We start from the raw sequence: 57,671 nt of genomic DNA, 5'->3' as shown, positions 1-57,671 counted from the left end.
CAAGATAAGTACGGCAACCCGACTCAACTTGTCCAAGTACTAATGTTTGCCCTGCTTTGATGCTGATCGGCTGCCAAAAATCGACATTCACACCATCTAGAGTCGCGCTACATGGCGCACCTGCTAAGGCTACGATGCTATCGGCATGAAATTTAAGACTTGGTCCTTGTAAGGTAAACTCAAAGCCTGCTGCCGATTTTGGATTACCCACAACTTGATTGGCCAATTGAAATGCATAATCATCCATCGGGCCTGATGGCGGTACACCAATATCCCAATAGCCCACACGCCCCGGATAGTCTTGAATCGAACTTTGCGTGCCCGGTTGCAGCACTTCAATTACATTTGGCACGTATTTAAAATCATCCAGTAGACGTGTCCAGATTTGCATATTTTCAAAGCGTGCATCTGAAACTACGGTATGTGCATAGTCTAAGTTGGTACTGATGCCATTCAGGCGGGTTTCAGCCAAGGCTGTTTTTAGCTTAGCAATCGCACTGTCTCGGTCTGCGGCATGCACAATAATTTTGGCAATCATCGGGTCAAAATATTGTGAAATTTCAGTACCTGTAGACACCCACGTATCCACACGAATGTCTTCAGGGAAATACACATCCGTGAGTACACCCGGACTTGGCTGGAAGTTTTTCACTGGATCTTCCGCATAAATACGCACTTCAATGGCAGCGCCATTAGGCTGAATATTGCTGAGTTTTTCCCAATCTAAAGCATCACCTGCTGCCACTTTCAGCATGCATTCAATCAGATCTAAACCCGTCACCATTTCCGTTACAGGGTGTTCAACCTGCAAACGGGTATTCACTTCAAGGAAATACACTTCATCACGGGCAGCATCATAGATAAACTCAACCGTACCTGCGCTGCGGTATTTCACCAATTGACCAAGCTCTACAGCAGCACGGTGCAATTTTTGACGTGTTGCTTCTGGTAAGTGCGGCGCAGGTGTTTCCTCAACGACTTTTTGGTTACGGCGCTGCAATGAACAATCGCGCTCCCCAAAAGCAACGACTTGACCTAAACCATCACCAAAAATTTGTACTTCTACGTGACGGGCTTTATCGACAAAACGTTCGAGAAACACGCCCGCATCTTTAAAGAACTGCTCGCCTAGACGCTTTACACTTTCATACGCATCTTTTAATGATTGTTCATCATCACAGCGGGTTAAACCAATACCGCCACCGCCAGCGGTGCTTTTCAGCATGACGGGATAGCCAATCTCTGCCGCAGATGCGAGTGCTTCATCTAAACTTGCCAATAAACCTGTGCCCGGTGTCATGGGCACATTGGCTGCCGCAGCCAATTCACGTGCACGATGCTTCAAACCAAACTCTAAAATTTGTTCAGCCGTTGGCCCCATAAAGGCGATACCATTTTCCTCACATGCACGGGCAAAATCAGCACTCTCTGACAAAAAGCCATAACCAGGAAAAATAGCTTCAGCACCGGTTTGTTTGGCTGCTTGAATCAGTTTTTCAATACTTAAATAAGTCTCTGCAGGTTTAACACCTTCAAGTGAAACTGCCACATCTGCATCTAAGACATGTTGTGCATAACGGTCTGTCTCTGAATACACGGCAACCGACTGAACACCGAGTTTCTTTAATGTACGAATCGCACGAACAGCAATTTCACCACGGTTTGCAATTAACACTGTTTTAAACATAATTATTTCCCCGAATTTTTAATTTGATTTTGCTGTTGTTGCTTGCAGTGATTGGATATAGGCGCGCCATCCACCAAATTCACTGATATTTTTTGCACCGTTTAGGCCATAGGGTTCGCAAATAAAGCCTTTCACCCAACGTCCATCGGCAAGCTCGATATTGCCCATACCCAGTGGTGTTGGAATTTCAGCAACAAATTCACCAAAGCGTGCTTTTGGAATATCCCAAAGCTCGACAATAATTTTTTGACCCGCTTCCTGACGCGCTAAACCTGGTTTTGGCGGTACTGTGCCCGGCAGTGCATAGAGGGCGTAATCGGCAGAAGTCGTTGTGGTTTCAACATGCACGGCTTGGCGTGTTGTCAGTTGGAAATTGAGTGGCATACCTGTGAGATGTGCGCCTACAACTGCAACTCGAAAATGCTGTGCGGATGGTGCAGAAATGACTGAATTTGCTTCAGGCAATGTTTTAGCTACTGCACCGAGGGGTAGTTTCAGATGGCTTTGCCATTTTTCTGCAAAATCTGCTAATGCTGCATCGTGCCAAGCCGGCGCAATGAATGTGATTCCAAAAGGCAGCCCGTCGGCACGAAAGCCTGCAGGTACAGCGATGGCACTCAGGTCTGCTAAATTGGTAAAGTTGGTATAGGTGCCAAAGTGGCTATTATTTTCAATTGGCGATTCAGCCATTTCTGCAAGCGTGTGTATGGTTGGCGAGCTTGGCACCACTAAGGCATCAAATTGCGCTAAGGTTTGCTGAATGTCTCGAGCCAATTCTTGCTTTAAATATTCGGCGTTATAAGCATCAACCGCAGTGTACTGCTGGCCTTTTTGAATAATTTCTAAAACTGTTGGATCAAAGTCTTGTACCGATGTTTCTAATAAGTCTGCAACTGCAGCAGTACGCTCTGCAACCCATGACCCTTGGTAAAGTTGGCTCGCCAATTGACTAAAAGCACTGAAATCAATTTCAGTCAGTTCTGCACCTAAGTTTTTTAATTCAATTAATGCTTGCTGAAATGCAACAGCAGATTGAGCATCGCCAAAAAATTCTAATTGTTTTGGAATGGCTAATTTTAATTGTGTGCTGAACTTTGCAGGCGCTGTAGCAGGATTCACACGTGAATAGCTGTCGCTTACATCAAAACCTTCCATAACTTCTGCCACTGCAGTTGCATCAACGACAGTTAAAGCAAAAATTGAAATGCAATCTAAGCTTTTACACGCAGGCAGTAAGCCAGTATTTGAAAAGCGACCTTTGGTCGGCTTTAAGCCAACAATATTATTAAATGCTGCGGGTATACGCCCTGAGCCTGCTGTATCTGTACCGAGCGCAATCGGGACTAAACCGCGCGCCACCACACTACCTGAACCTGAACTTGAACCACCGCTTACAAAGTCAGAATTAAAAGTATTCGGTACTGCACCAAATGGCGAACGTGTACCGACCAATCCTGTGGCAAATTGATCTAGATTAGTTTTGCCTACAATAATCGCACCCGCTTGTTTTAAGCGTTGCACCACAAAGGCATCTTCAATTTTGATTTCGGTAAATAATTTGAATGCAGCCGTTGACGCAAAGCCCACCACATCAATATTGTCTTTAACTGCGATAGGCACACCAAATAAAGGCAAAGCAGTAGCATTCTCAATTTGTTTTAAAGCTTCAATCTGCGCAGTTAATTGCTCTATAGAGGCAATGGAAATCCATGCTGGATCTGCATGATCAAATTGCTCGACCAAGGCATATAAGTCTTCGAGTTGAATTGTGTTATTCGTGTAGCCCGCTTTCCATTCCGCTAAAGTCCAGCCTAAAGTTTTTATTGAGTTCATTGATGTGCTCATTCTTGTATCCAAGTTTGAATACTGTATTGCACACATCATGCCAAAATTAATTTTTTATTATTTTTCAATATCTTAATATTAAAAAAACAATCATTTCCCTATTTTATTTAGGCAATACAAAACGATAAGTGTTCTATTAAGTTTCCAAGCTCCACTATTTTGGTGCATGACTTTTATAATCGTGTTTTCAATAGATTCTTTTCATTTAGATGCAGATATAAATACAGTGAAATTACTATTGCCACTATTTATAAGCTTTCAATTTAAAGTTTTGTATCACTTTTAATTTTCAATAAAAAGATTGAGAAATATTTTGAAATTTATGTGTTTGGAAAAAGATACATCAATATTGTTTTTTGAAATTGATTGGGATGAATAGAAATAGAGATATAAAAAAAGCAGTTGATTTGCAAAATTTAGTTGGAGAATAAAAACTAAAAAATGGTGCGCTCAGCGGGACTCGAACCCACGCCACAGGCTTCGGAGACCTGTACTCTATCCAGTTGAGCTATGAGCGCTTATTTTGGATTGCGCACATCATAACAAAAAAAACTGTAAGGTAAAGCAACTATATAGATGTTAGGCTTTTTTCTGCTTAAGCTTTATACAACGTTCTATTTTTAAAATGCAGAATTCCATACGATTTACTTGGTTTATTTGCCCCGATATCGCACAATACTCATACTATTTATAGAGTGAATTATTTATGACTGATGCACTAACGTTAAAGCAGCTGTCAAAAACCTATAAAAATGGGTTTCAGGCGCTTAAAGGTATTGATTTAACAGTACCCGAAGGTGAATTTTATGCACTTTTAGGTCCCAATGGTGCAGGAAAATCTACCACGATTAGTATTATCAGTTCACTAACCCGTAAAACTTCAGGTACTGTCGAAATTTTTGGGCACAATTTAGATACCCATCCCTCACATGCAAAGCAGTGTTTGGGCGTTGTACCTCAAGAATTTAACTTTGGTCAATTTGAAAAAACATTTGATATTTTGGTGACTCAAGCTGGTTATTACGGTATTTCTAAAAAGATAGCAGAGAAACGTGCAGAGGAATATTTAGAAAAGCTTGGCCTCTGGGAAAAACGTAGCACCCAAGCACGCATGCTATCAGGCGGTATGAAACGCCGTTTAATGATCGCTCGTGCAATGATGCATGAACCTAAACTGCTGATTTTAGATGAGCCGACTGCTGGTGTTGATATTGAACTACGCCGTTCGATGTGGGATTTCCTCACTGAAATGAACGAAAAAGGCACGTCCATTATTTTAACGACACACTATTTAGAAGAAGCTGAAATGTTGTGCCGTCGAATCGCAATTATTGATCGTGGTGTGATTAAAGAAGACACCAGCATGAAAGGTTTCCTCAGTCAGTTGAATGAAGAAACCTTTATTTTCGATTTAGCCGAACCCATTGAACCGATCCATATAGAAATTATTGGTGTCCGTTTCAACTTAGTAGATCCTATCACCTTAGAAGTCACTATGGATAAAGCCCATACCTTAAATGATTTATTCCAACTCATGGAATCACAAGGTATTCAGGTTCGAAGTATGCGTAATAAATCTAACCGACTAGAAGAACTGTTTGTCCGTATGGTCGAAAAAAATCTTGAAGGTGCAGCACAATGAATTTTAACCAACTGTGTATCGCCCTCTACACCTTAGTGTATAAAGAAATTCGCCGTTTCATGCGTATTTGGCCGCAAACTCTTCTCCCACCGGCGATCACCATGAGTTTGTACTTTGTGATTTTCGGTAATTTAGTCGGTTCACGCATTGGGCAAATGGGCGGTTTTAGCTATATGCAGTTCATCGTGCCCGGCTTAATTATGATGGCGGTCATCACCAACAGCTATGCCAATGTGTCATCCAGTTTCTTTAGTGCAAAATTTCAAAAAAGCATCGAAGAATTAATCATGAGCCCGGTGCCGTTACATATGGTGCTTTGGGGTTATGTGATCGGTGGTGTTTGCCGTGGTGTTTTAGTCGGCTTTATTGTCACTGTGATGAGCCTATTTTTTACTGAATTACACCTGACCAATATCTTCGTAACTATATATACAGTTCTCATTACTTCGCTGCTGTTTTCTCTTGGCGGATTTATTAATGCTGTTTATGCAAAATCTTTTGACGACATTTCGATTATCCCGACTTTCGTCCTGACTCCGCTGACTTATTTAGGCGGTGTTTTCTATGCCATCTCATCACTGAGTCCTTTTTGGCAAAATCTCTCTTTAATCAACCCTGTCGTGTATATGGTCAATGCATTCCGCTACGGTATTTTGGGCCATAGCGATGTGAATGTCGGCATTTCACTGACAGTTATTACTGCATGTTGCGTTGTTCTTTATGGCGTGGCGTATCATTTACTTTCTCGTGGTTCAGGAATGCGTGAATAATGAGTGTAGAACAATCCCTTTTAGGTAAAGACACCAACTACCCTACAGAATATCAACCCGATATTCTGTTTCCGATTGCACGTGCCACTGCACGTGAACAATATGCCCATGTGGAAGGCATACGCCAAGGTAAAGACTGGTGGCATGTTTTTGAAATTTCTTGGTTAAATGCTTCTGGTGTGCCTCAAGTTGCTATTGGTCGTTTAACTTTGCCAGCAAGTTCAGACAACCTGATCGAATCGAAATCTTTAAAGCTCTACTTTAATAGTATGAACTTTACCAAATTTGATTCTCAGGCAGCGTTTAAAGCAACTGTAGAAAAAGACTTATCAGCAGCAGCCAATGCCGCTGTGACTATTGATCTATTTCATGTCGATGATGTTGAAATTTCAAAACCACAAGGCATCTGTATTGATGACTTAGAACCCACTCAGTTAGAAAATCATCCAAATGCAGATTTACTCTCTTTAGATGAAGCTGCAGCGCAAGAAGAAGTTGAAATTCAACTTTATTCACATTTATTAAGAAGTAACTGCCCAGTCACGGGTCAACCTGATTGGGGAACGGTATTTATAAGGTATAAAGGTACTAAGCCTTGTTATCGTAGTATTCTGGCTTATATTATTTCTTACCGTCAGCATAATGGTTTCCACGAACAATGTGTGGAGCAAATGTTTGCCGATATTTGGCAACATTTAAAACCAAGTCAGCTGATGGTATATGCTGCCTATACACGCCGTGGTGGATTGGATATCAACCCTTGTCGTGTATCGGATTTAACATGGATGCCTCGCCCCATTCGATTGGCGCGACAATAAAAAAATTGAGGTTAGTGATGCCATTTTTTGGTTTTATTCCTTCTGAGGAACTTCTAAGCAGTATCCAAACTGGTCACGCGAAAAAAAATTCGAGTGAACCACTTTATCCTTTACGTGATAAAACAGCTTTGCTGATTAATGAAGAAATCATTGGTGCAACTATATTAGCTCCTGTTCATCTGTTTCCTGCAAGCGACAAGCGCGACACAGCAGAAAAACTGGCTGGCTATGTCAAATCAACAGTCGCTGTATTGTTAAAGCAGCTATTGGGTAAATCTCCGAATGATGTGGTGAAACAATCCATTGAATTTTCAGAACGAAGTTTATTTCAGGACACAGTCGGCGCTCATCGTGTAGGTCTGAGCTTAGATGCAGGACTGGTCACTAACCTTAAGAACAGTTATGCCGAAATTAAATCAGGTGTAGATGTCAATAAAGCTGCTTTTGGTGAACTGTATAAACAGTTTGCTGAAGCTGCAGTACGTCATTTTATGAATGACTTTAATAAAACACTCGATTTAGGCATGATTAAACGTAAAGCAGCCGATATCGGATCTTCTGCCGTGATTAAAGCAATACATATCGCGATTGATAAGATTTTCCCAAATCTAACCAAAGAAGAGCTAGGTGCCCTTGCAGAAGCACACGATGCGATGTTTAACAAATAATTCATGCTACAAATAAAAACCTAGCTTCGGCTAGGTTTTTTTATGGTTAAACGCATAAAACTGAATCCCGATACAATGACTATATATAGTCATGCAAACACAGTTCTAGAATATGAACTGATCTCAATTAAATGACAGTACATTTATATGTACTATTTTTAAAAATCCACACAGAAAAGAAAGAACCTGATTACAAACAGGATTTGAATGCTTGCCGTCATTTTGGCTTAAATCTCAATGCGTCCATTTTAATATTCAATCTCTTTCTTTTTTATCATTCAGTCTATATTTCTACTATATATAGCGACGTTTTCAACAGCATTGAAGCGCTGACGAACAAAAACTATGTAATGAATAAACCACTGCTTGCATATGGGTGTTTTAGACCGGTACCTTTTTAATCCTGTCCCTTTATTTTTAGATATAACATTGCAACTTTTGTAGCTTCTAAACAGTATTTCGCAACGCGATAAAGTTTACTCGTTCTGCGTTTTTATGACGCATGAGTTTTAGAGTCATCTTTATTTCAAATGATTTGTGAATATTTGCAAGTTATGTAAATGAATATGTCACTTTTCAATATGTTAACTGCGAAAAAACCCTTTGCTTTGTCTTTTTTTGTATATCTATTTATGAAAGCATGCGCTGTCAGTGGTATCTTAGTTGCTATTGGTAACGTTTACCTTTAATGAGCTATGAAACCAGAAGGTCATCACAATTTTCAGGATCTTTTCCCCTCGAAATTTTGTTCATACTCATCGCTAAAGCAACTGGAAATTTTTTATTTATGCTAAATCGAAATTTTTATAAAAAACTATCACATATTGCCATTATGGCCGGTTCAATTTCACTGACCAGTTTTTGTCAGGCTAACGACTTCCAATCTCATCCGGCATATGCAAGCTTTAAACAAAATGCAATGCAAACCTATGGTCTGAGTGAAAATCAAATTGATTGGGCAATGCAAGGCAGTAAAAACCTACCCAACATTATTAGCATTATGAATAGACCTGGTGAATCAAAGCCTTGGTACCAATACAAAACCAATTTTTTAGCTGAAAGTACAATTCAACGCGGCGTTCGCTTCAAAAATCAATATGCCGACACTTTAAATCGTGCAGAACAACAATTTGGTGTGCCTCAATCCGTGATTTTAGGCATTTTGGGTGTTGAAACAGGCTACGGCAGCAATAAAGGTAATTTTATTACCCGTGATGCTTTGGCGACCCTTGGTTTTGGCTACGAACGCCGTGCGCAATATTTCCAAGATGAACTTGCTGCACTGATTGCTTGGTCATATAAAGATGGTGTTCCAACCAACTCTGTCGTCGGTTCATATGCAGGTGCTGTGGGTTATCCTCAATTTATGCCAAGTAACATTCCAAAATTTGGTGTGGACTACGATGGCAATGGTCATGTTGACCTGCGTAATTCAGCTGTCGATGCCATTGGTTCAATTGCAAATTATTTAGCAAATTATGGTTGGCAGCGTAATCAACCGATTGCTTTTGCTGCTCGCTATAGCGGAAACAACCCAGATGCTATTATTGCAAAGGATTTAAACCAGCCAACACCCTATGGTGTACTCAAGGCTCAAGGTGTAACCCCTATGAATCCATTGGTAAAAATCGATGATCTCGATTTAGTCAATGTCATCCAATTGCAAGATAGTTATGGACCAATTTATTACATCACTTATCCAAATTTTCAGGTCATTACAACCTATAACAAAAGCCGTATGTATGCGACTGCACTATGGCTTTTAGGCACTGAAGTTACCAGTCGATAAGACTGGTTTTTTCCTATAAAGCAAAAAAGTCAACAAATATTTTCACCAAAATGAGCATTTATTCGACATTTTACACACCTTGTTACATTATTGATTATTTTTTAACCAAATATTGTTAATTTTTTAGACATTTTCAAAGTATTTTAATTAAACACTAGACAGCTTATCGATGGCATGAATATTATCCACCTCGTTAAATGTAGTTGCAAAAGTGAAATATCAGACGTGTTTACATGGATATCAGCGACTTAGTTGAACCAGTAAATATGCCATTGGGAGATAAACAATGCAGTCATCAATTATTAAATATGCCTTAGCGCTTGCCACGGCAGTCGCGCTAAGTCAGTCACAAGCTGAGATGGTTCAGTCATCATCATTCAATCATGATAATGACAACTCGCGTCTTGCAGCTCGTGTATTGAATAAAGAAGCTCAAAGCTTCAATTCAAACTTTACGAATTTAAGTAGCCTTTCAATCACTGAGCGTTCTGGCGATAAAATTCGTCGTCAAACAATCGCTGCTAAAATCGAAATTCCTGAAGATGAGCCTTCAGTGATTGAAAAGTTAAATACTGTTGCATCGAATACTGTTCGTAAGTTCACTCAAACAGGTACTGCTTCTTGGTACGGTCGTCAATTCCACGGTCGTAAAACAGCAAGCGGTGAAACGTTTGACATGAACGCACTTACAGCAGCACATCGTAGCCTGCCACTTAATTGCTTTATTCGTGTTACGAATCGCAATAATGGTAAAAGCGTCGTGGTGAAAGTAAATGACCGTGGTCCATTCCATGGTAACCGTGTTCTTGATTTATCTTATGGTGCTGCTAAGCAATTGGGTATTACCAGTGCGGGTACTGCAAATGTGAGCATTGAACGCGTAGACGGTCCAAATTCTTAATTCTCCAATGAAGTGACTGCATTTAACAGACCACGCCTAGCGTGGTTTTTTATTTGTAGCCTCTTAGCCTTTCAAATCATCAGTAATCCTGATTTTGACCCTTCCTCCATTCTTGTTTATATTGGAGTCCTTCCCCATGATTAAGGACTATCATGAAAACAATCAACGAATGGTTTGATGAATACAGCGAAAGTCATCAAAATAAAACCAATAAAATGATTCACTGGATTTGCGTACCCACGATTTATTTTTCAATCGTTGGCATATTGGCGCATTTTAGCGCGCTACTTACTGCTGTCTTACTTGCTTTAGCATTTATCTTTTACGCACGTTTAGACATTGTCCTTGCTGTTGCAATGGCCGCGTTAACATTAATCATGGCATGGCTAATTTGGGTGTTACCAGTTGGATATGGCTTTTATATCGCGCTCTTTATATTCGCATGGATTGGTCAATTTTATGGCCATAAAATTGAAGGTAAAAAGCCCTCTTTTTTCAAAGATCTCCAATTCCTCCTCATTGGCCCTATTTGGTGTTTAGATACATTTGCAGGAAAAGTACTTAGTAATTGGAAAACACGCCATAAATCGCAAATAAAGAGCATTTAGAGCACGATTAATTTCATAGATCTCTTTTTCACTTATTCCACATCGGTTTTCTTCATATTCGATGCTTAAAACCCTATTGTTTATAGGTGTATTTATCTCTGGTATTTCCAATCATTTTTTCTATTTATACGACCAAAAAGCCAGTGTTTAAACACTGGCTTTTACTCAATATGATTAATCCAATTTTATGTTGATAGCTTCATCTGAATCATGATCATTTAAATGACTAAAGTTAAAAATGACTACGTGATTTTTATTGATAGGTTTTACCTTGATGCTTTAACCAACCATCCTGATGACGTCCATTCGGATCGTGATGTGTCCAGTGCATCACACCACCCTTATCTGAATATTCGTATTCACCGTAAAATTGAACTGTATCGCCTTTTTGCAAATCATCAATTCGTGGAGCAAGATCGATATTATGCGCGACCAAAAGCGTTTGACCATTATTTAAGGTCAAAATGAACTTTTGATGGCGACTACCTTCATTATCATCTCGTAGTACCGCTTTCACTCGACCTGTACCCTCAACCTGAACATTACTGAGTTTATTTTTAAATGCATGCGCAATAACATCTTCAGCACTCTGCCCTTTTTGTTGAGCATCTACAGGTTGTACTGATTCTATTTGTGGCTGTGCGTTTTGTTCCGCTGTCGTCTGAACTGGTGCAGATTTTTGTTGTTGTAAATCGATTCCGAAATAAGCGGCTGTAAGCGCAACAATAATTCCGCCGATGGTTAAATTTGTTTTGTTTGCCATAAGATAGTTTAAATCTAAATTTTCAACTCATTATAGTCATTAATATGGATAAAAATAGAATCTATGCACAAGAATGCACACAATATAAAGTTTAAATAGCTTTGAAATCAGTAAAGCTACAGCCATAAAAAAAGCCCTCTAAAACGAGGGCTTTTTTCTACAAATAATCAGAGATTATTTTGCAGCAGCTTGAGCAGCAGCAACTTCTTCAGCGAAAGAAAGTTCAGCTTTTTTCTCAATACCTTCACCAACTTCGAAACGTACGAAGTTAGCAACAGTAGTACCAGTTGCTTTAAGAACTTCTGCAACTTTCTTATCGTTGTCGATAACGTACATTTGGTTCTCAAGAACAACTTCGTTCAAGTATTTCTGAACTGAACCAGTTACCATTTTTTCAACGATGTTTGCTGGTTTACCAGATTCAATTGCTTTCGCTTCAGCAATTTCTTTTTCTTTAGCGATAAGTTCAGCAGAAACGCCAGCTTCGTTTACAGCAACTGGGTTGAATGCAGCGATGTGCATAGCCAAACCTTTACCAGTTTCAGCATCACCAGCATATGCAACTACAACACCGATTTTTAAACCATGTTTGTAAACTGCAAGGTTGTCGCCTTCAACGATTTGAGCACGACGTACTTGGATGTTTTCACCGATTTTTTGAACAAGCGCGATACGAGCTTCTTCAACAGTAGCACCATCTTCAAGTTTCAATTCAGCAATTTGAGCAACGTCAGTTACACCAGCAGCAAGCGCAGCAGCAGCAACTTTAGCAGAGAAACCAGCAAAGTTTTCGTCTTTAGCAACGAAGTCAGTTTGACAGTTCACTTCTAAAAGGATTGCTTTGTTGCCTTCTTGAGCGATAGTGATCGCGCCGTCAGCAGCAATGTTACCCGCTTTTTTAGCAGCTTTAGCTTGACCAGATTTACGAAGGTTGTCGATCGCTAATTCGATGTCACCGCCCGCTTCTGTTAATGCTTTTTTACATTCCATCATTGCAAGACCAGTACGATCGCGCAATTCTTTAACCATGCTTGCTGTAACTGCAGTCATGTTAATCTCCTAAATACGGTAGAAAATGAATTCTTTTTAGAACAGAAACGGCCCAGAGCTGTCTCTTGGGCCGTCTGCATACATGACGCTTACTTTGCCACCATCACGTGTCGCAAAAATGACAAGCTTACGTCAAACGCATTAAGCCTCAGAAGCAGGAGCTTCTTCGCCTTTAGCTTGTGCATTTGCTTGTGATTGAGCATATTCTTTACCAGCAAGAATCGCATCAGCCATAGCAGAAGCGTAAAGAGTAACTGCACGGATCGCATCGTCGTTACCAGGGATAACGTAGTCTACGTTGTCTGGGTTAGAGTTTGTATCAACGATACCGATAACAGGAATACCAAGGTTTTTAGCTTCTTTAATTGCAATTGCTTCGTGATCAACATCGATTACGAATAATGCGTCAGGTAAACCACCCATGTTTTTAACGCCGCCAAGAGCGCGTTCAAGTTTTTCCATCTCACGAGTACGTTCTAAAGCTTCACGTTTAGTAAGTTTAGCGAAAGTACCGTCAGTAGATTGAGTTTGAAGGTCTTTTAGACGGTTGATTGACTGGCGAAGAGTTTTCCAGTTAGTCAACATACCACCCAACCAGCGGTGATCAACATATGGTTGACCTGCACGTTGAGCTTGTTCACGGATGATTGCAGAAGCTGCACGTTTTGTACCAACGAACAAAACTTTGTTCTTTTTGCTAGCCAAGTTGTTAGCAAAGTTCAAAGCATCATTTAACGCAGGAACAGTGTGCTCAAGGTTGATGATGTGAATTTTGTTGCGCGCACCGAAGATGTATTCGCGCATTTTTGGATTCCAAAAACGTGTTTGGTGACCGAAGTGTGCGCCTGCTTGAAGAAGGTCGCGCATGCTTACGTTGTAATCTGCCATTTTCTTTACCTTAAAGTTTGGGTTAGGCCTCCATATACCCGCATTCTCCACCTAAAAAGGCACCCAGAGAAATGTGTCGATATATGTGCGGATTTTATTGCCCCATCGCACAAAGCTCGTGAAAGATATTCACGAAAAAGCATTTGATAAAATGGGCGGCTATTTATACCATAGTCACATACAAATTTCCAAAAGTTTTTAGAGATCATGAACAGTACTTACGAAGCTCCACGTCGATTAATTAAAACGCCTGACGAAATTGAAAAAATGCGCGTCGCGGGTCGACTGGCGGCAGAAGTTTTGGATATGATCAAACCGCATATTGTTCCAGGTGTGACTACCCTCGAACTTGATACGATTTGTCATGACTATATTGTCAATAAACAAGAAGCTATTCCTGCATGTTTAGGTTATGGCGCTGCGCCGGGTCGTCCAGCATTTCAGCACGTTATCTGCACTTCAGTGAACCATGTGGTGTGTCACGGTATTCCATCTGAAAGCAAAAAATTAAAAAAAGGTGACATCTTAAACATCGATGTCACTGTGATCAAAGATGGTTACCATGGTGATACCAACATGATGTACATCGTGGGTGGTGAAACATCTATTTTAGCGAACCGTTTATGCAAAGTTGCCCAAGAAGCCATGTACCGTGGTATGGCGGTGGTAAAACCAGGCGCAACCATGGGTGATATCGGCCATGCTATTCAACAATATGTTGAATCAGAACGTTTTGGTGTTGTACGTGAATATTGTGGTCATGGTATTGGTACCGTTTTCCATGACGAACCACAAGTTTTACACTATGGTCAACCAAATACAGGCATGATCTTAGAAGAAGGCATGACATTCACGATTGAACCAATGGTGAACGGTGGTGACTGGAAAACCAAACTTCTTGGTGATAAATGGACTGTCGTGACTAAAGATCATAGCTTGTCTGCACAGTACGAACACACGCTACTTGTAACAAAAAATGGTGTAGAAGTGCTAACTGCTCGCCCTGAAGAAGATTTATCGCGTTTTGTTCAATAAGCAAAGTATTTGAAGTATAAAATTTAATTAAAAAGGTCACACATATTGTGGCCTTTTTTATGCCCTATTTTTGTCCGTGACTTTAAGATTTTTCCATAAAATTTGATTAAAAATTTAAGTAACTCAATGTAAATTTTCTTAATTATAGGGTTAGGATGGAATATCACACTTTTTTGCACATTGTTGATTTTGCCACTCCCCATTACTGTGCATTTAAGCTAAGATAGTGTGCTTTTTATTTTTTAATCCCTATAAGAAGGAATACTGCCGTGGACGTACGTCTGTCTGATCGTGTAAATAGCATCAAACCGTCCCCTACACTTGCTGTTACTAACAAAGCTGCTGAATTGAAAGCTGCTGGTAAAAACGTAATTGGTTTAGGCGCAGGTGAACCGGATTTCGATACCCCACAACACATCAAAGATGCTGCAATTGCTGCTATCAACAATGGCTTCACTAAATATACAGCTGTTGACGGTACTCCAGGTCTTAAAAAAGCAATTATTGCTAAATTAAAACGCGACAATAACCTTGATTACGCTGCAAACCAAATCTTGGTTTCTTGTGGTGGTAAACAATCTTTCTTTAACTTGGCACTTGCTTTGTTAAACAAAGGTGACGAAGTAATTATCCCTGCTCCTTACTGGGTAAGCTACCCAGACATGGTGATCATTGCTGAAGGTACTCCTGTAATCGTGAAATGTGGTGAAGAACAACGTTTCAAAATTACGCCTGCTCAATTAGAAGCTGCAATCACTGACAAAACTCGTTTAGTGGTTCTAAACAGCCCTTCTAACCCAACAGGTATGATCTACACTAAAGAAGAATTACTTGCTTTAGCTGACGTACTACGTAAATACCCTGAAGTTTTAGTTGCTTCTGATGATATGTACGAACCAATCCGTTGGGACGACGAATTCTACAACATCGCAACAGTTGCACCAGACCTTTACGACCGTGTAATCGTTCTTAACGGTGTATCTAAAGCTTATGCAATGACTGGCTGGCGTATTGGCTACGCAGCGGGCCCTGCTAAACTGATCGGTGCGATGAAAAAAATCCAATCTCAATCAACTTCAAACCCAACTTCTATTTCACAAGTTGCTGCTGAAGCTGCATTGAATGGCCCTCAAGACGTTCTTGAGCCAATGATTGAAGCATTCAAACGCCGTCACGACCTAGTTGTGAAAGGCTTGAACGACATCAACGGTATTACTTGCCTTCCTGCTGACGGTGCATTCTATGCATACGCAAACATCCGTCCTTTAATTCGTGCCAAAGGTTTAAAATCTTGCACAGAATTTTCTGCATGGTTGTTGGAAGAAACTGGTGTTGCAGTAGTTCCTGGCGATGCGTTCGGTCTTGGTGGCTACATGCGTATTTCTTATGCAACTGCAGACGAAGTACTTGTAGATGCGCTTGCACGTATTAAGAAAGCTGCTGATTCAATCGAAGGCGTAGATGCTGCGATTGCTTCAATTGCTGCTGAAAAATAATCTGCTTTTAAAAAGCTAGATTTAAAAAACCCGCGAATATCGCGGGTTTTTTTATACTCATCAAAAAAATAAATTAATACGCTTCACTTCTACACGCTTTTGATCAATTTTTTTCGCGGTTCAAACTAAATAACAAAGCTCATCCAGCCCATTTGACTTCCTTCAAATCAACTTAAATATTAAAAAACCAAACGATAAAACCTAAAACTAACCTTCATATTCAAATCTTTGGTTTGCATTCTTTTTACGTTTTCAGCTATGTTATTTAAATAAGTTCCTTTTTAGAACCCAAAACAACCACAAAACTAACCTATCCAGAGATATACCAATGAACATCAAAGAAATGACTGGACTAGAAATTTTAAAGGCAATGATGCAAGGCCAAATTCCACCTGCAAGCATTAGTGAAATTATTCCAATGCAACCCAAAAAGATTGAGCAAGATAATGTAGAGTTTGTTGTAAAAGCCGATCAGCGCCATTTAAATCCCCTTGGTGGTGTGCATGGTGGCTTTGCAGCAACAGTCTTAGATACAGTTACAGGGTGTGTCGTACACTCGGCATTAGAAGCTGGTATAGGCTATGGCACCATTGATCTCAATATAAAAATGTGTCGACCTATCCCTAAAAATCAAGATTTAACCGCAATAGGCCATTTAATTAATATCAGCAAAAATTTAGCAATTTCAGAAGGCAGAATTATGGATAACAATGGAAAGATATATGCTCATGCAACAGCGACATGCATGATTATACGTCCTTAATATTTTATTTTTCTGCTCGCAATTCAATGCGAGCAGATGATGGTTCAAACTTAAATTGCTGAATGTAAGGCGCGAATTAATTGGCCTTCGCTTAGATCAATGCGATTACTGCCCTTTTGAAAGCAGTAATATTTTAAAGCACTATCTAACTCAACACGAAGTTCTTGTTGTTCTGAAATAGACCATACTTTAGAACGATTTGAGCCTGATAACGCATTACCGGCCAATTGGTATAAATACAAATCTTGCTTGCGTTGCAAAGGCACACGACGGCCATCATCTTGATGTTCAAAACGTAAATGACATGGCGTGTTGATCAACCATTTTTCACTAAACCACAGTTGTAATAAATCACCCAATGCCAAGTCACGTCGACCCAAAGGCCAAACGTCAACGTACGCACCTTCCACAGGTGTTTGATATTGCTCTTGATTACTAATAATGGAAAGATAGTTTTCTTGATAAAAAGAAAAATTTGAAAAAATCTGAGAAATAGTCAGCGTATTCATTCGCTTTCTCCTGTTTAGCCATTTTAGTGCTGGCAAGTTGGGTTTAAATCCACACTGTTTAAACATATGTTTAAACGCTCTGTTGTTGCATTCAGACTATCAATTGAATTTTTTCTTTGCAAGCCTAAGATTCATTTTTTCTAAAAAATCCTTCTTTTTGTTCAAATAAAAAACATCTATCACGCATTTCTTCTCATATTGGTATTTTTAGCTTGACCCTCCTCAAAATCTGCTTATAATCGCATTCAGATTCTCCAATAGCTCAGTCGGTAGAGCGACGGACTGTTAATCCGCAGGTCCCTGGTTCGAGCCCAGGTTGGAGAGCCAAATTCTAAAGCCCATTTATTTAAATGGGCTTTTTTAATGCCTATGATTTACATATAATCTATAAGTCATTGTCATTAAAATAAAAAAAATGTTCATTCAAGTTGATGCTGAATCAAATAAAACTGCCTTAAAACACTACCTCACTGCATTCATTTTTCTTTTAATTATTATCAGCCCATTTGCAATTTATTTGGTGAGCTGCACACCCGAAAGTGAAATTGAGCAACATTTCAAAACACCACCCAATTTATATAATAGTGAATCTAACACCCTTCTTGACAGCAAGCTACAATGGTTGATTCCACCTCAGCAGATTCAAAATCACAATACTATTCCGGAAATATCTGAATCTGTATTGAACGAGATGACAGAAGGACAATATTGGTCAAGCACACCGATTACGCTGCAAAACCAATCAGATCAACTGTATGTCCATATTGATTTTGCAGGTCAGCAACAAACACGAAAAGATCTTGAAATTTCGGTACCGCCGTTATGTATTGTTCACGAAAAAGAAACACCATGTATGAAAGCTGGGTTAAATGCAAGTGGACAACTCTTTAACATCTCAACTCAAAAAAATACGCAATATCACACATTGGAAACCAATAAGTCTTGGATGTTTTATGGCCATGATTTCCAAGAAAATTATATTATTCCACCGCAAGCCACACTCAAATTTTTAGTTAAAGCCAACACCCCTGAACACTTAACCCTTCAATGGCTTCGCCTAAGCATCAGTACTAGCCCCATTGTTGAGAAACAGCAGAATTATATGCTCATGACGCAAAACAGTATGAAAATAAAATATGCACTTGCTCTATTGCCACTCTTCATTTTAGCTTTGATGCACATTTTTCAAGGGTTTGAAAGCCTTCGTAATTTATCTATCGGCGCACTTTCAGCACTTTTATTTGTAATCAACACCATCATTTGGGATATCCACTATATGGTGATTGGTTGTCTGATTTTATGTTTTGCAAGTGTCTGTTATTGTTTTGAGAGCCGATATTATCGATTGCTTTATTTAACGGGTTATTTACTAATTGCAGGCTATTCGCAGCAATATTATGGCGGTTTTAATAAACACTTTTTCGCTCAAACCAGTTTAATTTTATTGATAGGTTTATCGATGTTTTATCTTGAACCTAAAGATAGCTAAATCATTTTCATAAAAAAGCTCTGCAAATCGCAGAGCTTTTTCTCATTTAACTACCCTTCGCTTTAGATCACATTAAAACTCAAAGTATATTTATATCGTTTTAATGCGTCTCCCTTCATTTCAAAAGGCTGCTGATAGTCAATTTTCAGTAAATACTGACCACGATCTGATAGGCTAAAATTCAAGTTTCCTTCTTGATCAGTTTTAAGCGTTTTATAAACTTTTCCTTCACGGCTGTAATCCGTTGTTTGCTGCAAAATTTCAATCTGCAAACCCGCAACCGCTTTTTTCTGATCTAGCACTTTCAGTTGTACTGGCTCATTTTGCATAATGGCATTCGGATGGGTTCTAAATTGCACATCAAAACCATCATGCAAATAATTCACTACATTTGTAGACGTTACACGGCGCGATACAAAAGTTTCAATGATTTCTTGGGTTTGAATACTTTTGATTTGCGACTTTTTAGTCAACTCGGCTGTATAAATGACATTTGCATTCGCAGTTTTTTGCGGATCACGTACACCATTGATTAACGCTTTCCACTGCTTTTGATCATAAGCAAAACGCGCTGTACTTCCCTGCTTTTCACCACGAATACGATACGTGCCATCCTGCTTATTTTCTAAACTATAACTGCTGACTGTTTGAGTTTTTGCCCAATCAGCATCCATTAAATGCAGCTTTTCACCTGACGGTGTATGTACATGGAAATTAAAATTTTTAATGGCTATTTCAGAAACAAACGGATTGTCATAAAAACCAGAAAGAATGGCACTATGATTATTAAATGTTTGATAGTTTAGAGGTGCAACATAAGGATAATGCGCTTCAGCCTGACCAACCGCACACAAAGCGATACAGAGTAAAGTGAATTGTAATTTCATATTGAATAAGTGAGCTTAAATTGTTTGATTCATAGAGATCGTTTCATTTTAGATTCACCCAAGACAATTGTAAATAATTCTTATTATCGTTTATTTTAAGTGCATAAAAAATCCCCCATTTTGGAGGATTATTTTATCAAGCTGCTTTGACTGGCACACCACTATGAAAGCGGAATAAATCATCTGGGCTGCTAATCAAATTTTTTTCAACTTCACGAATATGCTCAATACGCATCTGAATATCTTCTTTCGGGTTCTTTAGCTTATTGGTCGTCGCCACATTCATGGCCAATGCTAAATAGTCCTCATAATGGCGTGATTCAGACTTTAGCAAATAGCGGTAGTAACGCCCCAACTCTTCATCCACATGTGGTGCAAGCGCATAGAAACGCTCACATGACCGTGCTTCAACAAATGCGCCAATCACCAAGATATCAATTAACGCTTCTGGCTCGTAAGTCCGCACTTCTTTACGTAGACCACCTGCATACCGACCAGCACTGATTGCAGTCCATTCCTGACCACGTTTTGCCATCAGTTCCAGCACTTGCTCATAGTGCAGCATTTCTTCACGTACTAGCTGTGCCAGTTTGATTTGTAAATCCGAGAAAAAACTATAACGAAACATCAAATTCATTGCTGTACTTGCTGCTTTCTTTTCACAATTGGCATGATCCTGCATCAGGACATCCAAATTATTTAAAGCTTCATCTAGCCATGCTTTTGGTGTTTCACACCCCAAGAAGCCAATGACTGGCTTCATTAGGGCATCATAATCAATATTTGACATATACTTTACTTAAAAATTAACGTGCAGATTTAATCGCAGCTTTCATTTGTTTTACAGACTGTGCCAATCCAATAAATACAGCATCAGCAATAATCGAGTGACCAATATTCAATTCATGAATTTGAGCAATGCGCGCAATCGGAGTGACATTGTCAATATTTAAGCCATGACCAGCATTCACAATCAATCCTTTAGATGCCGCATATTCAGCACCTCGAATAATACGTTCCAGCTCTGCTTTCTGCGCTTCAGGTGTTTCAGCATCTGCATATGCACCTGTATGCAACTCAATCGTAGGCGCACCACAGGCAATCGCTGCATCAATTTGAGCAAAGTCAGCATCAATAAATAATGAAACTTCGCAACCAATCGCCGCGAGTGCTTGAGTCGCGTTTTTTACATCTTCAAAATGCCCAACCACATCTAGACCGCCTTCAGTCGTGACTTCTTCACGCTTTTCAGGAACAAAGCATACATGATGCGGCTGAATCTCTTTGGCAAATTCAACCATTTCATTGGTCACTGCCATTTCAAGGTTCATATGGGTTTTTAATACAGAACGCATACGACGTACATCATCATCTTTAATATGGCGACGATCTTCACGTAAATGCAGCGTAATCCCTTCCGCCCCCGCTTGCTCACAAATAATTGCGGCATTCACAGGATCTGGATAAGTTGTCCCACGTGCATTTCGTAGTGTTGCCACATGGTCAATATTTACACCAAGCAAAGCTGCCATAATTCTTTCCTAATGACGTTGAGTTTGATAATTCTGTATCCACAATTGACGACTTTTTAATGGACGATCGCCAAGCAAGGAAGTAATCATTTGTCGGTACAACTTAGACAGTAATTGTAACTGTTCAGAATTAAATTCCCCACCTTTTTCATAATCACACATACTTAAAATATGTTGACCTAACAATGTTGCGCGTGAGGCTTTAATGACAGGTTGAAAACCTTCGTTTAAATGAAATTGATAATTTTCATGAGGCTGAATTTGCTGTTGATTTGCATCAGTTGAAAAATCCAATGCAAAACCCAACTCTTCAAGCAGCACATGCTCAAATTGTCTAAGGATTTGCCGTAAGAATAGATCAGGGTTGGCCTGGACAGACATGCATTGAAGTTGTTCCAAGGTGTGTGCATATTGAGCAAATGTCTCATGCATCTCAACCTCTAACGGACATAGCCTCAATAAGACTTCATTTAGATAAAATCCTGAAAAAAAAGCATCCCCAAAAAAGAAAATCGGTTGATTTACAATTTCGAGTTTACTAAAGTTTTTAAGTTCGGACTTACCAGATGCTTGCAAGCAAATTGGTTGATACTGGGGAGGTGGCGTTTGCCTGAGAATACCATCAATTCGACCATGCTCCTGAGTAAACAAGTGCACAATATGACTTTTTTCACGATATTTACGATGGTGAATTAAATAACCATGCAGTATCTCATTACGCATGATTTGAAATATTAATCCTTGTCTTTCTTTTTCTTGTCGTCTTCATCTTCATCCCCATCTGGAATGACTGCACCCACAACTGCAGCAGTACCTTTAACCACGCCTTTTGTGGTTTTATAAGCCACTTTGACAGGAACAGTAACGATTTTATGAATACACCCTTGTAGAAACAAAACACATGCAACTACGGCCAATACTTTCATCATTACTCTTCCCTCAAAGTTTGTTATTTAACGATTAGATATCGCTATAACCTAAGCTTTTCAATGCACGCTCATCATCAGACCAACCGCCTTTGACTTTCACCCAAAGCGTCAACATGATCTTTTGCTCGAACATTTTTTCCATATCCACACGTGCATCCATACCGATTTTTTTCAGTTTGGCACCTTTCTCACCAATCACAATAGCTTTCTGACCAGAGCGATCGACAAAAATCGTCGCATCAATATAGGTACACGCCGCTTTAGGACGACCTGTTTTTGGATTGACCGTTGCTTCTTCTGTTTTAAACGACTCAATTTGAACCGTTAAATCATAAGGCAGCTCTTCACCCAATTGACGCATGATTTTTTCACGGATAATTTCAGACGCAAGGAAACGCTCTGAACGATCGGTCAATTGCTCAAGTGAATACAGTGGTGGTTGGAACGGCAAATATTTTTCAATCGTGCTGCGCAAATGATCTAAATTTGCACCACGTAATGCTGATACAGGAACAATTTCTGCAAAATTCATTAATTTTGCACGCTCTTGTATCAATGGTAATGCATGGTTTTTATTCTCTAGTGTATCAATTTTATTGATCACAAGAATCACTGGCATATCGGCATTTTTTAGCTTCTCTAACACTAAATCATCATTCTGTGTCCATTTGTCTGCATCAATCACAAACAAAACTAAGTTCACATCACGAAGTGCAGAATGTGCCGCACGGTTCATCATTTTATTGATGGCACGGACTTCTTTTTTGTGCATCCCCGGGGTATCTACGAATACCGCTTGAGATTTTTCGCGTGAGTCAATACCCACAATTTTATGACGTGTGGTCTGTGGTTTACGAGAGGTAATGGAAAGTTTTTGACCCAAAATATGGTTCATCAACGTTGATTTACCCACGTTTGGACGACCAACAATCGCCACAAACCCACTTTTAAAATCGGCTGGAATTTCAGTGCCTTGTGCACTAAAAAACTGACTAATTAAATCGTTACTGTCGCCTTGCGACTCGTGATCAGCATCTACGTGATCGGAATGAGTAGTCATTAAGACTTTTTCTCCAAAATTTCTAAGATTTCTGCCGCTACTGCCTGTTCAGCAAAGCGACGGCTTGAACCTTCACCGTATTTAACAGGGAGCCCTTCAACTGTACATTCAACTTTAAAATGTTGGTTCGGAGCATCACCCTGAATATCTACAACCTCGTAAACCGGGAGAGGTTTTTTACGTGCTTGTAAATACTCTTGCAAACGTGATTTAGGATCTTTCAGTTGATCAGTTGGTTCAATATGATCTAAATATGGCACATACCATTTAAGAACAATCGGTTCCAGAATTTTTAAATCCTGACAATCGACATAGATTGCACCAATGATCGATTCAACGGTATCCGCAAGTATAGACTCACGATGATGACCGCCAGATTTCAACTCACCTGTACTCAAGATTAATTCTTGACTGAGTTTTAAGTCATTGGCAATTTTTCCTAGCGCTTCCTGACGAACCAGTGTCGCACGCATACGCGTTAGACGCCCTTCATTTTCATGCGGGTAGGCATGGTACAGATAATTGGCAATTATCATACCCAATAATGAATCGCCCAGATATTCTAGGCGTTCATAATTGTATTTATGGCTCACCGATCGGTGGGTCAAGGCCAGTTGTAACAATTCAGGTTGTTTAAACTGATAACCGATACGACTTGCTAAACGAGCTTCATTTAGCTTGGACTGAGCTTTGATCAAAACTTTTCTCGAACTTCAACACAATATCAATATTCAATAAGAAAGGTTTTCTTATTTCATAATCTGTTTTCACTTGTAGACCATCTACATTAGTGACTTGAGCAATATCTTTAAAATTTAAATCACGTACACCATTCATATCTAAACGCTGTGACATTTGTGACTCAAACTTACTCGGAGCAATATTTTTAGGACTGCTTTTCATCAATTCTTCAATTTCATTGTTGACGAGACGATCGTCAACATACGGCCCCCAAACCGCAATTAAAGCTTTAGCTAAAAAAGCAAAACCAATCACAGCAATTAAAATTGCAATATAAGACGTTCCCCGTTGATGTCTCATTTTATTTTCCTGATGTAAGACTAATCAATACTGCCATTACGACTAAATGAAGGCAGTTTTAAACCAGGTTCCTTATGCATCCACTTGTAAAAAGCACGTCCAGTGAGGTTTTCTTCAGGCACAAAGCCCCAAAAACGACTGTCCGCACTTTGATCGCGATTATCCCCCATCGCGAAATAGTGACCTTCAGGAACCTTAACTTCCCAATATAAACCATTTTCTGTTGAATATTTACCATTTTCAACATAGTTGATAAATGGTGCTTGGCGCGCAACATTGACGCCTTCAAGCTCACGCATGGTAAACGTATGCTTACCCATGGTTTCTTTATGATAAATCGATGTAGGTGTATCAAGTTGATCTTTTTCACGGCTAAATTCTACAGGAATTTTTGCCACCTTTTGACCATTCACACTCAGTTGACCATGATCGTAAATAATATGATCACCTGGTAAACCGACCACTCGTTTAATATAGCTGATGGTTGGTTGTGGTGGATAACGGAATACAATGACATCACCACGCTCAGGTTCACCGACATCAAGAATTTTTTTATTGACGATAGGTAAACGTACGCCATACTGATATTTATTCACCACAATAAAATCACCTGTTTCTAAGGTTGGAACCATAGAGTCAGATGGAATATTAAATGGCTCATATAAGAATGAACGCATCACCAAAACTATCGCTAGAATCGGCCAGAAATCATAAGCCCATGCGATAACGACATTTTCATTCCCTTTACCTTTGGTCTGCCGTTGCTTCCAGACAAACTTATCCAATAGCCAAATTAAGAAAAAAATGACTGTGGCAGGAACAAGGATCAAATTAAAGTCAAAATCCATGAGCTCATAAACCTCTATTTATTATCTTTCTACTTTCAATACAGCAAGGAACGCTTCTTGTGGGATTTCGACGCTGCCCACTTGTTTCATACGTTTCTTACCTTCTTTTTGTTTCGCAAGAAGTTTCTTCTTACGCGACACGTCACCACCATAACATTTAGCCAAAACGTTTTTACGCATCGCTTTTACAGTTGAACGTGCAATAATTTGTGCACCAATCGCTGCTTGAATAGCCACATCGAACATTTGACGTGGAATTAAATCTTTCATTTTTTCCACAAGTGCAATACCACGATGGCGAGCATCTTGTCGGTGGCAAATCATGGCCAAGGCATCAACTTTTTCACCGTTGATTAACACATCCACCTTAACTAGAGATGAACTCTCAAAACGCACAAAGTTATAATCTAACGATGCAAAACCGCGTGAACATGATTTCAATTTATCAAAGAAATCCATCACTACTTCAGCCATTGGGATTTCAAACGTAATGGCCACTTGGTTCGCCATAAACTTCATATTCTTTTGAACGCCGCGACGTTCAACACATAAAGTCATCACATTACCCAAGTATTCTTGCGGTACTAAAATGTGACATTCAGCAATTGGCTCACGTAAGTCTTCAACTGTTGAACCATCCGGCATTTTAGAAGGACTGTCGATATAAATGGTTTGACCATTTTTCATCACCGCTTCATAAATTACGGTTGGTGCTGAAGAAATCAGGTCCAGATCATACTCACGTTCTAAACGTTCTTGTACAATTTCCATGTGCAGCATACCCAAGAAGCCACAACGGAAGCCAAAACCAAGTGCATCTGAACTTTCAGGTTCAAAGAATAATGCGGAGTCATTAATTTGCAGTTTGTGCAGCGCCTCACGGAACGGTTCAAATTCACTTGAATCGATTGGGAATAAACCTGCATAGACCTGTGGTTTGACTTTTTTGAAACCCGGTAAGCTTTCAACTTCTGGTGTAGTTGCCAAGGTAATCGTATCACCAACTGGAGCACCAAAAATGTCTTTAATACCCGCGATCACGAAACCAACTTCACCTGCTTCGAGCATGTCAGTTTCTGTATGTTTAGGATTAAAAATACCTACTGAGGTGATGATGTGCGTTTGACCAGTTGATTTCATCAACATTTTATCGCCTTTACGCACACGACCTTCTTTAATACGAACTAAAGAAACCACGCCCAAATAGTTGTCGAACCAAGAGTCAACAATTAAGGCTTGTAATGGTGCATTACGATCGCCTTCGGGTGCAGGAATGACATTGATTAGTGTTTCAAGCACCCCTTCAATGCCTAGACCGGTTTTAGCTGAACATGTAGGTGCTTCAGTCGCTTCGATACCAATAATGTCTTCAATTTCTTGAATAACACGCTCTGGCTCTGCTTGCGGCAAATCAATTTTATTTAAAACAGGTAGGACTTCTAAGCCTTGTTCAATTGCTGTATAGCAGTTAGCAACAGACTGGGCTTCTACACCTTGTGCAGCATCGACCACCAATAATGCGCCTTCACATGCAGCAAGTGAACGTGAAACTTCATAAGAAAAGTCAACGTGCCCAGGTGTGTCAATAAAGTTAAGCTGGTATTCTTCACCGTTAGGATGAGTGTAATACAAAGTCACAGACGTAGCTTTAATCGTAATACCACGCTCACGTTCTAATTCCATAGAATCTAGAACCTGTGCCTGCATTTCACGATCTTGCAGGCCACCACAAGTTTGAATAAATCGGTCGGCAAGCGTCGACTTACCATGGTCGATATGCGCAATGATCGAGAAGTTACGAATGTTTTTTATATCAACAGATTGTTTAGCTTGCGCCATGGGCTACCTTGGAAAAATAAAAGCGCTATACATGCAATTCTTTATGCATAGCAAAAGCCGAATAGAAATTGCCGAGGATTATAGCAGATGGATTTTTCAAAGTATCGAAAATAATGCATTGCTTTTATGCTAACCACTTATCCTGGCTGTAGAACTTAACTAGTCTTCGCTTTAATATGAGGTTTCAATTAAAAATCAGAAATCATAAGCACTAAAATCAAGCGGATTTATGCTATCTGCGATGGGTTGATAAGCTTGGGTAAATGTTGGCGACATGCGCTTTGGACGGCCTGTAGCAATTTCAATGCATGCCCACTGTGTATTGCCTGTAAATAATATCGCTTTGTCTTTAGGGCGATAAAATACGTACTGCCGAAACGAATACAATGCATTGATATCATTTAGCCAAGTTCGTAAAATAATCTCCTCACCTTCGAGCGCTGCTTTACGATATTGCACATGATGCTCAACAGCGACCATGGCATGCTTCAATTCAATATATTCTTTTAAGCCTAAACCCAAAGCTTCAATATGTGCTGTCGCGACATCTTGCATCCAACTGACGTACACCACGTTATTCACATGATTTAATGTGTCGATATGTTCAGCTTGAACTGTAATTTTTAAATCAAAGATATCGCTCATAGCGTCCTGCAAATTTTAAATTGTGGCCCACAGTCTACCCATTTTTATCTAAGGGTGAATTGCAAAAACGCTAAAGTTAAAAAACCACTCGCTTGGAGTGGTTTTCATTTAGTAACTCATTACTGAATACGCATGCCCACAATCGCACGCTGTCCCTGACGAATCAAAGAAACACGTGCAATGCTACCATTTTTCAACTCAGAAATAACTTTCACAAAATCTTCAGCATTGTTTACGACTTTATTATTAACTTGGGTGACAACATCCCCCGGCTGAATTCGTGCCTGTGAAGCTATACCTCCTGCACGTACATCTTGAATTAAGACACCGCCTTTTAGACTCAGTTGTTTTAATTCATCTGCGTTTAAGTTGCGAATTGACACCCCAATCACTGGACCTTTTTTCACAGATGTCGTTTCAGCTTTTGCAGGCGTATCATCTGGTGCTGTGATCAAGGTTGCTGAAATATTTTGGCGTTTATCATCACGCAGCACTTCAAGCTGAATACTTTGATTTGGACCTGTACGATTAAGATAATTCAGCAGTTCGCCTGTACGTGAAATTGGTGTGCCATTAAATTTCAAAATGACATCACCCACTTTAAAGCCAGCTTTTGCAGCAGGTGAATTTGGTGCAACTTGAGTAATCAAAGAGCCTTCTGGTTTTGAAAGGTTATAAGACTCTGCAAGATTACGATCGATATCTTGTAGCATGACGCCTAAATAAGCACGTGTTACCTTGCCGTTTTTCTTTAATTGGTCTGCAACATCCATTGCAACATCAATGGGAATCGAGAACGATAACCCCATATAACCGCCTGTACCACTAAAGATACGAGAATTTACCCCGACCACTTCACCAGACTGATTAAATAATGGACCACCAGAATTACCCGGGTTCAATGCCACGTCGGTTTGAATGAATGGAACCGAGGTTTCTCCCATCATATTACGCATTTTAGCACTAACGATTCCTGCTGAAGCTGAATAGTCAAAGCCAAATGGTGAACCAATGGCCAACACTGGCTCACCTACACGTAAACGGTCAACATTGCCTGTGCGTAGCTCAGGAAAATTTGAACCTTTGACCTTTAACAAAGCCACGTCAGTCCGCTCATCACTACCCACAACTGTGGCATCAATTTCACGGCGGTCATTCAGTACGATGGTGACTTTCGAGGCATCTTCTACCACATGGTGATTTGTCAATAAATAACCATCTTTACTAATAAAGAATGCGCTTCCATAACCGGTCTTTTCTTGCGGCATTTTTTGCTGCGGAATAACCACCTGATTACCGAAAAAGCGTCGTAATATTTCTGGGACTTGTTGCTGCAAAAGCTCTTCTTGACTAAGCTTTTTAACCACATTCACGCTTACGACAGCTGGGCTGACTTGTTCAACCAAATTGGAAAAATCAACAGGACCCGCTGCCTGAGTCTGCACGCTAGCAACCGTAAACACAGCTGCATAGAGTCCCTTTTGTAAATACGATTTATTCATTGTTAGCATTCACTCAATTGTGCTTATCATTTGAAATACGTTAGTTTTTATCACAATGCAAGTCTAAGCTTCGTAATAAAATGTTTGATGATTATTTATGATAAACAATCTTAAACATTCCTTAAATATTACAGATCTATGAATATTTTTCATTATTTAGTTAATTTATAGTCATTGCGTTTTTAGGCAAAAACAGTTGTGATGATCGGACATTTTTAAAATTAGCTGATGGACATGTCTAATTTAAACACGATACATCAATTTGATGTAATTATTGTGGGAAGTGGCGGTGCAGGCCTAAGTTTAGCCCTATCCCTACCAGATCATTTTAATATTGCTGTTTTAGCTAAATCGACGCTGACGAATGCCAGCACATATTATGCCCAAGGTGGTGTTGCTGCCGTCCTCGATAAAACAGATTCCATTGAACAGCATATCAATGACACCATGATTGCCGGTGCGCATTTATGTGAAATGGCGACGGTAAAACAAACCGTTGAAGGTGGTAAATCTTCTGTCGATTTTCTACTGAATCAGGGTGTGCAATTTACTTTAGACGAACAAGAACAGTTACATCTGACACGTGAAGGTGGTCACTCTCAACGGCGGATTATCCATGCAGCAGATGCCACAGGTCGTGCTATTTCCACAACATTGGTTGAACGTGCGCAAGAAAAAGCCAATATTCATATTTTTGAAAATTTTATTGCAATCGATTTAATCACCGCACAAAAATTAAATCCTGAAACTGAAAACCGTGCTCTCGGTCTGTATGCTTTAGATGAAAAAACCGAAAAAGTACATACCTTTTTAGCACCCTTCACTGCCCTTGCCTGTGGTGGTGCCATGAAGGCATATTTATATACATCAAATCCCGACATTGCGACGGGTGATGGTATTGCCATGGCGTATCGTGCAGGCTGCCGTGTTGCCAATATGGAGTTTAACCAATTCCATCCAACCTGTTTATATCATCCTCAAGCTCGCTCTTTCTTAATTACCGAAGCGATGCGTGGCGAAGGTGCCTATTTACGTCTTCCAGATGGTGAACGCTTTATGCTGCGCTTTGATGAGCGTGCCGAATTAGCACCACGCGATATCGTAGCGCGCGCAATTGATTATGAAATCAAACGTCTAGGAATACGTCATGTTTGGCTTGATATCACCCATAAACCTGCAGAATTTGTCAAAGAACATTTCCCAACATTGTATGCACGCTTAATGGAACTCGGTATTGATATTACCAAAGAAATGATTCCAGTGGTTCCGGCAGCACACTACACCTGTGGTGGCGTTGTGGTTGATGAAAACAGTCAGACCGATATTCCAGGCCTATATGCCATTGGAGAAACCTCTTATACCGGCCTACATGGTGCAAACCGTATGGCAAGTAACTCCTTACTTGAATGTTTCGTCTATGGTATGAGTGCTTCAGCACATATCACATCACAACATCAAGGGACTTATCAGGCGCCTCATGTCCCAGAATGGGATGACTCGCAAGTGACCAACCCTGATGAAGACGTGGTGATTTTGCAAAATTGGGATGAGCTTCGCCAAACCATGTGGAACTACGTGGGTATTGTCAGAACAACCAAGCGCCTCCAACGTGCCCTACACCGCATTGAAATGCTTAAGCGTGAAATCACCGAGTATTACCAAGATTACCAAGTCAGTAAAAATCTGATTGAACTCCGTAACTTAGTATTGGTATCAGAAATGATTGTGCGCTGTGCAATGGAACGTAAAGAGTCTCGTGGTCTGCATTTCACTTTAGACTATCCTGAACAAGCAGACGAACTACGTAAAACGGTGTTAAGTCCACCCGATTTCACGGTTGATTGCCCTGTAGTTAATACTGAGTTAGTCTCTTAAAACTTTTAAATTAAAAAAGAAGCCGCACATGATGTCGGCTTTTTTTTGATTTTACTACCCATAAATATGTAATGCCGCTTTGAAAGTTTCTAAGTGCAGATTTACAAGATCATTCATATTTTGATAGCCCCCAGCCAATACAAACATCAGCGGAATATCTGCACGTTTAGCCAATTTAAAGACCATTTCTTCGCGTTTCTGTATCAAAGCGGTACTAAACCATGATGAGCCAAATGGGTCAGCTTGATGACAATCCATTCCTGCTTGATAAATGATTAAATCTGCACCCCATGCTTTGGCATGCTGTATTCCCTCATGTATAGCCAAGGTATATTGTGCAAAATTTCCACGATCTTTATGCACATGCCGAGTTAAAGAACGTTCATAAGTAGGACAACCAAAACGTAACCCATAAATACTAAAATTAAAAAGGTTATCTAACCGTCTAGTAAACTCAGCTGTGCCATTCCCCCCATGTTGATCGCAATCGAGTACAAAGATTTTTTTATTCGGATTTTGCTGTGCCACAATAGCCAAACCATTGAATGTGCAAAATGATCCGCCATATTCATACACTGCATGATGAAAACCCTGTGCAACATTCGCTGCGATACCTTTTTTTAAAGCCAAATCTGCTGCCATCAACTGCCCTGCATTGATTCTCAGCACGGCATCTCGAAGCTGAGTATTCCAAGGCTTAAAACCTGAAAAGGTCGCAAGCTTAGCGGGCTGCCCTGTCATAAATGCGTCCACATAAGCAGGATCATGCACTTGGCTTAAAATTTCAGCGTCGATACACTCAGGCTCATGTATTCTGATGTTCTGCCATTGTTCTAAAGCTGTTCCAACTGCTAATAATTTTTCCATACTATTGGTATGGGTATGAGCAAAATATTTTGGCGAAAAGCATACATCTAACATGATGGAAATACTCAAAGTTGCGCTATCGCCACATCTATTAATTGCTGAAGCTCAGTCGTACCTGGACTATACAGACCATTATCCACTTGCTGCTGAAAATGTGTACTGAATGCACGTTTTCGATTTTGTGGCGACACAGCCAAAGTCGTTAAGCGTAAAAACCACCACCCAGAAATGGCCTGATAAGGAATCACAAAACCTTTAAACTCACGATTCCCCCGTTTTTCAACTAATTGTTCTGCATCATAATCGACGGAAAAAAGTGAACCGGCTGGAATACGGACACCATTCATGAGTACAGGTTTCAAGCTGATACAAGAATGGTTATCCCCCATATTTAATTTTTCCATAAATAAGGGCTGACCGTATTCATCTACAAAAATATTAATTTCACCGCTACGAAATACACGTCGATGTGCAATTTTTAAAAAGAAATTTTCAGCCATTGGACAAGAGCCAACTTTTGGCTTATCAACCAGTGCTTGTACTTCAACGATTTGGTTTTCAGTTGACGATTTTGGCAAAATCAGATCTTCAATCAAGGTACAAATAAGCTGACTTTCTTCCAAATTTGCATGTTGCTGAATTTGACGCAAACTTTTTTGAAGATGTAATTCTTTCTGTAAAACCTCGTAAAAGTCTGAGGATTGTTTCAATTGCTGAATATTTTGATTTAAATTTTGATTTAAATCTAGATGACGCCAACCTGACAAATCTAAATGATAAGCACGACTTTGATCTAAAATTTTGCGTAAACCATGCGTGTCATATTGATCAAAGAGTTTGAGATCTTGAAATTCATGTGATGCACGCGGCAAATTAATATATTCAGCTAATACTCGTGTGGCTTGAGTATATCCACAGCCACGTCGTTCTGTTTGATGTGAGTAATGCTCATTCAGCATTTCTGTCAATTTTTCTGACAAAGGATATGCATGCTCCTGAAAGAGCCGAACAACTTCATGTGCAGTAGCAGTCATGTATTTAACCAATCAAATCTGTGATTCAATTATAGATTTAAAATAACACTTATGAGTTAATTGATTTCTACTAAGCTATTGAAATTATGCAAATAAAAATACACTACGCAGAAAATTCACCAACCAATGCACAATTTATTTAGACAGACTGCTGCATTTTAATCCAATCTAATGGATCAACTGCATATTTTCAGCTCAATGCCGCTTCGGTGGAATCGAATAACTCCCTGTTATATGTGCAACGGGCTCATCCACACCTGCTGAATACACCAACACCTCACCATAAATGATGCTTTTACCAACCTTAAGTAATCGACATTCTCCTCGCAAATCTTTATTCGCCTCAGGCTTCCTTAAAAAGTTAATATTCATACTTGTGGTGACTGCAAGTCCGACAATTCCAATCTCTGCAAGTATTGCCACATACAATGCAAAGTCCGCCAAAGTCATCATAGTCGGGCCTGAAACAGTATTACCAGGCCGCAAATCTTTTTCAGTCACATGCCAAATTAAAGTGGCAGCCTTTTCACCAACTTCAACGATAGTGCAATGCTTTAAGCTTGGCGCAAATTCAGTCTTAAGGAAATTGATAATCTCCTGTTTTGTAGCATGCATAAAAAATCATCCATAACTTATGCTATGAATGATTTTTAAATCAATTACCTAACAAATACTATGGCATTTTAGATCTGCTGTAGTTGCGATAATGCCTGTTGGAATACATGCTCAGGTGTTTGGGTTGCGTCAAGGCGTTTCATTCGTTCAGGGTGCGTTTGATGAATCTCAGCAAAACCTGATCTTACTTTCTCAAAGAAAGTTGCTTTCTCTTGTTCAAAACGGTCTAAAGCACCACGCTCTCTTGCTCTTAACATTCCTGTTTCAATCGGTGCATCAAGCCAAAAAGTAATATCCGGTATACGCGCAACAAAACTTGCATTTAAGACATTGAGCTTGTCACGATCTAAACCACGTCCTGCACATTGATAAGCAAAACTCGAATCGGCAAAACGATCACATAAAACGATTTTACCTTCTGCCAATGCAGGTAAAATCACGCGCGCCAAATGCTGTGCGCGTGCAGCATACATAAGTAACAACTCTGTATCATCACTCATTGCTTCATCATGATTGACGGCTAAAAGTAATGCACGAATTTGTTCAGCCATAGGTGTACCACCCGGCTCACGTGTAAGTACGACATTTTTACCCAAATTTTGGAAATGATCATGTAATTTACGAATGAGTGTAGTTTTACCCACACCTTCCGTGCCTTCAAAGCTAATAAACATGCTCACTCCTTAGTTTTTCGCACGAATTACAGATAAATATTCTTGTACCGCGCGGTTATGGTCTTGCAAATTACTGCTAAATTTATGGCCGCCATTTCCTGTTGCAACAAAATATATATTGTTAGATGAATCAGGATGCATTGCAGCTTCAATGGCTTTTTGACTCGGCAAAGCAATCGGTGTTGGTGGTAAACCATTAATCGTGTAAGTGTTATAGGCTGTTGGTGTACGTAAGTCCTGACGCGTAATATTACCGTTGTACTTATCGCCCATGCCATAAATAACCGTAGGGTCCGTTTGTAAACGCATGCCTTGTTGTAAACGACGCACAAATACACCAGACACTTGTTCAAGCTCACTATCAATACTGGTTTCTTTTTCAATAATCGACGCCATAATTAAGGCTTCATATTTATCTTTGTACGGTAAATTTTGAGCTCGATTAGTCCAAGCCTGATCTAAGGCTTTAATTTGTCGGTTATACAAATCCTTCAAAATTTTTCGATCAGACTCGCCTTTTGCAAAGAAATACGTATTCGGTGCAAATAATCCTTCTGGGTGTGAATAAGGAATACCTAGTTCCTGCAAAATCTTTGAATAAGGCAGATTGCTAATGTCATGCGTTACCAATGGGTCATTTTTTAAAGCATCTATCAGTTGCTTAAATGTCGTCCCTTCGATCACTAAAATTCGATTCATTTGCGCATTTTCAGAGTTAGAAATCAGTTTCATGACTTCACGTACGCTCATGCCTTCATGAATTTCATATACACCCGCTTTCAGGGTGTCATTGATCATGAACTTTTGGTACAACTTCAAAATAATAGGAAAATGAACTTGTTTCTCTTTGGCCAGTCGGTCAATAAATCCTGAATAGGTATCCCCTGCACCAATCGCCAACATTTGCTTTTTGCCTTCCACAGGATAGGCTTTAAATAAATTCGACCACAGTAAGATCGCCACAAGTACAACGATACCAAGTAGCACAACCAAACATGCTTTAAATGGAAAACCTGCTTTGGCAGATTTTTTCTTATTTGTTTTTTTAGACGCGGTGGACATATTAACGAATCTGACTTAATTGAAGTGTTCGGAAAAGTTCAATACAAGCTTGAACATCTAACTCAACCCCATTCAGAGTTGATGCAATTTTCATGGGACTTAAAGCATTGCAGAAAAAAACACTCTGAAAATGCGTAATTTCATCCATATTGACGTGACGTTGATTACATGGAATCTGATGCTGCTGCATCCGTTTTAAAATTTCTGCACGCATGACACCATGCACGCCATTATAACGAAGTTCGGGCGTAATCCATCCTTCATTTGTGCGAATAAAACAATTACTGCTCACACCTTCAACAACTGTACCTTGCACATCCGTCACCAAAGCTTCGCCCCATGGGGTTTGATCCAACTCTGCTTTGAGCATGACTTGTTCTAATCGATTTAAGGACTTTAAGCCCACCAAACTTGGCATGGTTAACCCAATAGCTTGATGTAATACACCACTTTCGACAGTTTCGTACTCAAAATCTGCAACAGCTTTGGGGTAATAAAACACCCAAACATCTGCTGGATGCTCAGGCAAACTATAGCCACGCTGACCAATACCACGACTCAACACAATTTTTAAAGTGCCATTGACGATATCTTGTTTACGTAACAATTTTAAAGTGTCTTCAATAAGGTTTAAATCTGCATTTAGCTTTAATCGCTCATTGCTCAATTTTAATCGTGCAATATGCAAAGCTAAAAGTTCTATTTGTCCTTGGCGAATACGTGCCGTGCTAAAACAGCCATCGCCATAGTGAAAGGCTCGATCAAGTAAATTAACTTGTTCTATTTGCTGCGCATTTTTAAAACACTGCATACGTCGTCATCCCAATTACATCACTTTATTTTAAAAAATAATCGCTCAGCATATATTTCTTTTTTGCTCATATTAAATTCTTTTTTAATTATTTTTTCTGCATTAAAACTACAGATATTCTTGCCTCATTCAACAAAACATGTATAAAAATTGAGGACAACATGAATCTATCGAAATTAAAACTTGGGGTTTTGGCTGCATTCATTTCTACCACAGCATTCAGTGCATCTGCCAAAGATTTCTTAAATGTGTCATATGATCCAACCCGTGAATTGTATGACAACTTCAATAAAGACTTTAGTGTTTACTGGAAAAAAACCACAGGCCAAGACATTAACTTTAAACAATCTCATGGTGGCTCAGGCAAACAGGCTCGTGCAGTTATTGATGGTCTAGATGCAGATGTCGTCACTTTGGCTTTGGCTGCAGATATTGATGAAATTGCTGCACGTGGTTTAGTTGCAAAAGACTGGCAAAAAAAATTCCCGCAAAACTCAACGCCATATACATCGACCATTGTGTTCTTAGTGCATAAAGGCAACCCGAAAGGCATTAAAGACTGGGGCGATTTAATTAAACCTGGTGTCGACATTATTACCCCGAACCCAAAAACATCGGGTGGTGCGCGCTGGAACTATCTAGCAGCGTGGGCTTGGGCAAAGCATCAAGCAGGTGGTAATGATGCAAAAGCCCAAGAATTTGTCCGTCAAATTTATAAGCAAACCAAAGTCCTCGACTCAGGTGCTCGTGGTGCAACAACTACATTCGCTGAACGTGGTATTGGTGACGTGTTATTGGCTTGGGAAAATGAAGCACATTTGGCAGTTCGTGAACAGACAGGTAAGTTTGAGATTGTGACCCCTTCACTTTCTATCTTGGCCGAGCCACCTGTTGCGATTGTAGAAAAAAATGCTAAGAAAGATGGCAATGAAAATTTAGCCAAAGCGTATTTAAATTATCTGTACTCACCTGCAGGTCAAACCATTGCTGCACAGAACTTTTATCGTCCACGTAATGCTGCGGTACTAGCAAAATATAAAACCGTCTTTAAACCTTTAAAATTAGTGACTATTGATAAAGAGTTTGGCGGTTGGAGCAAAGTGCAGAAAAAGCATTTTGAAAATGGTGGCGTCTTTGACCAAATCGTGAAGACCAATAATTCAAAATAATGCTTTAAATAGCGAAAAGCATCTTCCTTTCGCATAAGGTCGATGCTTTTTTTTTCGTAGATACGCCTGTTATCTTTTTTATTCATATAAAATTCGTTTTTAATTATTTTTTATGCATAAAGATTGGCGCTATTCTTCACCCATGTTACAGATAAAGTAAAAATTATTGAGGTTCACATGAGTATTTCCGCAAAATTAAAATTGGGTGTTCTTGCTGCCGTCATCTCGACAGTTTCTTTTGGCGCAGCTGCAAAAGACTTTTTAAACGTATCTTACGACCCAACGCGTGAACTCTATGAAAGTGTGAATAAAGACTTCAGTAAATATTGGGAAAGCCGTACAGGTCAAAAAATTAATTTTAAACAATCTCATGGTGGTTCAGGTAAACAAGCGCGTGCCGTCATTGATGGCTTAGATGCCGATGTGGTGACTTTAGCTCTCGCAGCAGATATTGATGTGATTGCAGAAAAAGCCAAACTTTTACCTGCAGATTGGCAAAAGAAACTTCCGCAAAACTCAACGCCATATACCTCAACGATTGTATTCTTAGTCCGTAAAGGCAACCCCAAAGCAGTTAAAGATTGGGGCGATCTGGTTAAACCAGGCGTGGGTATTATCACCCCAAATCCGAAAACCTCAGGCGGTGCACGTTGGAACTATTTAGCTGCATGGGCTTGGGCAAAACATCAAGCGGGTGGTAATGATACAACGGCTCAAGAATTTGTCCGTAAGATTTATAAAAACACCAAAGTACTCGATTCAGGCGCACGTGGTTCGACTACGACCTTTGCTGAACGTGGCATTGGTGATGTATTACTGGCTTGGGAAAATGAAGCACATTTAGCGATTCGTGAACAACCGGGTAAATTTGAAATTGTGACCCCTTCACTTTCAATTTTAGCTGAGCCACCTGTTGCTATTCTTGAAAAAAACGCAGAGAAAAAAGGTAATCTTTATTTAGCCAAAGGTTATTTAAACTTCCTTTATTCACCACGTGGTCAGCAAATCGCAGCTCAGAACTTTTACCGTCCACGTAACGCTACAACGCTTGCACAATACGCATCAGTCTTTAAGCCACTTAAACTCGTAACCATTGATAAAGAATTTGGTGGTTGGGATAAAGTCCAAAAAGCACACTTTGAAAATGGCGGCGTGTTTGACCAAATCGTTAAAGCCAACAACGGAAAATAAGATCAGTCATTGACTGAATCAGGAGAACTTGACATGACACATACAGTAATTGTCCCGGGTGTAGGCGGTAGTGAACACGCACATTGGCAATCTTGGTTACAACGTCAGCTCATGTCTAGCTCTCGTGTTCAGCAAAAAGATTGGAATCACCCTGTACTCAAGGACTGGATTAAACAATTTGTTCAAACCGTACGACCTCTACAGGGTGAAATTCAAATTGTGGCGCATAGCTTTGGTTGTTTGACCACAGTGGCAGCATTGGCCTTGCATCCTGAACTGAATAAAAAAATCAAAAATTTAGTTTTGGTTGCGCCAGCCAATCCAGCTCGCTTTGGAGAAAACGGCTTTGCACGCGACAGTACAACGGATTACAAAGCATTTTTTCATCAATTAAGTATTCGTGTGCCGACAACGATGTTGATTAGTGAAAATGATCCTTGGCTTGGCTTTGAAGATGCAAAACAACTTGCTGATGCTTGGAAGCTTTACCCTGTAAATATGGGTGCTGTGGGTCACATTAATGTTGCATCAGGTTTTGGACCGTTTCCTGAAATTTTCAATTACTTAATTTCAGAAAACCACATGAAACATATCAGCTTTACTGATGAAAACAAGTATTTATTTCAATTTGCTTTTTAAGTACTGAGCATTAAGCTTGTCGCAAAATCATTTATTCAATTTTGCTGACCTTTTAAGTCAGCTTTTCTCATTTTGAGGAGTCATCATGTCGCAGCGATCCCGAGTGCTGCCAGGATTTGGTCTTTCTCTAGGCTTTACCCTAGCGTATTTATCCTTAATTGTGCTCATTCCCCTTTCAGCCGTATTTATTAAATCTTTAGGTATCGGTTGGGACGGACTATGGGAGATTTTAAGCTCAGAACGTATTTTAAAATCGTTACAACTGAGTTTTAGTACTGCCATTATTGCTGCGTTAGTTAATGTGGTTTTTGGTTTGCTCTTAGCATGGTGTTTGGTTCGTTATACCTTCCCGGGTAAACGTATTGTCGATGCATTGGTTGATTTACCTTTTGCATTGCCAACTGCCGTTGCGGGTATTGCATTAACTTCGTTATATGCACCGACTGGTTGGATCGGTAAGTACCTTGAACCCATTGGCATTAAAGTCGCATATACCCCGATCGGTATTACCTTGGCCCTCATCTTTATTGGTATTCCTTTTGTGGTTCGTACTGTACAGCCTGTACTGAGTGATCTAGAAACTGAACTTGAAGAAGCAGCTTCGGCACTGGGTGCAAATCGCTTTCAGATCGTGACCAAAGTGATCTTACCTATTCTATTTCCTGCACTGTTAACAGGTTTTGCTTTGGCCTTTGCACGCGGTGTGGGTGAGTATGGATCGGTGATTTTTATCGCAGGTAACCAACCCTTCAAGACTGAAATTGCGCCATTGATGATCATCTCTCGCCTTGAAGAATATGATTATGCAGGTGCGACCACGATTGCTGTTGTGATGCTGGTGATTTCTTTTGCCATTTTATTCTTAATTAACTTGGTTCAAGCATGGGCAAGTCGCCGTACAGGGAGAACTGCACGATGAATACGAACAGTAATGCGCTTGCGGAAAAATTACAGTCGCGTGATGCAACGCGTGAACCGACATGGGTTCGTTATACCCTGATCATCATTGCTTTAATTTTCTTCTTAAGCTGCCTGATTCTGCCATTGGTTTTGGTTTTCGTTGAAGCCTTTAAACAAGGTGTTGGCGTTTACTTCCAAGCACTGGTTCATCCAGATACATTATCAGCAGTAAAACTTACGTTACTTACAGCTGTGATTGCCGTACCGTTGAACGTCGTCTTTGGTGTAGCTGCGGCATGGTCTGTTGCCAAGTTTAATTTCCGTGGTAAATCTATTTTAACCACGATTATTGATATGCCATTTTCAGTCTCTCCAGTTATTGCTGGCTTAATGTTGGTATTGATTTTCGGTACTCAAGGTTGGTTAGGCGGCTGGCTGATGGATAACGACATCAAAATTTTATATGCCGTTCCAGCCATTGTCCTTGCTACTGTGTTTATTACCGTTCCTTTTGTGGCACGTGAGTTGATTCCATTAATGGAAGCTCAAGGGACTGAGGAAGAAGAAGCAGCTATCGTATTGGGTGCTTCAGGCTGGCAGACTTTCTGGAAAGTGACACTTCCAAATATCAAATGGGGCTTAATCTACGGCGTGATTCTATGTAATGCACGTGCAATGGGTGAGTTTGGTGCTGTTTCTGTAGTTTCAGGTCACATTCGTGGCGAAACCAACACCTTACCGCTACACGTAGAAATCCTTTATAACGAATATACCTTTAGTGCTGCTTTTGCTGTGTCTTCACTATTAGCGCTCTTGGCGATTGTGACCCTGATTTTAAAAACATGGGTTGAACTACGTCAGGAACGACAAGACAAGCGTAAAGAAGATTCACAAGTTTCTTAAGGAATGACCTCATGAGTATTCAAGTAAAAAATATTGAAAAACACTTTGGTGCATTCCATGCACTTAAAAATATCTCTTTAGATTTCCCTGATGGCCAGCTCGTTGCGCTGCTTGGCCCATCAGGCTGTGGCAAAACCACCCTGCTCCGTATCATTGCAGGACTTGAATCTGCCGATAGCGGTCAAGTCATTCTAGAAGGTGAAGATGCCACTAAAGTTCATGTCCGTGAACGTGAAGTTGGTTTTGTATTTCAACATTATGCACTGTTCCGTCATATGACCGTATTTGACAACATTGCTTTTGGTTTACGTGTACGCCCACGTGCAACACGCCCATCTGAAGCCGAGATCAAAAAGCGGGTTACTCGTTTGCTTGATCTTGTTCAGCTTGGTTTCTTGGCTGACCGTTACCCTGCTCAACTTTCGGGTGGTCAACGTCAACGTATTGCACTAGCACGTGCTTTAGCGGTTGAACCGCGTGTGTTATTACTGGATGAACCTTTTGGTGCATTGGATGCCAAAGTTCGTAAAGAATTACGCCGCTGGTTACGTACCTTGCATGACGAACTCCACATCACCTCTATTTTCGTGACCCATGACCAAGAAGAAGCGCTTGAAGTGGCCGATCAAATCATTGTGATGAATAAAGGCAACGTAGAACAGATTGGCTCGCCGCGTGAAGTTTATGAAAAACCTGCAACACCGTTTGTATTTGACTTTTTAGGTCAAGCCAACCGTTTTGAAGGTCAAAATAGCAATGGCCTTTTTCAAATTGGTGAAGACCGAATTTTGTTGCCACAAAATGCCAATGCACCGAAAGGCAATGTCATTGCCTTTGCTCGTCCGGATGAACTGCGTATTCATGCACAGCCGCAAGAAAATGCCATCCAAGCGACTTTTGTACGTGAGCTTTGGATTGCAGGTAAAGTCATTGCTGAACTGCATGACCGCCAAGGTAATCTCATCGAAATTTCATTAACGGCAGATGAAGCGAAAGCACATCAATTCCGCCCAAATCAAACGGTATGGTTAAGTGCAACTAACTTGCATTTATTTGAAAACCAAGTTGCATAAAACAATAAGTTGGGGCCTTCACAAGCCCCACTTGCTTTTAAGGTAAAATAAAATTATGAATTTCCAACAATTAAGAATTATTCGAGAAACAGTACGTCAGAATTTTAATTTAACAGAAGCGTCTGCTGCACTTTACACCTCGCAGTCTGGCGTGAGTAAACACATCAAAGATTTAGAAGATGAACTTGGTGTACAGCTGTTTATTCGTAAAGGTAAACGTCTACTCGGTTTAACCGAACCAGGCCAGTCATTATTAGGTATCGTTGAACGCATGCTCGTAGATGCAGATAATATTAAACGTCTGGCAGATGACTTTAACAAAGTAGATGAAGGGACATTGACGATTGCGACCACACATACGCAAGCACGTTATGTCTTGCCGCCGATTGTGAACCAATTTAAAAAAGAATTTCCAAAAGTTCATCTAATTTTGCAACAAGCAAGCCCTATTGAAATTACAGAAATGCTCCTTCAAGGTGAAGCGGATATCGGGATCGCAACCGAATCATTAACCAATGAAGATAACCTGGCAAGCGTGCCTTACTACAACTGGCAACACAGCATCATTACGCCTAAAGAGCACCCACTGACCCAAAAATCAAATATCACCATTGAAGATTTATCGAACTATCCAATTATTACCTATCACGGTGGTTTTACAGGTCGTTCAAAAATTGATAAAGCCTTTGAAGATTCAGGCTTTGATGTTGATATCGTGATGTCCGCACTTGATGCAGACGTTATTAAAACCTATGTTGAACTTAATATGGGAGTGGGTATTGTCAACGATGTGGCATATGACCCAGAACGTGATTACCGTTTAAAACAAATTCCTACCGATATTTTTGGTGTTAATACCACTTGGATTGCTGTTCGCAAAGGACATTTACTACGCGGTTATGGCTATGAGTTTATTTCTTTATGTTCACCAGATGCTGACATCAAAGCGTTGAAAAAAGTCGCTTACCCAGAAGACTGATACCCCAATTGACGAATTAAAGAGGACACATGCTGTCCTCTTTTTTATTGGTAAATTCATATTTTATCTAAGTTTTCTTGGTTTTATTTTTAATTGTGATTAAAATACGTTAAACATAATAAAAATTAAAACTTCATTACTTCCGACCCATAAGCCAGAACTTTATGAAAAATCAATTCGTCGCAGTGGCAGTCGGTATCGTCTGCCCCATACAAATCATGTATGCAGCAGGGATAGAAAACTCGGATCAATCTATCTCGGCCTTTCTTGAACCCGGAAATTATACTGAAGCCAGTTTCGCTTATGTTGATGCTCAAATTGACGGCAAAGTACAGAACCAAGCTTCAATTAGTGAACTAGGCGTAACTGATTTTTCTACAGGGAATCTCGCCCATCAACAATTTTCTGGGAAATTGGCACTCAAAATTCAAGCACATAAAAATATTTCTGCGGGAGTAATTTATGAGCAACCTTTTCATACTGATATCAGTTATCAATATAGTCCTCGCTTACCAGATAGCTCAAATATCGATATTGAAAGCGCCGATATTAACTTTAGAACGCATAACCTAACTGGGCTGGTAGGCTATCAACCTAATAAAAATTGGAATATTTATAGCGGTTTAAGCCTACAAACATTTAAGGCTGATTTAAAAATATCTGGGCAACAATATGCTGCTCTCAATGGCTACCATGCTGATTTTAAACAAGATGAAGCGCTTGGTTGGCTGCTCGGATTCAGTTATCAAATCCCTGAATACGCTATTAAAACTAGCATAACCTATCGTTCAAAAATCAAACATGAAAATAAGACCTCTGAATCAACTTTATATTCAAATGGTCCTTTTCAATTAGTACTTGACACCCATACCTCAATTCAAACGCCACAAAGCGTCAATTTTGATTTTCAAACAGCCATTAGCCCACACAATGTTGTATATGGCACAGTTCGGTGGATTAATTGGAAAGATTTCAACATTCAGCCACCGCAGTTTAATGCCGTGCTTCAATACGCAGCACTCGATCCACATTACCGTGATTTAGCTGATATCCAATTGGTGGAATATCAGAAAGATCAATGGTCAGGAAAGTTAGGGATTGCACATCAATTGAATCCGAGTTGGCTCGCTGCTGCAGAGTTTATTTGGGACAACGGGACAGGAAATGCGGCGTCTACCTTAAACCCAAGTGATGGCTATCGAGGTTTAGGTTTAGGTATGATGCATAAATTTAACCCGAACAATTTTCTAGCGACTGGCTTGTATTATATGAAACTATCAAAACCATCGAATACTGAAACATCTCATATTTCAGGTCTTGCAAGTGTCTCAGACAATGATGCCATGATCTATGGTCTGAAATTTGGTCACAGATTTTAAACGCTTTCTAAAAACAAAAAAAACGAGCCGAAGCTCGTTTTTTTTGTTTCAGTAAGAACTTACCAATGGTAGCTCACACCTACTTTACCTACTGGAAGCCATTCATATTTGTCATCTTGTTCGATACTACGTTCATGGTCAGCAAGTAATTCGCGGTCAGCAGCAGTACCACCAACAGCCGTTAATTTTGCAGTTGGGTTACCAGTGTAATAAGCACCTACTTCACCGAATACGCCCCAGTTTTTATTTAATTTTGGTGCAAAACCAAAACCTAGGTATGGTGCGATATCGTTATCGTAAGACACTTTACCGTTTAGGCGTTCGAAAGAAGTTTCTTTACCATCAATTTCGATTTCACCGCTTTTCGCTGTAGATTTCAAACCATATTCAGTGTCGATATAACCTACACCCGCAGCAACATAAAGACCTTGAGCCCATGGATTAGCACTTGCACCCCAAGGACGAACTTCTGCATTTAAGTAACCAACTTTGTTATCCATATCCATGTCGTATTTTACGCCATCGACAGATAAATCATCAGACCATGAAATATCACCACCGTTATAACCTAATGCAAGGCCGACGTATGGGTTCGCAGTCCAAAGTAACGCACCACCATAACCAGTCGTACCCACTTCTAGACGAGCGCCAGTTGGGATAAGTTGGTTTTGATCAAATGCATAGCCATCATGAACTACAGAGGTATCTGCCATTGCAGTACCTGCAGCAGTAAGTAGAGCAGCTACTGTTAATAAACGTAATGATTTCATGTGTTTCTCCTCAAAATAAACTTTTATTCAGATTTTACAGACTTGTTATATGGCACATGTTAAAAGGAAACACAGCTCAACATTTATGCAAATTTACTGATTTTTTGTTAACTTTTGATACATTTAGATTTTAATATTGATTAATAAAGATTTTTTGTTTCATTTTTTTAAATATAATAATGATGTTAAGGAACAATTCTGTATATTTTGCGTATTTTTTATACAAACCTTATGAAAATGCTAAATTCATCACTCTTAATTTCTTGGTTTTAGTACTTGCTTAATAATTAATTCCGATCCTAGGCCGATTTACCATCTATTTTTAACTCGATTTAGTGTAAAATCTTGGAAAATTTTTTTCTGGATGGAAGAACATGTCTCAGCTTTCAACAATCATTGAACAAGCGTTTGAAGACCGTGCTAATTTCACTGCAGCTGACTGTCCTGCTGAAGTACGTACAGCAGTAGAAGAAGTGATCGCTGGCCTAGATAACGGTACATTACGTGTTGCTGAAAAAATTGATGGTGAATGGATTGTTCATCAATGGGTGAAAAAAGCCGTTTTGCTTTCATTCAAATTGAACGACAACAAACCAATGGAAGCTTGTGACTTACGCTTCTATGACAAAGTTGACACTAAGTTCTCTGACTGGACTGAAGAACAATTTAAAGCTGCTGGTGTACGTGTAGTACCACCTGCTGTAGCACGTAAAGGTTCTTTCCAAGCAAAAAATGTTGTATTGATGCCTTCATATGTCAATATTGGTGCATATGTTGACGAAGGTACAATGGTTGATACATGGGCAACTGTTGGTTCATGTGCTCAAATTGGTAAAAATGTTCACTTATCTGGTGGCGTTGGTATTGGTGGCGTTCTTGAACCACTTCAAGCGAATCCAACAATTATTGAAGATAACTGCTTCATCGGTGCACGTTCTGAAATCGTTGAAGGCGTAATCGTAGAAGAAGGTTCTGTGATTTCAATGGGTGTATTCATTGGTCAATCGACTAAGATTTATGACCGTGAAACTGGCGAAATCCATTACGGCCGTGTTCCTGCTGGTTCTGTTGTGGTTTCTGGTAGCTTGCCGTCTAAATGCGGTAAATACAGCCTCTACGCTGCAGTAATCGTGAAAAAAGTTGACGCGAAAACTCGTGCGAAAACAAGCTTGAACGAATTATTACGCGAAGACTAAGTCTTTATTTCAGCGGAGCATTCGTGTTCCGTGGAGCTTCTATCGCTCCTCGTCTCTACGGTTAGCAATAATCGTAGAGATTTTTTGTTTTTTTATATCTGGTTAATTTTGTTATGAGTACCCTTCGATCTTCCGCTATTCCTGTTTCTGATCCGTCTGCGGGTTTACGTATTACGGAGATTTTTTATTCATTGCAAGGTGAAGCCAATACCGCAGGTTTGCCTACGGTCTTTATCCGCTTAACAGGCTGTCCTTTACGTTGCACTTATTGTGATACAACCTATTCGTTTGAAGGCGGTGAACGCCAATCATTAGAAGAAATTATTCAAACTACTTTAGATTTTAAAACCCCTTATATTTGCGTGACGGGTGGTGAGCCGCTTGCTCAACCGAACGCCCTTCCCCTCATGACTCGTCTGGCCGATTTAGGCTGCGAAGTCTCATTAGAAACCAGCGGTGCTTTAGATGTCTCTAAAGTTGATCCGCGTGTTTCTAAAGTTATGGATTTAAAAACCCCAACTTCGGGTGAAGTTGCACGAAATTTGCTTAGCAACTTCGATCATCTAACTCAACACGACCAAATCAAATTTGTGATTTGTAACCGTGAAGACTATGAATGGTCAAAACAGCAAGTTGAGCGCTATAAGCTAAACGAAAAAGTTAGCACCATTTGGTTCTCCCCTGCATTCGCAGTAGAAAAAGGTGCGGTTCGTTTACCTCAACTTGCACGTGATTTAGCACAATGGATTTTAGAAGACCATCTCCCTGTTCGCTTCCAATTGCAATTACATAAGTTGCTTTGGAACGATGAAACTGGTCGTTAAGTTTTAAAGAATTATTTGGAGTAATGCATATGCGCCCTCGTGCCATAGTTTTATTGTCTGGCGGCTTAGACTCAACCACTTGTTTAGCTTGGGCTCAAGCACGTTATGAATGTATTGCCTTGAGTTTTATGTATGGTCAACGTTCTACGACAGAACTAGATGCTGCTCGTGAGTTAACTAAGCAGGCTGGTGTAGAACATCGTGTTATTAATATCGATTTAGGTAACTTAGGTGGCTCTGCGTTAACTGACCATAGCATTGAAGTTCCTGATCATGAACAAGCCGGTATTCCTGTAACTTATGTACCAGCGCGTAACACGATTTTCTTGTCATATGCTTTAGCTGCGGCGGAAGTTTTTGGTGCAGAAGCGATTGTCATTGGTATTAATGCAGTTGATTACTCAGGCTATCCAGACTGTCGTCCAGAGTTTATCGAAGCATTTGCCAACATGGCTCGCCTTGCAACAAAGGTTGGCGTTGAAGGAAAACCACTTAAATTTGAAACACCTCTGTTACATTTATCCAAAGCAAATATCATTCGCTTAGGTATAGAACATGGCGTAGACTACAGTCAAACGGTGTCTTGCTATCAAGCAGATGACCAAGGTCGTGCTTGCGGTAAATGCGATAGCTGCCGTCTTCGTAAACAAGGTTTCGTTGACGCAGGTGTTGAAGATCCGACACGTTACATACCGAAATAACAAGGTAGGGTTTATGAAAAATTTAAAATCAAACATTATTCTTTCTGCTGCTTTCTCTGCAGCTGCGTTGTTTGCTTCAGTTGCACACGCTGACAACGACAAGCTTCAACAAGCATATAAGAGCACTAACGTAAAATCTTCGTTAATTAATGTTTGTAAAGAAGAAACTGGCAAAGGTAAAAAACTAACTGCCGCTGAAGTTAGCAAATACTGTACTTGTGCTGTTGAAGCAGATGGTCGTTTAACCAATGCTCAAAAATGGGAAATCCAAAGCACAATCAACCAGAAGAAAAGCCCTGCAACACTCGCTTTTGTTCAAAAACAAAATAAAGACCTTCAAGCATGTTTCGGTCCTCAGTTAACAGGTAAATTAAAAAATTTAACTGAAGAAGCAATGAAATCTGCTCAAGCGAAAAAATAATTTTCGTCTTAAAAAAGCCTGCAAATGCAGGCTTTTTTATTGCTTTAAGTTCAAAGTAAATTCTGTATGATGGTCATATTTCACATACTTTGTTTAAGCCCCTTTAGGGATAAGACACGAAAAAGGAAATCTTCATGACTGAAATTAGCTTACCAAATCAAACCTTTCCAACTACCTCAGGTGAAGTTAACCTTGCGGAACTTAACAATGACTGGCTGATTGTTTACTTCTACCCTAAAGATTCAACACCGGGATGTACGACGCAAGCCATTGGGTTTTCATGCTTAAAAAATCAGTTTGATGCGCTTAATACACCAATCTACGGCATTTCTCGTGACTCGGTTAAAGCCCATCAAAACTTCACTGAAAAGCAAAATCTAAGCATTGATTTAATCAGTGATAAAGAAGAAGTGCTATGTCAGCATTTTGATGTAATTAAAGAAAAAAATATGTATGGCAAAAAGGTTATGGGCATCGAACGCTCAACCTTTATTTTCCATCATGGCAAACTGGTAAAAGAATATCGTAAAGTCAAAGCCGCAGGCCATGCAGAACAAGTCCTAGAAGATTTAAAAGCATTACAAGCAGCATAACAGTAATGATTTGAGCCTGCTCCTATAGGATTGGGCTCAAATTTAATGAGGACATCTAACTAGAGCAATAATGAAATTGCAATTCCCCACATTACAACGCCAATAATAAAGTCTAAAACCTTCCATGCCTTTGCACTTTGGAAGAGCGGTAATAAATAGCGCGCACCAAATCCAAGGACAAAGAAAAACACCCATGAAGCTGTAATTGCCCCAATCGCAAAATATACGGCTGTCGATTCAAACTTCGTTGAAATAGACCCAATCAGCACAACCGTATCGAGATATACATGTGGATTTAACCACGTTAAAGCCAAGCAAATCAGCACCAACTTCAATAGTTTGGTTTCATTCTTCTCACTGGGCGCTAAACTGCTCGAAGTTTTAAAGGCTTGCAGAAAATGCTGTGCCCCATAAACTGTTAAAAACGTTGCGCCTAAATATTTCGCTCCACTCACAATTTCCGGATGACTTTCAACCAATTGGGAGAATCCGAGCACTCCCAATAAGATGAGTATCGAATCAGAAGCTGCGCAAATAGCACAAAGCCAAAAGACATACTGCTTTTTTAACCCCTGCTTGAGAATAAACGCATTTTGCGCACCAATCGCGATAATTAGGCTAAATCCAATTGCGAGCCCTTGCATATAACTGTGCAACATTTTTTAACTACACTTTCAAAGCATTAAATGAATGTTGCTATTATCGAAGCTTATTGTTAAAAATAAGTATTTATAAATAAATATCATTATAACTAAGTTTTTCTTAGTTTATAAAATTTCTAATGCTCATAGGTGACTCATGTTACAAAGCAAACATAGTGAAGCTTTTCTTGCAGTAGCTGAAACAGGAAGCTTTGAACAAGCGGCACTGCGTTTAAACATTACGGCATCTGCGGTCACGCTCAGGCTGCAAACCTTAGAAAAGAAATTAGGTCATGTGCTAATTGTACGTGAACGGCCCTGCCGCCCAACACTCGCAGGCCAATCTTTATTGCATTATCTACAACACAGCAAATTACTAGAACATAATTTTCTGCAAAATCTAACAGGACAAACGGCGAATGCTTTCTATCAAGTCAATATTGCAACCAATGCTGACTCACTTGCGACATGGTTGCTTCCGCTACTCAAAAATCTCTTAATTGAAGAAAAAATCGTGATTCATTTTCAGGTCGATGATCAGTCACAAACACATCATTTATTAGAAGCAGGACTGGTCAATGCCTGTGTCACAACAGAATCAGAAGCTATGAAAGGCTGCGTCGCAGAATATCTGGGAGAAATGCATTATCGCTTTGTAGCAACCCCTGATTTTATCCAAAGATGGTTCGGTAAAGGCGTGACGCGAAATGCCTTAAGGGCTGCGCCTGCACTGATTTTTAATGAGAAGGATGACCTGCATACGCAATCGATTCAGAAAAATTTCGGGCTCAATCCTTCACAATATCCGCATCATTTCATTCCCTCTTCAACTGCATTTTTTGATGCCATTACGATGGGCTTGGGCTATGGATGGTTACCCGACTATCAAAGCAAAGACTTATTAGCAGCGGGAAAATTGATAGAGCTTTCAACAGAACTCAGTATTGATTTAGCCTTGTATTGGCATCATTGGAACCAACAATCAATTCAATTACAGAAAATAACTGCTGTTATGCTACAACACGCCAAAGATCATATGTGTTAAAGCCAGCAAAATAGGGTTATTCAATCCGCCATTGGCCTTTGAGTTGTATTAATACTTGCTCCCCTACACCACCAAGTGCTTTACGCATACCAAAATCACTACGTTTAATGGTTGCTAAAGATTGAACATCCAACACTTTTGGATTTTGCGGGCTTGGGGTGAGTGTGGTATCGAAGATCACAGGCTTAGTGATGCCACGAATGGTGAGATCCCCTCGAATCATATACTTGGCATAAGCCACGGGTTCGATTTGTTTACTGAAAAACTTCACGTGCTTAAATTCAGCAGCATCAAAATATTCGCTCCCCAAGATTAATCCTTTCAAGCTTGGGTTACTAAAACTGATGCTATCCACATCTAACACTAAATGCGCTGAACCTTTATGCGGAACTTCAGGATCAAACTTAAGATTCGACTGAACCTTATTAAAGCGTCCTTCAACAATAGATAAGCCCACAGATTTAATGCCAAATGTGACCTGACTATTAGGCGTTAGCGTCCATTCAGCAGCATGTACGGGCAATACGCAGCATAAAGCGAAGGCTCCCATATATTTTGCTAACGTTCCCTGACGCAAATTCATGTTTTTCTCCTGAATAAAACACAGCCTAAAATCACTACAATTTTTATTTTTTTACTCCATTGTGGTGCTAGAAATTTAGCGTTTTTTATAGCAGATTTGTTTTATCCTGAGTCATAAATTTGTGTTGAAGTTGTTTATAAATGTCTGTCTGTTGAAATTTTTGCAAAAAATCGACGGTACCTTGAGGAAAGGCATCTCGTTCAATTTCACCACGAAAATACGCTTCACGTACTGGTGTCGCAGAAATCGCCCCTTCTAGACTATCCAGCTCAACCATTTCCCACTCGGGGAAGAATTTTAAATAATAAGAAGAATCATCTTTAAAATGCCCGATTAAACCGACTTTTGCATTCGTTTCAACTACATCATCTACCAAAGATTTGACTAACTTTTGCCATTTTTCATCGTTATATACATCTATCACATGCACAAACTTGATTCGCTTCTGATCTTGCTCTGAAAAATTCGACAGGATCATCTGCTCACGTTCTACGGCCAAAAATGGATTTTTGATATTACGTTCATTTTGCGCCGAACCCAGTGCTAAAAGCACATATTGACTTTGTTGTAAGGCAATCTTAATGGTTTGCAAATGCGCTAAATGGAACGGTTGAAAACGCCCAATGAAAACCAAATAATCAAATGTATATTTCATATCAAATCAAACTTTTTATGAACTGAGCAGTTGTGCCACAGGCTGAAATATGCGACATAATGTCGAGCATAAAATCAAAACGAAACTTTTACGCAAGGATAGTACGATGACACTGAGCTGTATTCAACAACCCCATGAACATTTGAATGCGAATTTGGACAATGGCGTACTGACCTTAGCCATTAACCGACCTCAGGCGAAGAACGCGCTGTATACAGAATTATATCTGTGGATTGCAAAAGCATTAGATGAAGCTGATCAAGATACTTCAGTGCGTGTAGTTGTACTCCGTGGTCAAGATGCTGACTTCAGTGCGGGCAATGACATGCAAGATTTTATGAAATCTGCTGCTCAAAAAGGGCAAGCTCCAGCTTCTGAAGGCGCACCTTTTATTTTGTTAAAATCTGCTGCTCAATTTTCTAAGCCGCTGATCGCTGCGGTTCGCGGTGTTGCCATTGGGATTGGTGTTACGATTCTGCTTCATTGCGATCTTGTCTACAGCGACAATACTGCCCTATTCCAAATTCCGTTTGTGAGCCTTGGTCTATCGCCTGAAGGTGCATCGAGCAAGCTATTGGTTCAACAAGCCGGCTACCATAAAGCGGCGGAATTACTGTTAACTGCTCAGAAGTTTGATAGTGCGACAGCGCTTTCAGCAAATTTGGTCAATAGCATTGAAGAAGATGCTTATGCGACAGCTGCGAAAAAAGCAGCACAGTTATCTGCACTTCCACTAGCATCTTTGGTTCAATCAAAAGCATTAATGAAACATAATGTAGATGAAATCGTGGCATGGATTGACCATGAAGCTGAAATTTTCATGGATCGAGTAGGCTCTCCAGAAATGATGGAAGCTGTTGCCGCCTTTATGCAAAAACGCAAACCTGACTTCTCTCAGTTCAATTAATGTTTTAATGGAACTAAAAAACCACTCATATTTGGGTGGTTTTTTTCATCTCAGCCCCAATCTATTTTCTAAATTAAAAAACTGGATGTTTCCACATGACTGCAGTATCACAAACTGAAACTAAACCTGAAAAGAAACGCTACTACGAGCCTGCGCCTGAAGGCATCGATATCGAGAATTTTAAAAAAGTTGTACAAAGCCGTCGTTCTGTACGTAAGTTTACCGACAAGGCCATTCCAAACGACGTTTTAGATGAATGCTTAGACCTCGCCTTACTTGCACCGAATTCATCGAATTTACAACCGTGGACATTCTATGTAGTTCAGAACCCTGCAAAGAAAAAACAATTGGTGAAAGCTTGCTTAGGGCAACTAGCTGCAAAAACTGCTGCTGAATTGATTGTCTGTGTCGCGCGTACCGACCGTGTAGATGAAATGGCAAAACGGAATATTTCGGAATTTCCATTTCCTGAAGCACCTGCATCGGTACAGAAGTATTACAAGTTTATTCCTTATAACTATAAAACTGGTTACTTCAACGCCCTAGGTAACTTTAAGAAAGTTGCTTTCAAAGTTGCACGTACACTGGATAAACAATTGCCTGTAACAGCTTTTAATGAAGCAGATGCAAAACTTTGGGCGAGCAAAACCACAGCATTGGCTTGTGAAAACTTAGTTTTGGCTTTACGTGCCTATGGTTTTGACAGTTGTATGATGGAAGGTTTTGATGAACCTTTGGTGAAGAAGATTTTAGGATTAAATACTCAGCAATACCCAGTGATGGTGATTGGTGCAGGTGAACGTGCTAAAGATGGTGTGTTCTTCCCGCAGTATCGTTTTGATCGTGAGCTGTTTATTCAGAAAATATAATTTGCTTTCAAAAGAATAATCACAACCACAATTAGCTACGTGACTTTAGTGTATAACGCGTAGGTATTACGTTACTTTGAAGGATCAAAGTAACCAAAATCCCTTGTTAGACAGAAGATTCATCCTTGAATCTCTGTCTAACGGGTGACATCCATGTCACCCTTCGTGTATCTACTTTTTTCTATAACTTAAAAATTTAAAAGCATCATTAAAATTGAATATCCACCATTTGAATAAACTCAAATGCCGGCTCTTCATAAGGATGACTTGCTTTTAAAGCCCTCGCTACCGCACTTGCCTTTTCTTCAGGCACGATGGTTTCCACTCGCCATTCAGGGATAGACTCTAGCTGCTCCAACTCACCAATAAATGGATTTGCACCTTTTACAGGTTTAAATTGCCCCTTCCCTAAAACTTGCCAAGCACAGTGTTCATAGTTTCCTATACCACCTGCTCCTGCTTCAAATACGGCCAGTTTAGTCGACTCTAGGTGAGACTCAGGTACATAATAAATCAGTTTTAACATTGGCTATTCCAGACGCTATTGTGCAGTTACATTATTTAAAGCACTGTAAATCATTTTCAATGCAACATTATTCGATGCATTCGGATAGGTTGCATATAAACCTAGTTTCGGTAATTCCACATCTGTTTGAATGACTTTGACCGAATCATTTAAAAATTTGAGTAAATATTCGGGCACAAAACTCAGGCCCATGCCCATATTAATCAAATTTAAATGCTGCATGACATTTGTTACCCACAGCATATGATCATGTTGATGCTGATCAAAAGGAATCAAGGCATTTAAGGTATCGTAAAACACAGGAGAAGCATTTTGCTCACACATAATAATGGTGTGATTTTTTAATTCTTGAAGTTTTAAGATTCGATCTGATGGATGCAGATGCGCTGCACCGACTAGATAGATCTGCTCACTTAAAACCTGAATATTGGTAAAGTCGTCATGACTTAAGTGATAACGAGTAAAGCTAATATCCAATTCAGTATTTTTTAGTTTTTGAATCTGCTCTGTACACGTCAAACTATGTAAATGAATTTTCAAATCAGGGATATGTTGTTTTAATTGCGCCAAAATACTCGGCATAATTTTCAATTCTGCGACATTTAAAAAGCCAATATGTATTTGATTATTTTTGGCTTGCGCCACGTGGCGAGCTGCAGCTACAGCTTGTTTGGCATTTTCAAGTGCTTGCTCTGCATATTTCAGAAAAGCCTGCCCTTCGTCGGTCAGTAAGACTTTTCGGGCAGAACGTTCAAATAATTGCACCCCAACCTCTTGCTCTAAATCTTTAATTTGCTGACTGAGCGATGGTTGTGCTGTAAATAGTTTTTCCGCTGCCTTGGTAAAGCTCCGTTCTTTCGCCACCGTCACAAAATAACGTAAATGTCGTAATTCCATTCGCTTCACTCCACACACTCACTACATCACCTGTGTCATGCAGTCAAAATACCAATAGATCTATAGTTTATATGAATATCCATTCTACTCGGAAAATCATTTGCCTAGACTGCGGACTATTCCAAGTTTGCGCTTCACATACACATGGAGTTTTGTATGACACAGCAATTCGATACCGATGTTCTGATTATTGGCACAGGGCCTGCAGGTTCTACTTTAGGTTTGGCCTTGGCAAATTACGGCATACAGGTTCAGCTTTTTACCCAATTTAATTGGTTAGCCAATAGTCCGCGTGCCCATATTACCAACCAACGTGCGATGGAAGTGTTACGTGACTTAGGTATCGAAGAACAAGTTCTCGACATTGCCACACCTTGGGAACAAATGGGTGAAAGCCTCATTACCACGAGCCTTGTCGGTGAAGAAATTGCCCGCATGAGTGCTTGGGGAACCGGTGATGAACGTCATGGCGATTATATTAAAGGCAGTCCTTGTCCATTGGTCGATCTCATTCAGCCGAAAATGGAAGCTTTGTTGGTAAAAAATGCGGCTGAACGTGGTGCAATTTATAATTTTAATACTGAATATTTGTCCCATGTGCAAGATGAGCATGGTGTAACAGCAACCTTTTTAAATCGTATTACAAATACTGAATTCAGCTTACGTGCCAAATATTTGGTCGGTATGGATGGGGCAAAATCTAAAGTCCTTGAACAGCTTGATTTACCCCTTGAAGGGGTGATGTCTCGTGCAGGTACAGTCTATGTAACCTTTAAAGCTGATCTTTCCAAATACGTGCAACACCGCCCTGCTATTTTGCAATGGATTGTTAACCCTGAAGCGAGCTTTGGTGATTTGGGCATGGGCTTACTCCGTGCCATTACACCGTGGAATGAATGGATTATGGGTTGGGGCTTTGATATTTCTAAAGGCGAACCACAAGTCACCGAAGAACAAGTTCGTGCGCGTTTAAATGCCTTTGTGGGTGCTAAAGTTGAAAATGTCGAAATTCAAAAACTGTCTTATTGGTATGTGAACCAAACATGGGCAACTGAATATTCAAAAGGTCGTGTATTCTGCGGCGGTGATGCTGTGCATCGTCATCCACCATCAAGTGGCTTAGGTTCAAATACCTGTATGCAAGATGCCTTTAACCTCGGTTGGAAATTGGCGTATGTAATTAAAGGTTGGGCTGCTCCTGCTCTACTTGATTCTTATACATTAGAGCGTGCGCCTGTGGGCAAGCAAATCGTGGCGCGTGCCAATCAATCTCGCTTTGACTATAAACATCTCAAAGAGGTATTTGGTTTTGACCAAGGCATCACAACTCAAGCTCAAATGATGCAACGTATTTTTGCGGAAGATGAACAAGCTGCAGAAATTCGTCAAAAGCTATATCAAGCCTTAGAAATTAAAAACTTTGAGTTTAATGCCCAAGGTGTAGAGTTGAATCAGCGCTATACATCCAATGCCATGATTGCTGAATCTGAACCTGAGATCTTTGCCAAAGATCAACAGCTTTACTTGCAAGCAACCACGCGTCCGGGGGCTAAAGTTCCACATACTTGGATTATTGATGCCAAAGGCGATAAGCAATCAACTTTAGATATTACAGGGCATGGTCGTTTCACCCTACTGACAGGTCTTTCAGGCAAAGGTTGGAAAACTGCTGCCGGATCGTTGAATCTGCCTTATTTAGATGTGATTCAAATTGGTTCCCGTGAATACCGTGATGTGTACGGTACGTGGAATGCTAAATCTGAAATTCATGAATCAGGCGCTGTCTTAGTTCGTCCAGATGGTTATGTGGCTTGGCGATACCAAGACAGTACCAATGCTGCTTTTGATTATGAAAATACGTTAAAGGCTGTGTTAAAACAGATTCAGTTAATGATTTAAATAGAATCATTAACAGTCAATCATCAAATCAAATTTTAATATTTGATTACGGAACCTACGACATGGATGTCGCCCGTTAGACTCTGTCGGACTAAATGTTGAGTTGGTATTGTCTCTAAATTTACCACGTACAGTGCTCAAAATTGCCTACCTCTGACACCTGCTTCAAATACGGCAAGTTTGGTAGATTCAAGATGCTATTCAGGTATGAAGTAGATAAGCTTGAGCATTGCATTTGATATATGAAAATTTACCTAATGCTAAGTTATATTAAACCCATTAAGAATATATAAAGATTAACAATGACTAAAACCTTTGAACAACAATGGAATGATCACTTTCCAAATAAAGTTCCAATTCCATACGTATTTAAATTTTATTTTTCAGAATATTGGTTCCGTATACACAGTTTGCCAAAGTCTAAACAATATGCAGACACAACAGAAGAAGTGCTACTTTTATTAGATCATCAAAATCAGATCATTACAGATTGCTTAGGCTTAGATACCTCGGTTTACCTTGTGACTGGTAATTATATTACGCCACATTATTCTCAGCCAGAGCCAAATTATTTCCACCCTGAGTATGATAGAAGAAAAATCATTTCCTACAATTTCATAGAATCTCCTTCTATAAATCTACATCAGATAGATCCTGATTACTCTGATGATGGTGATAAAAATGATGACTGTTTTTTACCTTTATACACTCAAGTAATATGGCGGCCTAAAAAACATGATGATTTATTATTAAAAATTGCAAATGAAGAAATTGAAGCCTTTCTCATTTCATTTGATAAAAAAATTATTGTTGCACCTTATGATGGTGGTATTGATTTTATTAAGCCTCTTTCATAAATCAAAAAACGAACAGTCTCTTGCTGATTATTTGTACCGAAGAATTTTAAATATTCATGCATAATCTGCGGATGAAATATATCGATTCAAAGAAGCTTTCTGAAACACAGTT

General features: G+C 39.8%; 60 protein-coding genes and 2 tRNA genes (1 of these 62 running past the window's edge). 31 read left to right on the top strand and 31 right to left on the bottom strand.

Annotated elements, in window-relative coordinates; genetic code table 11:
- From uca to FTU22_RS13815, 3 genes are all read right to left on the bottom strand, one after another.
- Positions 1 to 1,687: the 5' portion of an urea carboxylase gene (uca, locus tag FTU22_RS13825; RefSeq protein WP_180095004.1), read on the bottom strand. 1,913 nt of this gene lie to the left of the window's left edge; only the first 1,687 of its 3,600 coding nucleotides appear in the window; its start codon is at positions 1,685 to 1,687; its stop codon lies beyond the left edge, outside the window.
- Between the two features lie 18 nt (positions 1,688 to 1,705).
- Positions 1,706 to 3,520: an allophanate hydrolase gene (atzF, locus tag FTU22_RS13820; RefSeq protein ID WP_180095002.1), complete on the bottom strand. Its 1,815-nt coding sequence runs from the start codon at positions 3,518 to 3,520 to the stop codon at positions 1,706 to 1,708.
- Positions 3,521 to 3,974: 454 nt separating this feature from the next.
- Positions 3,975 to 4,050, bottom strand: a tRNA-Arg gene (locus FTU22_RS13815).
- Between the two features lie 188 nt (positions 4,051 to 4,238).
- Here FTU22_RS13815 and FTU22_RS13810 point away from each other — a divergent pair.
- The 7 genes from FTU22_RS13810 (at position 4,239) to FTU22_RS13780 (ending at position 10,728) form a co-directional block, all read left to right on the top strand.
- Entirely contained in the window at positions 4,239 to 5,174 is a 936-nt protein-coding gene (locus tag FTU22_RS13810; protein WP_180003219.1) for an ABC transporter ATP-binding protein, read from the top strand.
- Positions 5,171 to 5,944 carry an ABC transporter permease gene (locus FTU22_RS13805; RefSeq protein ID WP_180023368.1) on the top strand — a complete coding sequence of 258 codons (774 nt, stop codon included), beginning with the start codon at positions 5,171 to 5,173 and terminating at the stop codon, positions 5,942 to 5,944. Before FTU22_RS13810 ends, FTU22_RS13805 begins: the two co-directional genes overlap by 4 nt.
- Positions 5,944 to 6,762: an NADPH-dependent 7-cyano-7-deazaguanine reductase QueF gene (gene queF, locus FTU22_RS13800; protein ID WP_168378016.1), complete on the top strand. Its 819-nt coding sequence runs from the start codon at positions 5,944 to 5,946 to the stop codon at positions 6,760 to 6,762. Before FTU22_RS13805 ends, queF begins: the two co-directional genes overlap by 1 nt.
- A gap of 17 nt (positions 6,763 to 6,779) precedes the next feature.
- On the top strand, positions 6,780 to 7,430 hold the full coding sequence (locus FTU22_RS13795) for a hypothetical protein (RefSeq protein WP_078190308.1): 651 nt from the start codon (positions 6,780 to 6,782) through the stop codon (positions 7,428 to 7,430).
- A gap of 787 nt (positions 7,431 to 8,217) precedes the next feature.
- A complete protein-coding gene (gene mltB / locus FTU22_RS13790) occupies positions 8,218 to 9,219 on the top strand; it encodes a lytic murein transglycosylase B (protein ID WP_078191987.1) in 1,002 nt (333 codons plus the stop codon).
- A 286-nt stretch (positions 9,220 to 9,505) separates the two neighbouring features.
- Positions 9,506 to 10,120 (top strand): septal ring lytic transglycosylase RlpA family protein, encoded by a 615-nt coding sequence (locus FTU22_RS13785; RefSeq protein WP_180007647.1) that lies wholly within the window; start codon positions 9,506 to 9,508, stop codon positions 10,118 to 10,120.
- A gap of 152 nt (positions 10,121 to 10,272) precedes the next feature.
- Entirely contained in the window at positions 10,273 to 10,728 is a 456-nt protein-coding gene (locus FTU22_RS13780) for a DUF962 domain-containing protein (protein ID WP_180095001.1), read from the top strand.
- Between the two features lie 253 nt (positions 10,729 to 10,981).
- On the opposite strand, the gene FTU22_RS13775 is transcribed toward FTU22_RS13780, so the two are convergent.
- From FTU22_RS13775 to rpsB, 3 genes are all read right to left on the bottom strand, one after another.
- The gene (locus FTU22_RS13775) at positions 10,982 to 11,491 is read right to left on the bottom strand and encodes a DUF3465 domain-containing protein (RefSeq protein ID WP_180094999.1); all 510 of its coding nucleotides are present in this window, start codon (positions 11,489 to 11,491) and stop codon (positions 10,982 to 10,984) included.
- 174 nt (positions 11,492 to 11,665) lie between these two features.
- Complete coding sequence (gene tsf, locus FTU22_RS13770; protein ID WP_180066391.1) at positions 11,666 to 12,541, bottom strand: translation elongation factor Ts; 876 nt, start codon at positions 12,539 to 12,541, stop codon at positions 11,666 to 11,668.
- A 141-nt stretch (positions 12,542 to 12,682) separates the two neighbouring features.
- Positions 12,683 to 13,429, bottom strand: coding sequence for a 30S ribosomal protein S2 (gene rpsB, locus FTU22_RS13765; protein ID WP_078190314.1), 747 nt, complete (start codon positions 13,427 to 13,429; stop codon positions 12,683 to 12,685).
- Positions 13,430 to 13,636: 207 nt separating this feature from the next.
- Between rpsB and map the strand changes: the two genes are divergently transcribed.
- The 3 genes from map (at position 13,637) to FTU22_RS13750 (ending at position 16,723) form a co-directional block, all read left to right on the top strand.
- Complete coding sequence (gene map, locus FTU22_RS13760; RefSeq protein ID WP_078191991.1) at positions 13,637 to 14,464, top strand: type I methionyl aminopeptidase; 828 nt, start codon at positions 13,637 to 13,639, stop codon at positions 14,462 to 14,464.
- A 269-nt stretch (positions 14,465 to 14,733) separates the two neighbouring features.
- On the top strand, positions 14,734 to 15,960 hold the full coding sequence (locus FTU22_RS13755) for a pyridoxal phosphate-dependent aminotransferase (protein WP_180003234.1): 1,227 nt from the start codon (positions 14,734 to 14,736) through the stop codon (positions 15,958 to 15,960).
- Positions 15,961 to 16,288: 328 nt separating this feature from the next.
- Positions 16,289 to 16,723 (top strand): PaaI family thioesterase, encoded by a 435-nt coding sequence (locus FTU22_RS13750; RefSeq protein ID WP_180094997.1) that lies wholly within the window; start codon positions 16,289 to 16,291, stop codon positions 16,721 to 16,723.
- 50 nt (positions 16,724 to 16,773) lie between these two features.
- Here FTU22_RS13750 and FTU22_RS13745 read toward each other — a convergent pair whose 3' ends face one another.
- The gene (locus FTU22_RS13745) at positions 16,774 to 17,232 is read right to left on the bottom strand and encodes a hypothetical protein (protein ID WP_180007643.1); all 459 of its coding nucleotides are present in this window, start codon (positions 17,230 to 17,232) and stop codon (positions 16,774 to 16,776) included.
- A gap of 251 nt (positions 17,233 to 17,483) precedes the next feature.
- Between FTU22_RS13745 and FTU22_RS13740 the strand changes: the two genes are divergently transcribed.
- Positions 17,484 to 17,559, top strand: a tRNA-Asn gene (locus tag FTU22_RS13740).
- Positions 17,560 to 17,647: 88 nt separating this feature from the next.
- Positions 17,648 to 18,721, top strand: coding sequence for a hypothetical protein (locus FTU22_RS13735; RefSeq protein ID WP_180094995.1), 1,074 nt, complete (start codon positions 17,648 to 17,650; stop codon positions 18,719 to 18,721).
- 62 nt (positions 18,722 to 18,783) lie between these two features.
- On the opposite strand, the gene FTU22_RS13730 is transcribed toward FTU22_RS13735, so the two are convergent.
- The 12 genes from FTU22_RS13730 to FTU22_RS13675 form a co-directional block, all read right to left on the bottom strand.
- The gene (locus FTU22_RS13730; protein ID WP_180094993.1) at positions 18,784 to 19,608 is read right to left on the bottom strand and encodes a DUF4198 domain-containing protein; all 825 of its coding nucleotides are present in this window, start codon (positions 19,606 to 19,608) and stop codon (positions 18,784 to 18,786) included.
- A gap of 136 nt (positions 19,609 to 19,744) precedes the next feature.
- The gene (locus FTU22_RS13725) at positions 19,745 to 20,398 is read right to left on the bottom strand and encodes a tRNA-(ms[2]io[6]A)-hydroxylase (protein WP_180094991.1); all 654 of its coding nucleotides are present in this window, start codon (positions 20,396 to 20,398) and stop codon (positions 19,745 to 19,747) included.
- A 16-nt stretch (positions 20,399 to 20,414) separates the two neighbouring features.
- Positions 20,415 to 21,140 carry a pyridoxine 5'-phosphate synthase gene (gene pdxJ, locus FTU22_RS13720; RefSeq protein WP_111883982.1) on the bottom strand — a complete coding sequence of 242 codons (726 nt, stop codon included), beginning with the start codon at positions 21,138 to 21,140 and terminating at the stop codon, positions 20,415 to 20,417.
- Between the two features lie 9 nt (positions 21,141 to 21,149).
- A complete protein-coding gene (gene recO, locus FTU22_RS13715; protein WP_180095043.1) occupies positions 21,150 to 21,866 on the bottom strand; it encodes a DNA repair protein RecO in 717 nt (238 codons plus the stop codon).
- 8 nt (positions 21,867 to 21,874) lie between these two features.
- Positions 21,875 to 22,069, bottom strand: coding sequence for an NF038104 family lipoprotein (locus tag FTU22_RS13710; protein WP_078192000.1), 195 nt, complete (start codon positions 22,067 to 22,069; stop codon positions 21,875 to 21,877).
- 31 nt (positions 22,070 to 22,100) lie between these two features.
- Complete coding sequence (gene era / locus FTU22_RS13705) at positions 22,101 to 23,129, bottom strand: GTPase Era (protein WP_067765139.1); 1,029 nt, start codon at positions 23,127 to 23,129, stop codon at positions 22,101 to 22,103.
- The gene (rnc, locus tag FTU22_RS13700; RefSeq protein WP_111883979.1) at positions 23,129 to 23,827 is read right to left on the bottom strand and encodes a ribonuclease III; all 699 of its coding nucleotides are present in this window, start codon (positions 23,825 to 23,827) and stop codon (positions 23,129 to 23,131) included. Before rnc ends, era begins: the two co-directional genes overlap by 1 nt.
- Positions 23,799 to 24,170 carry a DUF4845 domain-containing protein gene (locus FTU22_RS13695; protein WP_078192003.1) on the bottom strand — a complete coding sequence of 124 codons (372 nt, stop codon included), beginning with the start codon at positions 24,168 to 24,170 and terminating at the stop codon, positions 23,799 to 23,801. The genes rnc and FTU22_RS13695 overlap by 29 nt, the downstream gene beginning before the upstream one ends.
- A gap of 20 nt (positions 24,171 to 24,190) precedes the next feature.
- A complete protein-coding gene (lepB, locus tag FTU22_RS13690) occupies positions 24,191 to 25,018 on the bottom strand; it encodes a signal peptidase I (RefSeq protein WP_180094989.1) in 828 nt (275 codons plus the stop codon).
- 21 nt (positions 25,019 to 25,039) lie between these two features.
- Complete coding sequence (gene lepA / locus FTU22_RS13685) at positions 25,040 to 26,857, bottom strand: translation elongation factor 4 (RefSeq protein ID WP_180094987.1); 1,818 nt, start codon at positions 26,855 to 26,857, stop codon at positions 25,040 to 25,042.
- Between the two features lie 195 nt (positions 26,858 to 27,052).
- Positions 27,053 to 27,502, bottom strand: a complete 450-nt coding sequence (locus FTU22_RS13680) for a thioesterase family protein (protein ID WP_180003252.1) — start codon at positions 27,500 to 27,502, stop codon at positions 27,053 to 27,055.
- Positions 27,503 to 27,621: 119 nt separating this feature from the next.
- Positions 27,622 to 29,004 (bottom strand): Do family serine endopeptidase, encoded by a 1,383-nt coding sequence (locus tag FTU22_RS13675; RefSeq protein ID WP_111883975.1) that lies wholly within the window; start codon positions 29,002 to 29,004, stop codon positions 27,622 to 27,624.
- A 228-nt stretch (positions 29,005 to 29,232) separates the two neighbouring features.
- Between FTU22_RS13675 and nadB the strand changes: the two genes are divergently transcribed.
- Positions 29,233 to 30,879 (top strand): L-aspartate oxidase, encoded by a 1,647-nt coding sequence (gene nadB, locus FTU22_RS13670; protein WP_180094985.1) that lies wholly within the window; start codon positions 29,233 to 29,235, stop codon positions 30,877 to 30,879.
- 54 nt (positions 30,880 to 30,933) lie between these two features.
- Here nadB and FTU22_RS13665 read toward each other — a convergent pair whose 3' ends face one another.
- The 6 genes from FTU22_RS13665 to pabC form a co-directional block, all read right to left on the bottom strand.
- On the bottom strand, positions 30,934 to 31,800 hold the full coding sequence (locus FTU22_RS13665; RefSeq protein WP_180094983.1) for a histone deacetylase: 867 nt from the start codon (positions 31,798 to 31,800) through the stop codon (positions 30,934 to 30,936).
- An 11-nt stretch (positions 31,801 to 31,811) separates the two neighbouring features.
- Positions 31,812 to 32,780, bottom strand: a complete 969-nt coding sequence (locus tag FTU22_RS13660) for a hypothetical protein (RefSeq protein ID WP_180094981.1) — start codon at positions 32,778 to 32,780, stop codon at positions 31,812 to 31,814.
- A 195-nt stretch (positions 32,781 to 32,975) separates the two neighbouring features.
- Positions 32,976 to 33,395, bottom strand: a complete 420-nt coding sequence (locus FTU22_RS13655) for a PaaI family thioesterase (protein ID WP_180094979.1) — start codon at positions 33,393 to 33,395, stop codon at positions 32,976 to 32,978.
- A gap of 68 nt (positions 33,396 to 33,463) precedes the next feature.
- Complete coding sequence (gene tmk, locus FTU22_RS13650; protein ID WP_180022487.1) at positions 33,464 to 34,069, bottom strand: dTMP kinase; 606 nt, start codon at positions 34,067 to 34,069, stop codon at positions 33,464 to 33,466.
- A gap of 9 nt (positions 34,070 to 34,078) precedes the next feature.
- Positions 34,079 to 35,131, bottom strand: coding sequence for an endolytic transglycosylase MltG (gene mltG / locus FTU22_RS13645; protein WP_180094977.1), 1,053 nt, complete (start codon positions 35,129 to 35,131; stop codon positions 34,079 to 34,081).
- Between the two features lies 1 nt (position 35,132).
- Entirely contained in the window at positions 35,133 to 35,942 is an 810-nt protein-coding gene (gene pabC, locus FTU22_RS13640; RefSeq protein ID WP_180094976.1) for an aminodeoxychorismate lyase, read from the bottom strand.
- A gap of 161 nt (positions 35,943 to 36,103) precedes the next feature.
- Between pabC and FTU22_RS13635 the strand changes: the two genes are divergently transcribed.
- The 8 genes from FTU22_RS13635 (at position 36,104) to FTU22_RS13600 (ending at position 44,175) form a co-directional block, all read left to right on the top strand.
- On the top strand, positions 36,104 to 37,111 hold the full coding sequence (locus FTU22_RS13635) for a sulfate ABC transporter substrate-binding protein (protein WP_180094974.1): 1,008 nt from the start codon (positions 36,104 to 36,106) through the stop codon (positions 37,109 to 37,111).
- Between the two features lie 177 nt (positions 37,112 to 37,288).
- A complete protein-coding gene (locus tag FTU22_RS13630) occupies positions 37,289 to 38,302 on the top strand; it encodes a sulfate ABC transporter substrate-binding protein (RefSeq protein WP_180094972.1) in 1,014 nt (337 codons plus the stop codon).
- A 33-nt stretch (positions 38,303 to 38,335) separates the two neighbouring features.
- Positions 38,336 to 38,941, top strand: a complete 606-nt coding sequence (locus tag FTU22_RS13625; protein ID WP_078190341.1) for an alpha/beta hydrolase — start codon at positions 38,336 to 38,338, stop codon at positions 38,939 to 38,941.
- Positions 38,942 to 39,026: 85 nt separating this feature from the next.
- Positions 39,027 to 39,860 (top strand): sulfate ABC transporter permease subunit CysT, encoded by an 834-nt coding sequence (gene cysT, locus FTU22_RS13620; RefSeq protein ID WP_180094970.1) that lies wholly within the window; start codon positions 39,027 to 39,029, stop codon positions 39,858 to 39,860.
- Complete coding sequence (gene cysW, locus FTU22_RS13615) at positions 39,857 to 40,744, top strand: sulfate ABC transporter permease subunit CysW (protein ID WP_078192018.1); 888 nt, start codon at positions 39,857 to 39,859, stop codon at positions 40,742 to 40,744. Before cysT ends, cysW begins: the two co-directional genes overlap by 4 nt.
- A gap of 11 nt (positions 40,745 to 40,755) precedes the next feature.
- Positions 40,756 to 41,817 carry a sulfate/molybdate ABC transporter ATP-binding protein gene (locus FTU22_RS13610; protein WP_180094967.1) on the top strand — a complete coding sequence of 354 codons (1,062 nt, stop codon included), beginning with the start codon at positions 40,756 to 40,758 and terminating at the stop codon, positions 41,815 to 41,817.
- Positions 41,818 to 41,872: 55 nt separating this feature from the next.
- Positions 41,873 to 42,796, top strand: a complete 924-nt coding sequence (locus tag FTU22_RS13605; protein WP_078192020.1) for a CysB family HTH-type transcriptional regulator — start codon at positions 41,873 to 41,875, stop codon at positions 42,794 to 42,796.
- Positions 42,797 to 42,960: 164 nt separating this feature from the next.
- The gene (locus FTU22_RS13600; protein WP_257225945.1) at positions 42,961 to 44,175 is read left to right on the top strand and encodes an OmpP1/FadL family transporter; all 1,215 of its coding nucleotides are present in this window, start codon (positions 42,961 to 42,963) and stop codon (positions 44,173 to 44,175) included.
- Between the two features lie 59 nt (positions 44,176 to 44,234).
- Here the strand turns inward: FTU22_RS13600 and carO are convergent, their stop codons facing one another.
- Complete coding sequence (carO, locus tag FTU22_RS13595; RefSeq protein WP_180023341.1) at positions 44,235 to 44,945, bottom strand: ornithine uptake porin CarO; 711 nt, start codon at positions 44,943 to 44,945, stop codon at positions 44,235 to 44,237.
- A gap of 374 nt (positions 44,946 to 45,319) precedes the next feature.
- Between carO and dapD the strand changes: the two genes are divergently transcribed.
- The 5 genes from dapD to FTU22_RS13570 all read left to right on the top strand — a co-directional run bounded on the left by dapD (position 45,320) and on the right by FTU22_RS13570 (position 48,680).
- On the top strand, positions 45,320 to 46,141 hold the full coding sequence (gene dapD / locus FTU22_RS13590; protein WP_078192022.1) for a 2,3,4,5-tetrahydropyridine-2,6-dicarboxylate N-succinyltransferase: 822 nt from the start codon (positions 45,320 to 45,322) through the stop codon (positions 46,139 to 46,141).
- Positions 46,142 to 46,254: 113 nt separating this feature from the next.
- Positions 46,255 to 46,965, top strand: coding sequence for a 7-carboxy-7-deazaguanine synthase QueE (queE, locus tag FTU22_RS13585; protein WP_180023340.1), 711 nt, complete (start codon positions 46,255 to 46,257; stop codon positions 46,963 to 46,965).
- A gap of 29 nt (positions 46,966 to 46,994) precedes the next feature.
- Positions 46,995 to 47,666: a 7-cyano-7-deazaguanine synthase QueC gene (queC, locus tag FTU22_RS13580; protein WP_078190349.1), complete on the top strand. Its 672-nt coding sequence runs from the start codon at positions 46,995 to 46,997 to the stop codon at positions 47,664 to 47,666.
- Positions 47,667 to 47,679: 13 nt separating this feature from the next.
- Positions 47,680 to 48,087: a hypothetical protein gene (locus FTU22_RS13575; protein WP_078192024.1), complete on the top strand. Its 408-nt coding sequence runs from the start codon at positions 47,680 to 47,682 to the stop codon at positions 48,085 to 48,087.
- Positions 48,088 to 48,221: 134 nt separating this feature from the next.
- On the top strand, positions 48,222 to 48,680 hold the full coding sequence (locus FTU22_RS13570) for a peroxiredoxin (protein ID WP_180094965.1): 459 nt from the start codon (positions 48,222 to 48,224) through the stop codon (positions 48,678 to 48,680).
- Positions 48,681 to 48,739: 59 nt separating this feature from the next.
- Here the strand turns inward: FTU22_RS13570 and FTU22_RS13565 are convergent, their stop codons facing one another.
- On the bottom strand, positions 48,740 to 49,339 hold the full coding sequence (locus FTU22_RS13565; RefSeq protein WP_180034364.1) for a LysE/ArgO family amino acid transporter: 600 nt from the start codon (positions 49,337 to 49,339) through the stop codon (positions 48,740 to 48,742).
- A gap of 139 nt (positions 49,340 to 49,478) precedes the next feature.
- Here FTU22_RS13565 and FTU22_RS13560 point away from each other — a divergent pair, with 139 nt between their 5' ends.
- Positions 49,479 to 50,366 (top strand): LysR family transcriptional regulator ArgP, encoded by an 888-nt coding sequence (locus FTU22_RS13560; protein WP_180094963.1) that lies wholly within the window; start codon positions 49,479 to 49,481, stop codon positions 50,364 to 50,366.
- A gap of 16 nt (positions 50,367 to 50,382) precedes the next feature.
- On the opposite strand, the gene FTU22_RS13555 is transcribed toward FTU22_RS13560, so the two are convergent.
- Positions 50,383 to 50,949 carry a YceI family protein gene (locus FTU22_RS13555; protein ID WP_180094961.1) on the bottom strand — a complete coding sequence of 189 codons (567 nt, stop codon included), beginning with the start codon at positions 50,947 to 50,949 and terminating at the stop codon, positions 50,383 to 50,385.
- A gap of 85 nt (positions 50,950 to 51,034) precedes the next feature.
- Positions 51,035 to 51,604: a nicotinate-nicotinamide nucleotide adenylyltransferase gene (locus tag FTU22_RS13550; protein ID WP_180094959.1), complete on the bottom strand. Its 570-nt coding sequence runs from the start codon at positions 51,602 to 51,604 to the stop codon at positions 51,035 to 51,037.
- 106 nt (positions 51,605 to 51,710) lie between these two features.
- On the opposite strand from FTU22_RS13550, the gene FTU22_RS13545 reads away from it, so the two are divergent.
- Positions 51,711 to 52,511, top strand: coding sequence for an enoyl-CoA hydratase-related protein (locus FTU22_RS13545; RefSeq protein WP_078192396.1), 801 nt, complete (start codon positions 51,711 to 51,713; stop codon positions 52,509 to 52,511).
- A gap of 95 nt (positions 52,512 to 52,606) precedes the next feature.
- Positions 52,607 to 53,380, top strand: coding sequence for a nitroreductase family protein (locus tag FTU22_RS13540; RefSeq protein ID WP_180094957.1), 774 nt, complete (start codon positions 52,607 to 52,609; stop codon positions 53,378 to 53,380).
- A 208-nt stretch (positions 53,381 to 53,588) separates the two neighbouring features.
- On the opposite strand, the gene FTU22_RS13535 is transcribed toward FTU22_RS13540, so the two are convergent.
- A complete protein-coding gene (locus FTU22_RS13535) occupies positions 53,589 to 53,906 on the bottom strand; it encodes an NGG1p interacting factor NIF3 (RefSeq protein WP_180063429.1) in 318 nt (105 codons plus the stop codon).
- A gap of 15 nt (positions 53,907 to 53,921) precedes the next feature.
- Positions 53,922 to 54,803, bottom strand: a complete 882-nt coding sequence (locus FTU22_RS13530) for a LysR family transcriptional regulator (protein WP_180094955.1) — start codon at positions 54,801 to 54,803, stop codon at positions 53,922 to 53,924.
- Positions 54,804 to 54,959: 156 nt separating this feature from the next.
- Between FTU22_RS13530 and FTU22_RS13525 the strand changes: the two genes are divergently transcribed.
- Both FTU22_RS13525 and FTU22_RS13520 read left to right on the top strand, forming a co-directional pair.
- The gene (locus FTU22_RS13525) at positions 54,960 to 56,702 is read left to right on the top strand and encodes an FAD-dependent monooxygenase (RefSeq protein WP_180094953.1); all 1,743 of its coding nucleotides are present in this window, start codon (positions 54,960 to 54,962) and stop codon (positions 56,700 to 56,702) included.
- Positions 56,703 to 57,004: 302 nt separating this feature from the next.
- A complete protein-coding gene (locus FTU22_RS13520) occupies positions 57,005 to 57,559 on the top strand; it encodes a hypothetical protein (protein ID WP_180094951.1) in 555 nt (184 codons plus the stop codon).
- Positions 57,560 to 57,671: the final 112 nt, after the last annotated feature.

Origin of the sequence: Acinetobacter sp. YH12076 (assembly GCF_013419525.1) — a bacterium.
GTDB classification, from domain to species: Bacteria; Pseudomonadota; Gammaproteobacteria; order Pseudomonadales; family Moraxellaceae; genus Acinetobacter; species Acinetobacter amyesii.
This window is presented reverse-complemented; position numbering and strand designations above follow the sequence as displayed.

Bases quoted from the DNA above. Each gene is read 5' to 3' on its own strand.
- FTU22_RS13710 (WP_078192000.1), bottom strand. From the start codon at position 22,069: ATGATGAAAGTATTGGCCGTAGTTGCATGTGTTTTGTTTCTACAAGGG.
- FTU22_RS13635 (WP_180094974.1), top strand. From the start codon at position 36,104: ATGAATCTATCGAAATTAAAACTTGGGGTTTTGGCTGCATTCATTTCT.
- FTU22_RS13795 (WP_078190308.1), top strand. From the start codon at position 6,780: ATGCCATTTTTTGGTTTTATTCCTTCTGAGGAACTTCTAAGCAGTATC.
- FTU22_RS13625 (WP_078190341.1), top strand. From the start codon at position 38,336: ATGACACATACAGTAATTGTCCCGGGTGTAGGCGGTAGTGAACACGCA.
- FTU22_RS13525 (WP_180094953.1), top strand. From the start codon at position 54,960: ATGACACAGCAATTCGATACCGATGTTCTGATTATTGGCACAGGGCCT.
- FTU22_RS13560 (WP_180094963.1), top strand. From the start codon at position 49,479: ATGTTACAAAGCAAACATAGTGAAGCTTTTCTTGCAGTAGCTGAAACA.
- FTU22_RS13660 (WP_180094981.1), bottom strand. From the start codon at position 32,780: ATGACTGCTACTGCACATGAAGTTGTTCGGCTCTTTCAGGAGCATGCA.
- pabC (WP_180094976.1), bottom strand. From the start codon at position 35,942: ATGCAGTGTTTTAAAAATGCGCAGCAAATAGAACAAGTTAATTTACTT.
- FTU22_RS13745 (WP_180007643.1), bottom strand. From the start codon at position 17,232: ATGAATACGCTGACTATTTCTCAGATTTTTTCAAATTTTTCTTTTTAT.
- FTU22_RS13655 (WP_180094979.1), bottom strand. From the start codon at position 33,395: ATGCATGCTACAAAACAGGAGATTATCAATTTCCTTAAGACTGAATTT.
- tsf (WP_180066391.1), bottom strand. From the start codon at position 12,541: ATGACTGCAGTTACAGCAAGCATGGTTAAAGAATTGCGCGATCGTACT.
- queE (WP_180023340.1), top strand. From the start codon at position 46,255: ATGAGTACCCTTCGATCTTCCGCTATTCCTGTTTCTGATCCGTCTGCG.
- FTU22_RS13750 (WP_180094997.1), top strand. From the start codon at position 16,289: ATGAACATCAAAGAAATGACTGGACTAGAAATTTTAAAGGCAATGATG.
- FTU22_RS13565 (WP_180034364.1), bottom strand. From the start codon at position 49,339: ATGTTGCACAGTTATATGCAAGGGCTCGCAATTGGATTTAGCCTAATT.
- FTU22_RS13550 (WP_180094959.1), bottom strand. From the start codon at position 51,604: ATGAAATATACATTTGATTATTTGGTTTTCATTGGGCGTTTTCAACCG.
- FTU22_RS13570 (WP_180094965.1), top strand. From the start codon at position 48,222: ATGACTGAAATTAGCTTACCAAATCAAACCTTTCCAACTACCTCAGGT.
- FTU22_RS13775 (WP_180094999.1), bottom strand. From the start codon at position 11,491: ATGGCAAACAAAACAAATTTAACCATCGGCGGAATTATTGTTGCGCTT.
- FTU22_RS13780 (WP_180095001.1), top strand. From the start codon at position 10,273: ATGAAAACAATCAACGAATGGTTTGATGAATACAGCGAAAGTCATCAA.
- carO (WP_180023341.1), bottom strand. From the start codon at position 44,945: ATGAAATCATTACGTTTATTAACAGTAGCTGCTCTACTTACTGCTGCA.
- dapD (WP_078192022.1), top strand. From the start codon at position 45,320: ATGTCTCAGCTTTCAACAATCATTGAACAAGCGTTTGAAGACCGTGCT.
- FTU22_RS13540 (WP_180094957.1), top strand. From the start codon at position 52,607: ATGACTGCAGTATCACAAACTGAAACTAAACCTGAAAAGAAACGCTAC.
- FTU22_RS13675 (WP_111883975.1), bottom strand. From the start codon at position 29,004: ATGAATAAATCGTATTTACAAAAGGGACTCTATGCAGCTGTGTTTACG.
- FTU22_RS13600 (WP_257225945.1), top strand. From the start codon at position 42,961: ATGAAAAATCAATTCGTCGCAGTGGCAGTCGGTATCGTCTGCCCCATA.
- FTU22_RS13530 (WP_180094955.1), bottom strand. From the start codon at position 54,803: ATGGAATTACGACATTTACGTTATTTTGTGACGGTGGCGAAAGAACGG.
- FTU22_RS13520 (WP_180094951.1), top strand. From the start codon at position 57,005: ATGACTAAAACCTTTGAACAACAATGGAATGATCACTTTCCAAATAAA.
- FTU22_RS13610 (WP_180094967.1), top strand. From the start codon at position 40,756: ATGAGTATTCAAGTAAAAAATATTGAAAAACACTTTGGTGCATTCCAT.
- cysW (WP_078192018.1), top strand. From the start codon at position 39,857: ATGAATACGAACAGTAATGCGCTTGCGGAAAAATTACAGTCGCGTGAT.
- FTU22_RS13680 (WP_180003252.1), bottom strand. From the start codon at position 27,502: ATGAGCGATATCTTTGATTTAAAAATTACAGTTCAAGCTGAACATATC.
- queC (WP_078190349.1), top strand. From the start codon at position 46,995: ATGCGCCCTCGTGCCATAGTTTTATTGTCTGGCGGCTTAGACTCAACC.
- cysT (WP_180094970.1), top strand. From the start codon at position 39,027: ATGTCGCAGCGATCCCGAGTGCTGCCAGGATTTGGTCTTTCTCTAGGC.
- FTU22_RS13605 (WP_078192020.1), top strand. From the start codon at position 41,873: ATGAATTTCCAACAATTAAGAATTATTCGAGAAACAGTACGTCAGAAT.
- pdxJ (WP_111883982.1), bottom strand. From the start codon at position 21,140: ATGGCAGCTTTGCTTGGTGTAAATATTGACCATGTGGCAACACTACGA.
- mltG (WP_180094977.1), bottom strand. From the start codon at position 35,131: ATGTCCACCGCGTCTAAAAAAACAAATAAGAAAAAATCTGCCAAAGCA.
- tmk (WP_180022487.1), bottom strand. From the start codon at position 34,069: ATGTTTATTAGCTTTGAAGGCACGGAAGGTGTGGGTAAAACTACACTC.
- FTU22_RS13730 (WP_180094993.1), bottom strand. From the start codon at position 19,608: ATGAAATTACAATTCACTTTACTCTGTATCGCTTTGTGTGCGGTTGGT.
- nadB (WP_180094985.1), top strand. From the start codon at position 29,233: ATGGACATGTCTAATTTAAACACGATACATCAATTTGATGTAATTATT.
- lepA (WP_180094987.1), bottom strand. From the start codon at position 26,857: ATGGCGCAAGCTAAACAATCTGTTGATATAAAAAACATTCGTAACTTC.
- atzF (WP_180095002.1), bottom strand. From the start codon at position 3,520: ATGAACTCAATAAAAACTTTAGGCTGGACTTTAGCGGAATGGAAAGCG.
- FTU22_RS13535 (WP_180063429.1), bottom strand. From the start codon at position 53,906: ATGTTAAAACTGATTTATTATGTACCTGAGTCTCACCTAGAGTCGACT.
- map (WP_078191991.1), top strand. From the start codon at position 13,637: ATGAACAGTACTTACGAAGCTCCACGTCGATTAATTAAAACGCCTGAC.
- FTU22_RS13545 (WP_078192396.1), top strand. From the start codon at position 51,711: ATGACACTGAGCTGTATTCAACAACCCCATGAACATTTGAATGCGAAT.
- FTU22_RS13575 (WP_078192024.1), top strand. From the start codon at position 47,680: ATGAAAAATTTAAAATCAAACATTATTCTTTCTGCTGCTTTCTCTGCA.
- era (WP_067765139.1), bottom strand. From the start codon at position 23,129: ATGACTACTCATTCCGATCACGTAGATGCTGATCACGAGTCGCAAGGC.
- rpsB (WP_078190314.1), bottom strand. From the start codon at position 13,429: ATGGCAGATTACAACGTAAGCATGCGCGACCTTCTTCAAGCAGGCGCA.
- FTU22_RS13725 (WP_180094991.1), bottom strand. From the start codon at position 20,398: ATGTCAAATATTGATTATGATGCCCTAATGAAGCCAGTCATTGGCTTC.
- queF (WP_168378016.1), top strand. From the start codon at position 5,944: ATGAGTGTAGAACAATCCCTTTTAGGTAAAGACACCAACTACCCTACA.
- FTU22_RS13810 (WP_180003219.1), top strand. From the start codon at position 4,239: ATGACTGATGCACTAACGTTAAAGCAGCTGTCAAAAACCTATAAAAAT.
- FTU22_RS13735 (WP_180094995.1), top strand. From the start codon at position 17,648: ATGTTCATTCAAGTTGATGCTGAATCAAATAAAACTGCCTTAAAACAC.
- FTU22_RS13555 (WP_180094961.1), bottom strand. From the start codon at position 50,949: ATGAATTTGCGTCAGGGAACGTTAGCAAAATATATGGGAGCCTTCGCT.
- FTU22_RS13695 (WP_078192003.1), bottom strand. From the start codon at position 24,170: ATGAGACATCAACGGGGAACGTCTTATATTGCAATTTTAATTGCTGTG.
- FTU22_RS13805 (WP_180023368.1), top strand. From the start codon at position 5,171: ATGAATTTTAACCAACTGTGTATCGCCCTCTACACCTTAGTGTATAAA.
- mltB (WP_078191987.1), top strand. From the start codon at position 8,218: ATGCTAAATCGAAATTTTTATAAAAAACTATCACATATTGCCATTATG.
- lepB (WP_180094989.1), bottom strand. From the start codon at position 25,018: ATGGATTTTGACTTTAATTTGATCCTTGTTCCTGCCACAGTCATTTTT.
- FTU22_RS13665 (WP_180094983.1), bottom strand. From the start codon at position 31,800: ATGTTAGATGTATGCTTTTCGCCAAAATATTTTGCTCATACCCATACC.
- FTU22_RS13785 (WP_180007647.1), top strand. From the start codon at position 9,506: ATGCAGTCATCAATTATTAAATATGCCTTAGCGCTTGCCACGGCAGTC.
- FTU22_RS13630 (WP_180094972.1), top strand. From the start codon at position 37,289: ATGAGTATTTCCGCAAAATTAAAATTGGGTGTTCTTGCTGCCGTCATC.